52 protein-coding genes and 1 pseudogene (1 of these 53 cut by a window edge) are annotated in these 56,149 nt (G+C 70.3%); 22 read left to right on the top strand and 31 right to left on the bottom strand.

Features of this window, described 5'->3' with window-relative positions:
• Both AB0395_RS26280 and AB0395_RS26275 read right to left on the bottom strand, forming a co-directional pair.
• Positions 1-1,059: the 5' portion of an NAD(P)/FAD-dependent oxidoreductase gene (locus AB0395_RS26280; protein WP_366284995.1), read on the bottom strand. The gene continues 354 nt to the left of window position 1, outside the view; the window shows 1,059 of its 1,413 coding nt (coding positions 1-1,059); its start codon is at positions 1,057-1,059; the stop codon falls past the left edge of the window.
• Positions 1,060-1,257: 198 nt separating this feature from the next.
• The gene (locus tag AB0395_RS26275; RefSeq protein WP_366284992.1) at positions 1,258-2,208 is read right to left on the bottom strand and encodes a pirin family protein; all 951 of its coding nucleotides are present in this window, start codon (positions 2,206-2,208) and stop codon (positions 1,258-1,260) included.
• A 221-nt stretch (positions 2,209-2,429) separates the two neighbouring features.
• On the opposite strand from AB0395_RS26275, the gene AB0395_RS26270 reads away from it, so the two are divergent.
• Positions 2,430-2,906, top strand: coding sequence for a winged helix-turn-helix transcriptional regulator (locus AB0395_RS26270; RefSeq protein ID WP_366284989.1), 477 nt, complete (start codon positions 2,430-2,432; stop codon positions 2,904-2,906).
• A gap of 160 nt (positions 2,907-3,066) precedes the next feature.
• On the opposite strand, the gene AB0395_RS26265 is transcribed toward AB0395_RS26270, so the two are convergent.
• Genes AB0395_RS26265 through AB0395_RS26240 form a run of 6 tightly spaced genes read right to left on the bottom strand, consistent with a single transcriptional unit; the run spans position 3,067 to position 9,734 of the window.
• Complete coding sequence (locus AB0395_RS26265) at positions 3,067-4,038, bottom strand: BadF/BadG/BcrA/BcrD ATPase family protein (protein ID WP_366284987.1); 972 nt, start codon at positions 4,036-4,038, stop codon at positions 3,067-3,069.
• Positions 4,035-5,297 carry a 6-phospho-beta-glucosidase gene (locus AB0395_RS26260; protein WP_366284985.1) on the bottom strand — a complete coding sequence of 421 codons (1,263 nt, stop codon included), beginning with the start codon at positions 5,295-5,297 and terminating at the stop codon, positions 4,035-4,037. The genes AB0395_RS26265 and AB0395_RS26260 overlap by 4 nt, the downstream gene beginning before the upstream one ends.
• Entirely contained in the window at positions 5,294-6,184 is an 891-nt protein-coding gene (locus AB0395_RS26255; RefSeq protein ID WP_366284983.1) for a carbohydrate ABC transporter permease, read from the bottom strand. Before AB0395_RS26255 ends, AB0395_RS26260 begins: the two co-directional genes overlap by 4 nt.
• Entirely contained in the window at positions 6,181-7,128 is a 948-nt protein-coding gene (locus AB0395_RS26250; RefSeq protein WP_366284980.1) for a sugar ABC transporter permease, read from the bottom strand. The genes AB0395_RS26255 and AB0395_RS26250 overlap by 4 nt, the downstream gene beginning before the upstream one ends.
• A 7-nt stretch (positions 7,129-7,135) precedes the next feature.
• Positions 7,136-8,509: an ABC transporter substrate-binding protein gene (locus AB0395_RS26245; protein WP_366284978.1), complete on the bottom strand. Its 1,374-nt coding sequence runs from the start codon at positions 8,507-8,509 to the stop codon at positions 7,136-7,138.
• Positions 8,510-8,537: 28 nt separating this feature from the next.
• The gene (locus AB0395_RS26240) at positions 8,538-9,734 is read right to left on the bottom strand and encodes an ROK family transcriptional regulator (RefSeq protein ID WP_366284975.1); all 1,197 of its coding nucleotides are present in this window, start codon (positions 9,732-9,734) and stop codon (positions 8,538-8,540) included.
• A 343-nt stretch (positions 9,735-10,077) separates the two neighbouring features.
• On the opposite strand from AB0395_RS26240, the gene AB0395_RS26235 reads away from it, so the two are divergent.
• The 4 genes from AB0395_RS26235 to AB0395_RS26220 all read left to right on the top strand — a co-directional run bounded on the left by AB0395_RS26235 (position 10,078) and on the right by AB0395_RS26220 (position 15,899).
• Positions 10,078-12,267, top strand: a complete 2,190-nt coding sequence (locus tag AB0395_RS26235; RefSeq protein ID WP_366284972.1) for an ATP-binding domain-containing protein — start codon at positions 10,078-10,080, stop codon at positions 12,265-12,267.
• Positions 12,268-12,794: 527 nt separating this feature from the next.
• Entirely contained in the window at positions 12,795-14,486 is a 1,692-nt protein-coding gene (lnt, locus tag AB0395_RS26230) for an apolipoprotein N-acyltransferase (RefSeq protein WP_366284969.1), read from the top strand.
• Positions 14,486-15,229 (top strand): polyprenol monophosphomannose synthase, encoded by a 744-nt coding sequence (locus AB0395_RS26225; RefSeq protein WP_366284966.1) that lies wholly within the window; start codon positions 14,486-14,488, stop codon positions 15,227-15,229. Before lnt ends, AB0395_RS26225 begins: the two co-directional genes overlap by 1 nt.
• A 94-nt stretch (positions 15,230-15,323) precedes the next feature.
• On the top strand, positions 15,324-15,899 hold the full coding sequence (locus AB0395_RS26220) for an FxsA family protein (RefSeq protein WP_366284964.1): 576 nt from the start codon (positions 15,324-15,326) through the stop codon (positions 15,897-15,899).
• On the opposite strand, the gene AB0395_RS26215 is transcribed toward AB0395_RS26220, so the two are convergent.
• Positions 15,886-16,329 (bottom strand): SRPBCC family protein, encoded by a 444-nt coding sequence (locus AB0395_RS26215; protein ID WP_366284962.1) that lies wholly within the window; start codon positions 16,327-16,329, stop codon positions 15,886-15,888. The two genes, AB0395_RS26220 and AB0395_RS26215, sit on opposite strands and share 14 nt — an antisense overlap.
• 131 nt (positions 16,330-16,460) lie before the next feature.
• On the opposite strand from AB0395_RS26215, the gene AB0395_RS26210 reads away from it, so the two are divergent.
• Positions 16,461-16,688 (top strand): hypothetical protein, encoded by a 228-nt coding sequence (locus AB0395_RS26210; RefSeq protein ID WP_366284960.1) that lies wholly within the window; start codon positions 16,461-16,463, stop codon positions 16,686-16,688.
• A gap of 15 nt (positions 16,689-16,703) precedes the next feature.
• On the opposite strand, the gene AB0395_RS26205 is transcribed toward AB0395_RS26210, so the two are convergent.
• The 4 genes from AB0395_RS26205 to AB0395_RS26190 are packed head-to-tail and all read right to left on the bottom strand — an operon-like array spanning position 16,704 to position 21,605.
• Positions 16,704-17,957, bottom strand: a complete 1,254-nt coding sequence (locus tag AB0395_RS26205; RefSeq protein ID WP_366284958.1) for a lanthionine synthetase LanC family protein — start codon at positions 17,955-17,957, stop codon at positions 16,704-16,706.
• On the bottom strand, positions 17,954-18,931 hold the full coding sequence (locus AB0395_RS26200; protein WP_366284955.1) for a T3SS effector HopA1 family protein: 978 nt from the start codon (positions 18,929-18,931) through the stop codon (positions 17,954-17,956). Before AB0395_RS26200 ends, AB0395_RS26205 begins: the two co-directional genes overlap by 4 nt.
• Complete coding sequence (locus AB0395_RS26195; protein WP_366284954.1) at positions 18,928-19,929, bottom strand: phosphotransferase; 1,002 nt, start codon at positions 19,927-19,929, stop codon at positions 18,928-18,930. The genes AB0395_RS26200 and AB0395_RS26195 overlap by 4 nt, the downstream gene beginning before the upstream one ends.
• Positions 19,926-21,605, bottom strand: coding sequence for a S8 family serine peptidase (locus tag AB0395_RS26190; protein ID WP_366284951.1), 1,680 nt, complete (start codon positions 21,603-21,605; stop codon positions 19,926-19,928). The genes AB0395_RS26195 and AB0395_RS26190 overlap by 4 nt, the downstream gene beginning before the upstream one ends.
• A 176-nt stretch (positions 21,606-21,781) precedes the next feature.
• Between AB0395_RS26190 and AB0395_RS26185 the strand changes: the two are divergent.
• A pseudogene (locus tag AB0395_RS26185) lies at positions 21,782-21,942 on the top strand (transposase); the annotation flags it as partial.
• 362 nt (positions 21,943-22,304) lie between these two features.
• Here AB0395_RS26185 and AB0395_RS26180 read toward each other — a convergent pair.
• The gene (locus AB0395_RS26180; protein WP_366284948.1) at positions 22,305-22,766 is read right to left on the bottom strand and encodes a hypothetical protein; all 462 of its coding nucleotides are present in this window, start codon (positions 22,764-22,766) and stop codon (positions 22,305-22,307) included.
• Between the two features lie 347 nt (positions 22,767-23,113).
• Here AB0395_RS26180 and AB0395_RS26175 point away from each other — a divergent pair, with 347 nt between their 5' ends.
• The 6 genes from AB0395_RS26175 (at position 23,114) to AB0395_RS26150 (ending at position 28,978) form a co-directional block, all read left to right on the top strand.
• Entirely contained in the window at positions 23,114-24,070 is a 957-nt protein-coding gene (locus AB0395_RS26175) for a helix-turn-helix domain-containing protein (RefSeq protein ID WP_366284945.1), read from the top strand.
• Between the two features lie 327 nt (positions 24,071-24,397).
• A complete protein-coding gene (locus AB0395_RS26170; protein WP_366284942.1) occupies positions 24,398-24,535 on the top strand; it encodes a putative ATP-grasp target RiPP in 138 nt (45 codons plus the stop codon).
• A 132-nt stretch (positions 24,536-24,667) separates the two neighbouring features.
• A complete protein-coding gene (locus AB0395_RS26165; RefSeq protein ID WP_366284941.1) occupies positions 24,668-25,654 on the top strand; it encodes an MvdC/MvdD family ATP grasp protein in 987 nt (328 codons plus the stop codon).
• Entirely contained in the window at positions 25,651-26,649 is a 999-nt protein-coding gene (locus tag AB0395_RS26160; protein ID WP_366284938.1) for a TIGR04500 family putative peptide maturation system protein, read from the top strand. Before AB0395_RS26165 ends, AB0395_RS26160 begins: the two co-directional genes overlap by 4 nt.
• On the top strand, positions 26,634-26,831 hold the full coding sequence (locus tag AB0395_RS26155) for a hypothetical protein (protein ID WP_366284936.1): 198 nt from the start codon (positions 26,634-26,636) through the stop codon (positions 26,829-26,831). Before AB0395_RS26160 ends, AB0395_RS26155 begins: the two co-directional genes overlap by 16 nt.
• Positions 26,828-28,978, top strand: a complete 2,151-nt coding sequence (locus tag AB0395_RS26150; protein ID WP_366284933.1) for a peptidase domain-containing ABC transporter — start codon at positions 26,828-26,830, stop codon at positions 28,976-28,978. Before AB0395_RS26155 ends, AB0395_RS26150 begins: the two co-directional genes overlap by 4 nt.
• A gap of 631 nt (positions 28,979-29,609) precedes the next feature.
• On the opposite strand, the gene AB0395_RS26145 is transcribed toward AB0395_RS26150, so the two are convergent.
• Together AB0395_RS26145 and AB0395_RS26140 are read right to left on the bottom strand one after the other, a co-directional pair.
• Positions 29,610-29,864, bottom strand: a complete 255-nt coding sequence (locus AB0395_RS26145) for a DUF397 domain-containing protein (protein WP_366284930.1) — start codon at positions 29,862-29,864, stop codon at positions 29,610-29,612.
• Positions 29,865-29,893: 29 nt separating this feature from the next.
• Entirely contained in the window at positions 29,894-30,772 is an 879-nt protein-coding gene (locus AB0395_RS26140) for a helix-turn-helix transcriptional regulator (protein ID WP_366284927.1), read from the bottom strand.
• Between the two features lie 205 nt (positions 30,773-30,977).
• Between AB0395_RS26140 and AB0395_RS26135 the strand changes: the two genes are divergently transcribed.
• Both AB0395_RS26135 and AB0395_RS26130 read left to right on the top strand, forming a co-directional pair.
• Positions 30,978-31,310, top strand: coding sequence for a hypothetical protein (locus tag AB0395_RS26135; RefSeq protein WP_366284925.1), 333 nt, complete (start codon positions 30,978-30,980; stop codon positions 31,308-31,310).
• Positions 31,311-31,592: 282 nt separating this feature from the next.
• Positions 31,593-31,832 carry an ATP-binding protein gene (locus tag AB0395_RS26130; RefSeq protein ID WP_366284923.1) on the top strand — a complete coding sequence of 80 codons (240 nt, stop codon included), beginning with the start codon at positions 31,593-31,595 and terminating at the stop codon, positions 31,830-31,832.
• A gap of 453 nt (positions 31,833-32,285) precedes the next feature.
• Here the strand turns inward: AB0395_RS26130 and AB0395_RS26125 are convergent, their stop codons facing one another.
• On the bottom strand, positions 32,286-32,669 hold the full coding sequence (locus tag AB0395_RS26125) for a hypothetical protein (RefSeq protein ID WP_366284920.1): 384 nt from the start codon (positions 32,667-32,669) through the stop codon (positions 32,286-32,288).
• A 379-nt stretch (positions 32,670-33,048) separates the two neighbouring features.
• Between AB0395_RS26125 and AB0395_RS26120 the strand changes: the two genes are divergently transcribed.
• Positions 33,049-34,191 (top strand): FAD-dependent oxidoreductase, encoded by a 1,143-nt coding sequence (locus AB0395_RS26120; RefSeq protein WP_366284918.1) that lies wholly within the window; start codon positions 33,049-33,051, stop codon positions 34,189-34,191.
• 68 nt (positions 34,192-34,259) lie between these two features.
• Positions 34,260-34,760, top strand: coding sequence for a GNAT family N-acetyltransferase (locus tag AB0395_RS26115; protein WP_366284915.1), 501 nt, complete (start codon positions 34,260-34,262; stop codon positions 34,758-34,760).
• A 28-nt stretch (positions 34,761-34,788) separates the two neighbouring features.
• Here AB0395_RS26115 and AB0395_RS26110 read toward each other — a convergent pair whose 3' ends face one another.
• From AB0395_RS26110 to AB0395_RS26095, 4 genes are all read right to left on the bottom strand, one after another.
• Positions 34,789-35,679, bottom strand: a complete 891-nt coding sequence (locus AB0395_RS26110) for a ferredoxin (protein ID WP_366284913.1) — start codon at positions 35,677-35,679, stop codon at positions 34,789-34,791.
• Positions 35,680-36,117: 438 nt separating this feature from the next.
• Positions 36,118-36,669, bottom strand: coding sequence for a snapalysin family zinc-dependent metalloprotease (locus AB0395_RS26105; protein WP_366284910.1), 552 nt, complete (start codon positions 36,667-36,669; stop codon positions 36,118-36,120).
• An 83-nt stretch (positions 36,670-36,752) separates the two neighbouring features.
• Positions 36,753-37,871 (bottom strand): S1 family peptidase, encoded by a 1,119-nt coding sequence (locus AB0395_RS26100; RefSeq protein ID WP_366284907.1) that lies wholly within the window; start codon positions 37,869-37,871, stop codon positions 36,753-36,755.
• Between the two features lie 281 nt (positions 37,872-38,152).
• On the bottom strand, positions 38,153-39,118 hold the full coding sequence (locus AB0395_RS26095) for a sporulation protein (protein WP_366284904.1): 966 nt from the start codon (positions 39,116-39,118) through the stop codon (positions 38,153-38,155).
• Positions 39,119-39,443: 325 nt separating this feature from the next.
• Here AB0395_RS26095 and AB0395_RS26090 point away from each other — a divergent pair, with 325 nt between their 5' ends.
• Positions 39,444-39,617, top strand: coding sequence for a hypothetical protein (locus AB0395_RS26090; protein WP_366284901.1), 174 nt, complete (start codon positions 39,444-39,446; stop codon positions 39,615-39,617).
• 71 nt (positions 39,618-39,688) lie between these two features.
• Positions 39,689-40,138: a hypothetical protein gene (locus AB0395_RS26085; protein ID WP_366284898.1), complete on the top strand. Its 450-nt coding sequence runs from the start codon at positions 39,689-39,691 to the stop codon at positions 40,136-40,138.
• 138 nt (positions 40,139-40,276) lie between these two features.
• On the opposite strand, the gene AB0395_RS26080 is transcribed toward AB0395_RS26085, so the two are convergent.
• From AB0395_RS26080 to AB0395_RS26045, 8 genes are all read right to left on the bottom strand, one after another.
• Positions 40,277-41,119, bottom strand: coding sequence for a PIG-L deacetylase family protein (locus tag AB0395_RS26080; RefSeq protein WP_366284895.1), 843 nt, complete (start codon positions 41,117-41,119; stop codon positions 40,277-40,279).
• A gap of 125 nt (positions 41,120-41,244) precedes the next feature.
• On the bottom strand, positions 41,245-42,474 hold the full coding sequence (locus tag AB0395_RS26075) for an ROK family transcriptional regulator (protein WP_366284892.1): 1,230 nt from the start codon (positions 42,472-42,474) through the stop codon (positions 41,245-41,247).
• A 35-nt stretch (positions 42,475-42,509) separates the two neighbouring features.
• Positions 42,510-43,403 (bottom strand): carbohydrate ABC transporter permease, encoded by an 894-nt coding sequence (locus AB0395_RS26070; protein ID WP_366284889.1) that lies wholly within the window; start codon positions 43,401-43,403, stop codon positions 42,510-42,512.
• Positions 43,404-43,405: 2 nt separating this feature from the next.
• Entirely contained in the window at positions 43,406-44,323 is a 918-nt protein-coding gene (locus AB0395_RS26065) for a sugar ABC transporter permease (RefSeq protein WP_366284886.1), read from the bottom strand.
• Between the two features lie 3 nt (positions 44,324-44,326).
• Positions 44,327-45,787: an N-acetylglucosamine/diacetylchitobiose ABC transporter substrate-binding protein gene (gene ngcE, locus AB0395_RS26060; RefSeq protein WP_366284883.1), complete on the bottom strand. Its 1,461-nt coding sequence runs from the start codon at positions 45,785-45,787 to the stop codon at positions 44,327-44,329.
• 339 nt (positions 45,788-46,126) lie between these two features.
• A complete protein-coding gene (locus AB0395_RS26055; protein WP_366284881.1) occupies positions 46,127-46,441 on the bottom strand; it encodes a glyoxalase/bleomycin resistance/dioxygenase family protein in 315 nt (104 codons plus the stop codon).
• A gap of 89 nt (positions 46,442-46,530) precedes the next feature.
• Positions 46,531-47,874, bottom strand: a complete 1,344-nt coding sequence (gene gdhA / locus AB0395_RS26050) for an NADP-specific glutamate dehydrogenase (protein ID WP_366284878.1) — start codon at positions 47,872-47,874, stop codon at positions 46,531-46,533.
• Between the two features lie 140 nt (positions 47,875-48,014).
• Positions 48,015-48,956 (bottom strand): NADPH:quinone oxidoreductase family protein, encoded by a 942-nt coding sequence (locus tag AB0395_RS26045; protein WP_366284875.1) that lies wholly within the window; start codon positions 48,954-48,956, stop codon positions 48,015-48,017.
• A 124-nt stretch (positions 48,957-49,080) separates the two neighbouring features.
• Here AB0395_RS26045 and AB0395_RS26040 point away from each other — a divergent pair, with 124 nt between their 5' ends.
• Complete coding sequence (locus AB0395_RS26040; protein WP_366284873.1) at positions 49,081-49,968, top strand: LysR family transcriptional regulator; 888 nt, start codon at positions 49,081-49,083, stop codon at positions 49,966-49,968.
• Between the two features lie 27 nt (positions 49,969-49,995).
• Here AB0395_RS26040 and AB0395_RS26035 read toward each other — a convergent pair whose 3' ends face one another.
• On the bottom strand, positions 49,996-50,733 hold the full coding sequence (locus AB0395_RS26035) for a DUF3152 domain-containing protein (protein ID WP_366284870.1): 738 nt from the start codon (positions 50,731-50,733) through the stop codon (positions 49,996-49,998).
• Between the two features lie 210 nt (positions 50,734-50,943).
• Between AB0395_RS26035 and AB0395_RS26030 the strand changes: the two genes are divergently transcribed.
• Positions 50,944-51,675 (top strand): class I SAM-dependent methyltransferase, encoded by a 732-nt coding sequence (locus AB0395_RS26030; RefSeq protein WP_366284867.1) that lies wholly within the window; start codon positions 50,944-50,946, stop codon positions 51,673-51,675.
• 435 nt (positions 51,676-52,110) lie between these two features.
• Positions 52,111-54,957, top strand: a complete 2,847-nt coding sequence (gene lanL, locus AB0395_RS26025; protein ID WP_366284865.1) for a class IV lanthionine synthetase LanL — start codon at positions 52,111-52,113, stop codon at positions 54,955-54,957.
• A gap of 239 nt (positions 54,958-55,196) precedes the next feature.
• On the opposite strand, the gene AB0395_RS26020 is transcribed toward lanL, so the two are convergent.
• Positions 55,197-55,790, bottom strand: coding sequence for a hypothetical protein (locus AB0395_RS26020; protein WP_366284862.1), 594 nt, complete (start codon positions 55,788-55,790; stop codon positions 55,197-55,199).
• Positions 55,791-56,149: the final 359 nt, after the last annotated feature.

Raw genomic sequence — 56,149 nt, 5'->3', positions numbered from 1 at the left:
GTACCCGTCCGCGACGGCGCGCAGCGCGGGCAGGTCGTCGCGTTCTCCCTGCGCCCTGGCCACGATGACGTCACCGCACACCCGCCCGTGGTACTTGCCCATGTGGGTGAGCAGGTTGCGGCCGTTGACGTCGCCGACGGCGTACAGCCAGCCGCCGTCGACACCGGTCGCGCGCATGCTGTCGTCGACCTCGACCGGACCGGTCTCCGGCAGGCCCGCGGAGCCGAGGCCAAGGCCTTTCGTCGCGGGCGTGCGCCCCGTGGCCACCAGCAGCTCGTCGGCCTCGATCGGGGGCCCCTCAGCCAGGTGGACGGTGACCGGGCCGCCGGGCACCGGCCGCTCGACCCGGGTCACCTTGGCGCCGGTACGCACCTCGATCCCCGAGCCCGCCAGTGAGTTCGCGACCAGCTCCCCGGCGAACGGCTCGATCCGGCCGAGCAGTGAGTTTCCGCGCACCAGGAGCGTCACCTCCTGGGCGCCGAGCCCGTGCAGCGCCTGCGCCATTTCACAGGCGACCACGCCTCCGCCGAGCACGGCCAGCCGCCGGGGGACGGCCCGCGTCGCGGTCGCCTCGTGGCTCGTCCACGGCGCGGCCTCCGCCAGGCCGGGAACGGGCGGAATCGCCGGGCGGCTGCCGGTGGCCAGCACGACGGCGTGCCGGGCGCGCAGCGGCCGTACCGAACCGTCCGGCCCGGTCACCTCGACCTGCCTGGGGCCCTGCAGGCTTCCCCGCCCCCGCACGAACTCGGCGGGCAGGCCCTCGATCCACTCGACCTGCTTGCTGTCGTCCAGGTGCGAAACCGCCTCGTCACGCCGGGCGAGCACGGCCGCCGCGTCGATCGGCCCGACCTCCAGGCCCGGCACCCGGCCTACCTCGGCCGCGAGCTCCACCGGGCGGAGCAGGGCCTTGCTGGGGATGCACGCCCAGTACGAGCACTCCCCGCCCGCCAGGTTCTCCTCGACCACCGCGACGCTCAGCCCCCCGCGGGTCACGCGTGCGGCAGCGTTCTCCCCGGCCGGACCGGCGCCTATGACGACCACGTCGAACTCATCGGCCACGACTGCCTCCCAGAACTTCTGAAACCCCAGAGTGAACGAGCCGGTCACCGCGCGTCCTGGCGGCGGCGTCCACCGCCCAGCTTGTCACCCGCCGCGACCGGCGCGCGCGACCGAGCCCCGCCCGGGACGGATCGGGGCACGGATCGGGACACGGCGCGGCGGCCGGGCCCGCGTCGTGCTCCCCGGCGTTCCCCGGCGTCAGCGGTGGCGTCCGCGGGGCTTCAGCGGGATTCCGGGAAGCTCGGGAGCGGGCAGCGGAGTGCCGAGCGCGCCCGGTACGGTGCCGAACGCGTCCCCCGTCATCCACTCCCGCCTGAACCGGACGATCTCGTCGTGGTCGCGGCCGACGAAGTTCCACCACATCACGATTCGCTCCTCGAACGGCTCGCCGCCGAGAAGCAGGGCGCGCGCGGGCTCCCCGGCCCGCAGGGTGAGCCGGGAGCGTCCCGCGCCCAGATAGAGCAGCGGCCCGGGTGCGAGGTCCGTCCCGTCGGCCAGCACCGTGCCGGACAGGCTCAGCACGGCGTACTCGAAGTCCGGCCTGAGCGGGATCACGGCCTCCGCGCCCTCGCCGAGGGAGATTTCGGCGCCGGTCAGGGGGCTGTAGGTGCGGGCGGGGGACACGAGGCCGCCCAGCTCGCCCATGAGGACCGTCGCCGTGAAACCGGGCCCGGCCAGCGACGGCAGCACGGGATGGTGCTCGAAGCCGGGAGCCGTCTCCCGGTCGGCGGAGGGGAGCGCGACCCACAGCTGCACGCCGTGCAGAGCGGTGTCGCGAGGCGACTCCTCCGAGTGCGAGATGGCGCGGCCCGCGGTCATGAGATTGAGCTGTCCCGGTCGGATCACCTGCTCGCTGCCGAGGCAGTCACGGTGCAGCACCTCGCCCTCCACGAGCCAGCTGACCGTCTGGAGCCCGGTGTGCGGATGCGCGGGCACGCGCATGGTCGCCCTCTCCGGGCCGTAGTGGTCCAGGAAGCACCACGCTCCCACCATCCGGACGTCCCGGTTCGGCAGGGTCCGGGTCACCTTCATCCCCCGTGGGCCGCCCAGCACCACGTCGCGGCCCGTCAGCAGTTCGTTCACCGGTTCCACGACGCCCGCGATGCCGCCGCACTCGGTCTCCCGAGGAGACTGTTCCAGATTGCTCATGTTGAGAATGTACGGTCGCCGCTCCGCCGTCCTCCTGCCCGCCCGCGGGTCCCCAGGCCTCCGGCGGGGCCGTCGGGACCCCCCTCCGTTATCCCTCTACCTCCCCTCCGCCGCCTTCGCGTCCCCACGGGCGCGGCACGCACGCGGCCCTGGCGGGTTGGGACCATGCCGTGACCATGCGGCGGTGCGGGCCGCCTCCGGGTGCCGTTACCGTTGACCGGGTGGAGGAGATCGACCGCCGGATCGTGACGTTGCTGGCCAAGGATGGCCGGATGAGTTTCACCGACCTCGCAAGGGAGACCGGGTTGTCGGTCTCGGCCGTGCACCAGCGCGTGCGCAGGCTGGAGAAGCGCGGGGTCGTGCGAGGCTACGCGGCGCTCGTGGACTACGACGCGATCGGGCTCCCGCTCACCGCGTTCGTCTCCATCAAACCCATCGACCCGGCCGCCGCGGACGACGCCCCGGACCGTCTCGCCCACCTGGGCGCCATCGAGGCCTGCCACAGCGTGGCCGGGGACGAGAGCTACATCCTCAAGGTCAGGGTGGCCTCGCCGATCGCGCTCGAGGAGCTGCTCAACCAGATCCGCAGCTCGGCCAACGTCTCGACCAGGACGACGGTGGTGCTCAGCACGCCGTACGAGCACCGCGCGCCCGAGCTGATCGGCGCGGACGACGACAAGCCCGACGAGCAGGTCTGACCCCGGGCCGCGGGCGTCCGCGGCGTGGCAGGGGAACCGGCTGGTGAGCGTCCGCGGGCCCGCTGCGGGAGCCCGCGCGGACACATGAGGCACCGGGCCGCCTGGCCGTGGTGGCGAGCGCCGTACGGCCCGCGCGGGCGCGAGCCGTACGGCGCCGCCCTCACGCCATGGCGTGGAAGTGGGCGCGCAGGGTGGCCTTCGCCTCCTCGGTCGCGCCGAGGGTGTCCAGGCCGAGCAGGGCGGCGCCCATGATCGGCGGGACGTCCGCCACGACCAGCTTGGCCTGGGGGGCCTGCTCGGCGTAGCGCTCCTCGATCAGGCCGTTCAGCAACGGGTCGCGGGCGGTCAGCACGCCGCCGCCCAGGACCACCTCCATCGGGGTGTCCAGCAGGCCGAGACGGCGCAGCAGGGCCATTCCGAGCGCGGTGGCCTCGTCGGCCATCCGCGTCACGATCGAGCGGGCCACCTCGTCACCGGAGGCCGCGACCGACATCAGCACCGGCACCAGTTCGTGCAACCTGTCGAGCGGCGTGCGGCCGTAGTAGAGGTTCAGCGAGGCCTCCTCGACCGTGTGGGTGCCGAAGTGCTCGCGCACCGCCTGCTGCAGCGCGGTCGGCCTGCCCCGGCCGTCCTCGGAGCGGATGGCGGACCACAGCGTCTCCTTGCCCAGGCCGTACCCGCCGCCCCAGTCGCCGGTGAGCTTGCCGAGGGAGGGGTATCTCGCCACCTCGCCGGTCGGGGAGACCGCGGCGGCGTTGATGCCTCCGCCGCATGCGATGACGACCCCCGCGGGCCCGGAGGCCCCGGCGCGCAGCAGTGCGAAGGTGTCGTTGCCGACGACCACGTCCTGGCCGTACCCCCTGGCGAGGATCTCGTCGCGGAGGACCTCCTCCTCGACCGGCAGGTCGGCGCCCGCCACGTAGGCGGCCACGTGGTCGGCGAACGGGGGTTTCGCGTCCTGGCCGAGCATCGCCCGCACGGCTTCGGCGATCGCGTCAACCGCGGTGTCCACGCTCGTGAGCTGCGGCTGGAAGGGCCCTCCCCGGCCTGTGCCGAGGACGGAGCCGTCTTCGGCGATCAGCGCGACGTCGGTCTTGCTGTTGCCGCCGTCGACCGCCAGCACGGTTCTCACGTCGTCGCCCAGGGCAGGTGCTGGCGGTTGGCCTCGACGAGGCGCAGCGCCAGGTCGTCCGACAGCGAGGCCTGGCCGATCAGCGGGTGGGCCAGCAGCGCGTCCGACACGCGCCTGACACCGCCGTGCAGCGCGGCGTCGAGCGCCAGCGTCTCATAGGCCGTGACGTGCGCGATGAGCCCCGCGTACAGCGGCTCGACGGGGGCGACGGGCAGTGCCTTCGCGCCGGTCGCGGTGATCGTGGCCGGGACCTCGATGACCGCCTCGTCGGGCAGGAAGGGCAGCGTGCCGTCGTTGCGCAGGTTGACCACCTGGGCGTCGCCGCGGTCGCCGAGCAGTGAGGCGATCAGCGCGACCGCGGCCTCGGAGTAGAACGCGCCGCCCCGCTTCTCCAGTAGCTCGGGCTTGGTGTTCACCGACGGGTCCGCATACATCTCCAGCAGCCTGGCCTCCATCGCGGCGACCTCCGCGGCGCGTGAGGGCTTGCTCCGCTGCTCCTCGACCACGGCGTCGTGCTCGTAGTAGTAGCGCAGGTAGTAGGAGGGCACGACGCCGAGGTGGCGAATCAGGGACACGGGCAGGCCGATGGCCTCGGCGATCTCCTCGCCGTGGTGGCTCTCCAGCGCCTGCGGCAGCACGTTCACGCCGTCGAGGTGGACGGACCGCACCCAGGTCAGATGGTTCAGGCCGACGTGGCCCAGCGAGATCCGCTCCGGCGCGACCCCCAGCCCGGCGGCGAAACGGCGCTGGAGGCCGATGGCCACGTTGCACAGGCCGATGGCCCGGTGCCCGGCCTCGAGCAGCGCCCTGGTGACGATGCCCACCGGGTTGGTGAAGTCGATGATCCAGGCGTTGGGCGCGTGCTCGCGGACCTTGGCGGCGATGTCCAGCACCACGGGGACCGTGCGCAGGGCCTTGGCCAGGCCGCCCGCGCCGGTCGTCTCCTGGCCGACACAACCGCACTCGAGCGGTAGCGTCTCGTCGACATTGCGCGCGGCTTGGCCGCCGACGCGCAGCTGGAGCAGGACGGCGTCGGCTCCCGCGACTCCCTCCTCGACCGAGGCGGTCGCCACGACCCTGGCCGGGTGGCCGGCGTGCGCCAGCATCCGGCGGGCCATCCCCGCGACCAGCTCGAGCCGGGTGGGGTCCGGGTCGACCAGCGCGATCTCGGTGATGGGGAGTTCGTCCCGCAGCCGCGCGAATCCGTCGATCAGCTCCGGCGTGTACGTCGAACCGCCCCCGACTACGGTGAGTTTCACCCTTTAACTCCTGTCAGTGTCACGCCCTCGATGAAAACTCTCTGGGCGAAGAAGAACACGATGATCACCGGTGCCATGACGAGGAGAGTCGCCGCCATGGTGAGGTTCCACTGCACGCTGTGCAGTGCCCGGAAGGACGCCAGTCCAAGGGACAGAGTCCAGTTCTCCTCTTTTATCTGTGCGTAAAGCAGCGGTCCGTAGTAATCATTCCAGCAGTAAAAGAACTGGAATAGGGCGACCGCCGCGATCGCGGGCCTTGCCATCGGCAGGATCACTCTGACCAGGGTCTTGAAGTCTGAACAGCCGTCAACGCGGGCGGCCTCCGTGTACTCCCTGGGGATGGTGACCAGGAACTGCCGTAGCAGGAAAATCGAGAAGGCGTCGCCGAAGAGCAGTGGCAGAATCAGCGGCCACAATGTGCCGGTGAGATCGAAACGCGCCCAGATGAGGTAGATGGGGACGGCGACGACCTGCGGGGGCAGCATCATCATCGTGATGACCGCGAAGAAGGCCAGTTTGCGTCCCCTGAAACGGAAGCGGGCCATGGCGTAGGCCACGGGAATCGACGACAGCAGCGTGAACAGGGTGCCGAGCCCGGCGTAAAGCAGCGTGTTTCCCAGCCAGGTCAACAGGTGCGATCTGGCGAACACCTCGCCGAAGTTGCTCCAGTTCCAGCTGTCCGGCCACAGGTCGCCGGTGAGCGCCTGGTCGTTGCTCATCAGCGCGGTCAGCGCGACGAACGCCAGCGGTCCGAGGAACATCAGCGACAGCGCGACGGCGACGGCGTGGGTGGCGATCCAGTACAGGATCCCTCTGGCGCGCCCCCGCGTGCCCGCGCGGCGGGCGGGGGAGGCGGTGGCGGCCGGGCTGGTGGCCAGGGTGCTCATCGGCTGCCTCCCTCATCGTCGGCGAACGCGCGGAACCGGCGCAGCAGGACGAGGGTGAGGAGCATGGCCGCCGCGAACAGCACCAGCGCCAGCACGCTGGCGTAGCCCATGGTGAAGTCGCGGAAGCCCACATGGAACAGCCACTGCGGCAGCGTCAGCGTCGACAGCTCGGGATAGCCGGGCACGAAGCTGCTTCCCGGGGAGTCGGTGACCCCCGCGGCGACCCTGGAGGCGATCATCGCCTGGGTGAAGTACTGCAGGGCGCAGATGACCCCGGTGACGGCGGAGAACATCAGCACCGGGGAGATGGTCGGCAGCGTGATGCTGCGAAACCGCCGCCACGCGCCCGCCCCGTCGATGGCCGCGGCCTCGTACAGGTGTTTCGGCACGTCCAGCAGCGCCGCCAGGAAGATCATCATCGTGTTGCCGATGCCCCACATGGCCAGCAGGGTCAGGCCGGGCTTGGACCAGTTCTTGTCGCCGAACCAGTCGGGCCCGGTGATCCCGAAAAGATCGAGGATCTGGTTGAGCGGCCCTGAGGGGTTCATCACGAAGACGAACGAGACCGTCCCCGCGACCACCGGAACCAGCGAGGGCAGGTAGAACACCGTGCGGTAGAAGCCCGCGCCCGCCTTCAGGGAGGTCAGGAACTGCGCGACCGCCAGGCCGAAGAGCAACTGGGCGGGGACCATGACGGCCACCAGCCACAGGGTGTTCCAGATGGAGATCCAGACCCGGTCGTCCTGGAGGAAGTAGCGGTAGTTGTCCAGGCCCGCGAACTCCAGTGTGAACAGGTCGTAACGCTGGAAGGAGAAGTAGACCGTCGCGGCGAGGGGGTAGGCGAAGAAGACCGCGAACCCCACCAGCCAGGGCGACATCCACAGCAGGGCCTTGCGCCCCTCGCCGCGCCGCCGTCGAGGCACCGCGCGTGTGACAGCGCTCATTTGAGGATCAGCTCCCGGAGAGCTTCAGCTTGTCGTCGAGGCGCTTGTCGACCTCGGCGAGCCCGGCGTCGAGGTCCTTGACGGAGCCCGCCTCCCAGTGGTTCATGAACTCCTGGAAGGACTCCTGGTTGAAGGAGCTGCTGACGCTGGAGGGCACCGTGCTCGTGCTGGGGTGCGCGAAGATGTCGAGGAAGGTCTGGAAGTTCGCGTCCTTCTTCAGCTCGGGCGACTCAAGCGAGGCCTTGGTCGTCGGCACGTTGCGCACCGCGTTCGACAGGGTCACCAGGGCCTGGGTGTCGGTGGTGAGATACTTCACCAGCTCCCAGGCGGCCTGCGGGTTCTTCGCGCCCTTCGGCACGCCGATCACGGTTCCCGAGGTGAAGCCGCCGCCGTACAGCTCCTGCCTGTCGTCGGCGACGGGGAACGGCGCGGTGCCGTAGTCGAGGTCCTTGGCCTCGTTGGCGATCATGGCGTTGCGCCACTCACCGTCCAGGACCATGGCGATCTTGCCCTTGTAGAAGGGATGGTCGGCCGACCACTCCTGGCCCAGGCTCTTGCGGAACTTGCTCAGCTTGTCGTAGCCGTACCAGTCGACGAGCTCCTTCTGCCAGCGCAGGAACCCCTTCCAGGCCGGGTCGGAGCCGATCGCCGAGGTGCCGTCCTCCTTGTACCACTTGGCGCCGATGACCGGCGCGAAGTGGGAGGCGACGTTCTCGTAGTACTGGAAGCTCGGGACGAACCCGGCGACCTGGATGTTCCCGTCCGCGTCCCTGACCGTGAGCTTTTTGGCGAGCTCGGCCAGCTCCGACAGTGTTTTCGGCGGCTGGTTTCCCTTCATCAGGGCCTTGTTGTAGTAGAGGCCGTAGGCGTCGGCGAGCAGCGGCATCACACAGCGCTTCCCGTCGAACTCGGTGTAGGCGCGGGAGGCCTCGGGGATCACCGAGATGTCGACGCCGTCCTGCGCGATCACCGGGGTGAGGTCCTGGAACGTTCCGCTCTTGCACCACTGCGCCACGTTGTCCGTGGTGAAGGAGGAGGCGACGTCCGGTACCTTTCCACCCCGCACGGCCTGGGTTATCTGGTCGTCCTGTACGCCCTTGACCAGCTTCACGGTGATCTGCGGATACTTCGCGTGGAACCCGGCGACGGCGTCCTCGAACGCCTTCACCTCGCCGGGCGAGGTGAACCCGTGCCACAGCTCGAGGGAGGCGGCGGGCAGGGCGGTGGACGCGGAGCCGGAGGGTTTCCGCCCGGCTCCGAGCGCGGGGGCGTTCTCCTTGCCCGCGGTGCACGCGGTCAGTGCGATGGCCGTGAGGGCGGTCACGGCGAGGGTGGGAAAGCGTCGGCGCACGACGGCTGCCTCCTTACGTGTGGGGGTCACGAGGGGAAGGTGGGGGTGAGGCGGGGGATCAGGTGGGGAGGGTCGAGCTGAAGACCTCGTCACGGGTGGTGGCGAGGGCGAGGTCGAGCGCGCCCGCGATCACGGGGTTGCCCTCGACGGCGGAGAGCAGCAGCGGGGGGCGGGGGATGGTCAGCGCGTGGAGCTCGCGCTCGACGAGCTCTCGCAGGGTCTCACCGCCCGACATGAAGGTTCCGCCGGTCAGCACGATGAGCTCGGGATCGATGACGGAGGTGATCGAGGCCAGGCCGACCGCCAGGCGGGCGGCGACGTCGCGAAGTCCGGCGCGGGCGTTGTCCGCGTGCTTTCCCGTGCCCTCGGAATCCCGCACGGCGTTGCTCACGGCCTGCGCGAAGGTGGCGCCGCGCACGCCGTACGATCTGAGGATTCTGAGTACGGCGGGTCCGCCGGTGAGGGCCTGGTAGCCGTGGTTGGTGTAGCGCCCGGCCTCCCTGGCCGTCGGCGCCCCGGGGGCCGGCATGTAGCCGACCTCGCCCGCGCCCCCGGTCGCGCCCCTGTGTAGCCTGCCGCCCAGCACCAGCGCGGAGCCGAGGCCCTCGTCGGCCCACAGCAGCACGAAGTCCTGGTGGCCCTGGGCCACGCCGTGCGCCTGTTCCGCCTGGGCGACGAGGTTGACGTTGTTCTCGACGGCGACCGGGACGCCGAGACCCTCACTGAGAGTGGAAACCAGGTCGGGGATGTGCCAGCCGGGCATGTCCTTGCTGGTGGCGTAGCCGAGCCTGCCAGTGCCGGGGTCGATCGCCCCCTGCACGCCGATGACCGCGTGCCGCAGGTCGGCGGGGGCGTTCGCCCCCTCGAGCGCGGCGCGGACCCGCTCGACCACGTCGCCTCCAGAGCGGCCCGGGGTCTGCAGCCGGTGTTCGCCGATCACCGTGCCCGTGATGTCGGCGACCCTGGCGTCGATGTGCGTGGGGGTGACGTCCAGCGCGGCGACGTGCGCCGCGGAGGGGTTGAGCCGGTAGACCTCCGCCGTCCGCCCGGGCAGTCCCTCGCGGATTCCGTTGAGCACGACCAGCCCCGCTTCTTGCAACCGGGCCAGCAACTGGGATGCTGTGGGTTTGGACAGGCCGGTGAGAGCGCCGATCTCGGGGCGGGTCAGCGGGCCGCGCTCCAGGAGTGCCTGCAGGGCGGCCCGATCGTTGATCGCCCGCAGCAGGCTGGGAGTGCCGGGGGTGGGCTGGGTCACAGGTCCTCCGAGTCCACGCGTCCAGAACGCCCGTAGGGTGGAGTTAGGAAAGTTTCCTAACTCCCAATGAATCTAAGGAACCCTGGTCGGTTGCGTCAAGCGCGGGAGGAGGGTGCAATCAACCTGTGATGGCCGGGGAGCGGCCGAGCATCTCGACGGACCTGCTAAGGTGATGGTTTGTCACAACAACTAGCGCAATGGTCCGGAGTATCCCATTAGTATCAACCATAATGGAGCGAAGGCAACCCGTCAAATCGAGCTCGCCAAGGAGCAGGAGTACGTCTCCGGCCTTTACACGCGGCTCGACCTGCTACGCGAACGCACTCAGCGTCAGCTGGACGACGTGCTGGCACAGGGCGGCGGCGGTGGCACGCACCAGAACCGTTCTGAGCGGGACAGCTTCGCCGGGATGTACGCCGAGCGTCTCGGACGCCTGTGGGCGGTCGAGAACGGCCTGTGCTTCGGACGCCTCGACAACGCCGACCAGAGCTCCCTTTACATAGGCCGCATCGGCCTGGCGGACGACGACCAGCGGCGGTTGCTGATCGACTGGCGGGCTCCGGTCGCTCAGCCATTCTACGGCGCGACCCCCGCGGCCTCGATGGGCGTCATCCGCCGCAGGCACCTGCAGACCAAGGCCCGCAAGGTCATCGGGATCGACGACGACCTGCTCGACCTGGACAACCTCACCGAAGAGGACGTGAGCACCCTCAACGGCGAGGCCGCGCTGCTGGCCTCCATCGACGCCAGGCGGACCGGGCGGATGCGCGACATCGTGGCCACCATCCAGTCGGAACAGGACCGCATCATCCGCTCCGACCTCAACGGCGTGCTGGTCGTGCAGGGCGGTCCCGGCACAGGCAAGACCGTGGTCGCCCTGCACAGGGCCGCCTACCTGCTCTACACCCACAGGGAGAGGCTGGCCCGCAGGGGTGTGCTGATCCTCGGGCCCAACCTGACCTTCCTGCGCTACATCGAGCAGGTGCTGCCCTCCCTGGGCGAGACCGACGTGCTGCTGTCCACGGTCGCCGAGCTGTATCCCGGGATCACCGCCACGGTCAAGGAGCGTCCCGAGGTCGCCGCGCTCAAGGGGGACGCGCGGATGGCCCAGGTGGTCGCGCGGGCCGTGCGGGAACGGCAGCGGGTGCCGCGCAAGCCGGTGGAGATCCGCCTCGACCGTTACACCCTCAGGCTCGACGGGCGTCTCCTGGACGCGGCGCGCAACCGGGCGTCCCGATCGAGGAGGGCCCACAACGAGGCCCGCGGGATCTTCGTCCGCCACCTGCTCAACGCGCTCGCCAGGCAGGCCGCCGCCAAGATCGGCAAGGGGGCGATCGACGACGACGAGCTGGCCGACATCCGTGAGGAACTGCGCACCGAGCAGCCCGTCAAGGCCGCGTTGAACAGGCTGTGGCCGTACACGACCCCGCAGCAGCTCCTCATCGGGTTGTTCACCTCCCGCGAGCGGCTCGACTACGCCGCGGCCGACCTCGGTGAGGCCGAGCGGAAGCTGCTGCTGCGCGAGCCGCCGCGCAAGGGGGAGGGCTGGTGGGCCGAGTCCGACGTGCCGCTGCTGGACGAGGCGGCCGAGTTGCTCGGCGACATCGACCCGTCGGTGCTGCGGGCCGGGGCATGGATGGCCGAGGAGGAGCAGGCGGCGGCGCGCTCCGCCGCCGCGGAGGAGCGGCAGCACCAGCTCAACTACGCCAAGGAGGTGCTGGAGCTCACCGGCCTCTCCGAGATCATGGACGCGGAAAGGTTCGCCGCCAGGCACCTGAACGACGAGATCTACCTCACCACCGCCGAGCGCGCCGCGGGCGACCGCACCTGGGCCTTCGGCCACGTCATCGTGGACGAGGCGCAGGAACTTTCGCCGATGGACTGGCGGATGGTGATGCGGCGCTGCCCGAACCGCTCGATGACGATCGTCGGAGACCTCGCGCAGACCGGCTCCTCGGCGGGGGTGCGGTCCTGGGGCAGGATGCTCGACCCGTACGTGGCGGGGCGCTGGCGTGAGGAACATCTCAGCGTCAACTACCGCACCCCGAGCGAGCTGATGGCCGTGGCCGCCGATGTGCTGAAGCTGGTCGGGCCGGGTCTCACCGCGCCCACCTCGGTCAGGGAGACGGGAACCCGCCCGTGGGCCGCCTCCCCGGTCGAGGCTCTCCCGCGGCTGGTCAAGACCGAGGCCGTCGAGGGCGGCCGCATGGTCGTGATCGTCCCCGAGTCGGCGGTCGAGGAGACCGGGGAGCTCGTGGCAGGGAGCGTCGACGGGGCCGTCGGCGGCGCCGTCACGGGCCGCGGGAGCGCCGTCCTGGACGCCCCGGTGGCCGTCATGACCGTCGCGGAGGCCAAGGGGCTCGAGTTCGACGCGGTCATCGTGGTCGAGCCGGAGCTGATCCTGCGGGAGTCGCCTCGCGGGGCGAGTGATCTTTACGTCGCGATGACCCGTGCCACCCAGCGCCTTGGCGTCGTGCACACGGGCCCGCTGCCGGAGGCGCTCGCTCGACTTGAGCGACATCGGATCACATGAGAGCATTGACGGCTCTCGTCGATCATGCCCCAGCTGCGAAAACTTGGTGTTTCCGCTGTTGGTGACACGGTTGACATCTGCGCTGGGGTCGGTAGTTTGCTGCCCAGTCCAGCACGGGACTGGCCGGTTGGCCGTCTTTCGGCATCGTCGGTTCCTGCGCCCGTGACGGGGGTCACCCCGTCCGTACAGCCAGGCGCAGGGCCGGCGCTTCGTCGAGGCGGGGCACCCCAACCGGGCGGGGGGTTGGACCCAGGAGGGGCCTGGACACCCAGTAGACAACGGCAATCCGCGCTCGCCGCCGACGGGACGGAACCGGTCCGAAGGGTGGTCCGGGCCCTCTTCCCGCTCCCGTGCGAGCGTCGCAAGCGTCGGGGTGGCCTTCAGTGATGAGGGTCACCCCGTTGCCGTTTTCCCGCCCCTGATCTCGCGCTTTGGGAGAGTGGCGGTGGAGCGGTACCGTTCGGGCTAGAAAGACGGGTCAGGATTGGATGTCAACCCGTCCCGCGACCTCACAAGGAGCCCCGCCCGTGGTGCAGGAGAAGACGACCGGCCCGGCGCCGGGAGCGTCCGCGCCGGGCGCGGGGCCGGACGTTCCGCCAGGAGGGCCCGCCGAGCACGGGCGCCGCGCTCTCGTGGGCAGGATCGTCTGCGCCGTCGCGGGCGGCCTGCTGCTCTTTCTCGCCTTCCCCCCGCTCGGACTGTGGTTCCTCGCGCCGTTCGGCGTCGCGCTCCTCGTCCTGGCGGTGCGCGGCACCCGCGCCCGCCGCGCCCTGTGGCTCGGCTTCCTGGGCGGCCTCGCCTTCCTGCTGCCCGCCCTGCGCTGGGTCAGCCCGATCGGAACCGACGCCTGGCTGGGCCTGGTTGCCATGGAGAGCCTGTTCTACGCGGCCTGGGCCGTGTGCGCCGCCCTGACCTCCAGGCTGCCCCTGTGGCCGTTGTGGGGCGCCGCGCTGTGGGTGGCGATGGAGTGGGCGAGGGGGACCTTCCCATTCGGCGGGTTCCCCTGGGCGCGGGTGGCCTTCAGCCAGGGGGAGTCGCCCTTCACCCCGTACGCGGCCCTCGGCGGGGCGCCGCTGGTGAGCTTCGCCGTCGTCCTGTGCGGCGGCCTGGTCGCGCTGGCCGCGGTCAGGATCGCGGCGTCCCGGGTGGGAACCCGCTCCGAGGGGGCGTCCGCCCCGCTCGGCCCGCTCGGCGCGCGGAGGCTCGCCCTCCCGGTCGTCCTGCCGCTCGCGGGGGCGCTGGCCGTCCCAGCCGCCGCGCTCGCCGTCCCCCGCCCCGGCGACGAGGGCAGGAGCGTGACCGTCGGGGTCATCCAGGGCAACGTCCCCGGCAGGGGCATGAACCCCCTGGGAGACGAGCCCGCCGTGGTGCTGGGCAACCACACCCGCATGCTTCACGAGATGGCGCAGGCCGTACGGCAGGGCGCCGTCAGGAAACCCGACCTCGTCGTGCTGCCGGAGAACTCGACCGACATCGACCCCTACCGCAGCGACTTCGCCCACCAGCAGATCGACGCGGCGGTCAAGGACCTCGGGGTGCCCGTCCTGGTCGGCGCCGTTGTCGGGATCGGCGAGAACAACCGCGCGACCCGCAGCCTGGTGTGGGACCCGGTCACCGGGCCCGGCGCCTACTACGACAAGCAGAAGCTGGTCCCGTTCGGCGAGTACACCCCGCTTAAGGAGCTCGTGCTCGCCCTGTTCGAGCGGGCGAATCTGGTCGGCAAGCAGTCGGTGCCCGGCACCCGCGACGGCGACCTGAGGCTGGGCCCGGTGACCGTCGGCGCGATCAACTGCTACGAGGTCGCCTTCGACGACATCGTCGGCGGCACCGCGAGGACCGGCGCGAGCCCGCTGGTCGTGCAGACCAACAACGCCACGTACGCGCTGACGAACCTGCCCGCCCAGCAGCTCGCCATGTCGCAGTTGCGTGCGGTCGAGCACAACAGGGCGGTGATCACCTCCGCGATCACGGGTATATCCGCCTATGTGACCCCCCAAGGAAAAATCGCCTGGCGTACCGGCGAACTGGTTCCCGCGATGAACGTCCTCACCGTGCCGGTGCGGACCGCCCAAACCCTCGCCACTCGTGTCGGAGCCCTGCCAGAGTGGCTCCTGATCGCTGTGGGCGCGGGCGCACTGGCCGCCGCCTGGCGGCGCAGGACACGCACCTCGGCCCCCTTCGCGGGCCGGGCCGACGAGCAGCAGGTGGGAGAGGCGTGATGGAGCGGATGCCTGGCCGGGTGCTCGTCATCGTCCCGACCTACAACGAGCGAGAGAACCTCCCGATGATCGTCGGGCGGCTGCGCGCGGCGGTGCCCGAGGCGCACCTGCTGATCGCCGACGACAACAGTCCCGACGGCACCGGAGAGATCGCCGACGGCCTCGCCGCGGACGACGACCACGTCAGCGTGCTGCACCGCCCGGGAAAGCAGGGACTGGGCGCCGCCTACATCGAGGGCTTCCACTGGGGGCTGAAGGAGGGCTTCGACGTCCTCGTCGAGATCGACGCCGACGGCTCCCACCAGCCGGAGGAGCTGCCCAAGCTGCTGGAGAAGGTGGCGGACGGAGCGGACCTGGCCGTCGGCTCCCGATGGGTGCCCGGCGGCAAGGTGGTCAACTGGCCCATCTCCAGGGAGCTCCTGTCGCGCGGCGCCAGCCTCTACAGCCGGATCATGCTCGGCGTCCCGATCCGTGACGCCACCGCCGGATTCCGCGCCTACCGCGCCTCCACCCTGGAGAAGATCGGGCTGAACGACGTGGAGTCGCAGGGCTACTGCTTCCAGATCGACCTGACCCTGCGCACCGTCCACCACGGCCTGCGTGTCACCGAGGTGCCCATCACCTTCGTCGAGCGCACCGTCGGGGCCAGCAAGATGAGCCGGAGCATCATCCTGGAGGCGCTCTGGCGGGTCGCCGTGTGGGGAGTGACCGGGCTGCCCCGGCGCCTGCGCCGTACACGCTGAGCGAACACCGGGCCGAAGCGGGGCGGGCGTGGAACGCGTCGCCGCCCCCGGACGTTGTCACTGTCGTACGGCTGTCGTGTGAGTCGAGGAAAAGATGCGCTTACTGCTGTTCCTGCTCTTCCTGGTGGTCCCGGTCCTGGAGATCTGGGTGCTCATCCAGGTCGGTCAGGTCATCGGCGGCTGGCCCACGGTCGCCCTCCTGCTCGCCGACAGCCTGCTCGGTGCCTGGATCGTCCGCAGGGAGGGCCGCAGGGCCTGGCGGAATCTGCAGGCCGCGCTGCAGAGCGGTCGGATGCCCGACCGCGAGCTCGCCGACGGCGCCATGATCGTCGCGGGCGGCACGCTGCTGCTCACCCCCGGGTTCGTCACCGACATCGTGGGTTTCCTGTGCATCCTGCCCTTCACCAGGCCGCTGGTCCGCAGGCTGGGCGCGTGGTTCCTCGCCCGCAGGGTCAGCGCGCTCGCCAGGACGGCCGCGGGTCCAGGCCTCGGCTCGCCGTTCGGCGGCCGGGGCCCGGCCGGTTCCCCCTTCGGGGAAACGGGGTCGCCCTTCGACGCGATGCGCGGCCAGGGCAGGGGCTCCGGCCCCGTCATCCACGGCGAGGTCATCCGCGAGGAGCAGGACACCCCGGGAGCCCATGACTCCCGACGTGACCTCACAGGGCACTGAGGTCGGCCAGGCGACGCAGCGAGCGCCGCAGTAGCACCGCGCTCAACGGTCTGGCCAGCGGCCAGCCGAGCCGCCCCACGGGGCCGAACGGCAGGTCCAGCTCCTCTTTCCAGAGGATCGAGCTGCCGCCGCCCGCGCGGGGCAGCACGTGGAAGACGCCGGTTCCGCGCACCAGCCTGCCGGTGTGCCTGACCGCCACGGTGTTCGGCGGATCCCATCGGGTGATCTCCATGGTGTCCAGGAACCCGAAGGGGCCGACCCCGCTGAAGGCCGCCAGCCTGCTTCCCGCGCTGCGGCCGTCCCCCTCGGTGACACGGGCACTGGTCAGGATCATCCACTCGTCGTGTCTCGGCCAGTCGGTCAGCACGGCGAAAACCCGCTCGGGGCTGGCCGCCGCGTTCACGGCGACGCTGATGCGGGAGTGACTCACCTCCCGATCCCTCCCCAGGCAAGCGTGTCGCCGAAACCTCGGCGCGCCTCCCGGCGCACGATTCGCACGAGGCGGCGGGAAAAGGGCGGCGGCCGGTCGCGCCCGCGCGGCGGTGGGCGGATGATACGGCCATGGGCATCCGAATCGTGGTTGGGCTGGCCGGAGGCACCGAGCCCGGTCAGGTCGTCGAACGACTGCTGGAGGCAGGGGCGGATGACGTCCTCCCGCCCCGCGTCGAGCTTCCCGGCGTGCTCGTCGCGCTGTTTCCCGACGCCGTCGGCTCACGGGAGGCGGCGGCCAGGGCGGGACGGCTCGAGGGAGTCGCGTACGCCGAGCCGGACGTCCTCAGGAGCGGCTGACAGCCGTCTCCCCGCCTACGACCAGCCCGTCGGCGAGGCGGACATGGTCGCGTCGGGCTCGTGCAGCCTGAGCATGGTCAGGCCGATGCCCGCGAGGCCGAGGAGCAGGTCGGGGACCTCGCCCGCGCCCGCTATGCCGCACGGCCAGCCGTCGGCCAGGTCCCGGTGCCCGAGCATGATGTGGCCGACGTTCCTCGCGGCGCGCAGGTGATCGCCGTTGTTCAGCACCCTGGCCGCGGTGAGGAACAGCTCGGCGGCCCCGGCCAGTCCGTGGCACAGCGACATGTCGGCCGGTTCTTCCCGCCGGAGCGCCGTTCCCACCCTGACGGTGAGGTCGCGGGTGGCCTGGATCGCGGCCGAGGCCTCCGCCAGTGCGAGGGTGTCGCCCGTGAGCTGGTAGGCCCGCAGCCTGGCGAGCCCGATTCCCACCGCGCCGTGGCACCAGAAGATCGGATAGGCGGGCCGGTGGCCGTCCCGCGTCGCGGACCGCCTGAGATCGGGCCAGTTGCGGTGCGCGACCGCGTACCATCCGCGCTCGTAGCGCATCGCCGCGACGGCTGTTTCGAGGAGCGGGAGATCGTCCGCCAGCGTCCCCGCCTCCTGCAGCGCGAGGGCCACCCCCGCGGTGCCGTGGGCCAGGCCGGTCAGGTTCGGTCCCCCCTCGCCCGAGTCCCACAGGCCCCACGAACTGCCCCACGGCTCCGCCGAGGCGCACGCGGCGAGTTCTCGCGCGGCGGCCACAGCGGCGGTGAGCAGTTCGGGACACCCGGTGTGGCGGTAGATGTGCAGCAGGCCGAGCACGATGCCCGCCACTCCGCCGATGAGGTCGGGCCCCAGCTCGCCCGCGACGTCGGCGGGCTCCCGCGCGACGGCGCGGGCGAGCTCGGCGGACGCGGTGACCAGTTCGGCGTCTGACAGCCGCAGGCCGACGGACAGCGCCGCGACGGCGACCCCGGTGACGCCGTCGTAGAGCCCGAGTCTGCCGGTTTCCGCGAGGGCGCGCGCCTGGGACAGGGCGTGGGTGATCGCCTCGCGGGAGAGACGGGCCAGGCGGCCCGTTTCGTCGTATCGCGAGGCGTGGCCGAGGAACAGGCCGATGCCCGCGGCGCCGCTGTACAGGTCGACGCCGGTGTCGCCGTGCTCGATGCGCGGGTTCTCCTCGGTGCCGGTGACCGTGGCGCCCTGCCAGCGCACGCCGGAGGGCGCGGGCAGCGCCTCTTCGGCCAGCCGGTGCGCGATGGCCATGGCGGACTCGACGAACGGGTTCACGGCGTCCTCCAGGGGGTGCGGGGGTCGATCCCCGCGGCGTGCAGGCCTTCGACCAGGGACGCCAGGATCCGCGGGCGGTCGGTGTTCCCGCGCAGGGCGTTGAGCAGGCCACCGGCCAGCGCCCGGCACCTGCTCTGCCCGAAGCTGCCGCCGTCCTTCGGGTCGTGGGCCTGTGCCATGCCGGGGGCGACGCGCCGGGTCAGCGGAGGCACCGGCGGGCCGAGCAGCGAGCCGATCGTGCCATGGACCTCGGTCAGGAGCGCCAGGATCCGGTCCTCGTGGTCGCGTCCGTGATAGAGGACCAGGCTGTCCACCCTGTCGTAGGCCTCCGCCGACGCGGGGCACTTGAGCGAGTAGGGGAGGGCGTCGCGTTCGAGCGCCTCGGTGACCGCGCGCAGCACCGGTGCCACCGTGCCCGGGGCTACATTGAGGTAGGCGCGCCCGAACGGCGCCTCCGGCGCTTCCTCGAGGAACTGGGCGCACCAGAAACCCGTCTCCTCGTCGGTCCAGTCATGCCTGCGCACGACGTCGACGCGTTCACCCGGGGCGGGCGGCGCACCGGGGCGCAGCGGCGAGACGTACTCTCCCGGCTGCACCGATCGCCCGTGGCCGTTCTTGGAGACGTGGCAGTGACCGCCGGGAGCCGCGGAGACGACCGTCCAGCCCGGGTCGAACAGCTCCGCCCCCGCGTGCGCGGCCCGCAGCAGGGAGGTCAGGTCGCCGTCCCAGCGAGGGGAGAGCAGGGGCTGCACGCCTGACGGCGAGGCGGTGTACCAGCCGCGGTACAGCTCGTCGGCGAGCCGTTCCCGCGCGTCGTCCGAGGTCAGGCATACGGTCGTCCCCGCGACCCTCGCGAACTCGCCGTCCAGGGGCTCGACGAGAGCGGCCAGCCGGTCCAGAGCGGCCAGCACGTCGGGTTCGAGGAAGTGGGTCGGCGGGTCCAGTGCGGTCCGCGCGTCATCGGGAGATCTCATCGGCACATCCCGCTCAGGAGGGTGGTGAGCCGGTCGGTGTCGGCCCCGAGCCGCCGTGCCACGTCGACGGTCGGGTCGGCTACCCCGGCCATCCCGGCCTCACCGGCGTGCTCGGCCTGCTCCAGCGCGAGGTGGATCAGCCTGGCAACGGTGAAGAGCGCGCAGCGCCGTTCGAAGTCGTGCTTCATCAGCGACGAACCGATGGCATAAGAGCGCATAAATGCGGATATGACGGGTGATTCGAGCGTCTCGTACGGCTCCGCCTCCCGGTGGACGGCGAGATGCTCGGCGATCACGGAGGCGACGTCCCAGGCCGGGTCCCCGAAGCCGGACAGCTCCCAGTCGACGACGCGCAACCTGTCCTTCACACCCGCCCCGCCCTCCTCGACGAGGCAGTTGTCCCACTTGAGGTCGCCGTGCACGAGACACAGGGGACGCCAGGCGGCGGCCCCCGCCTCCAGGAGACCGGGCAGCGCGGGGTCGGCGGCCACCAGGCCGCCGAGTTCCACGGCGGCCTGCGTTCTGATCCCCCAGTTCTCGGGGGCCGTGCCCGGCAGGTACAGGATGCCGGCTGAGGCGAGGGCGGGGGCGGGGACCCCCGAGGTCGCCGTGTGCCAGCTCGCCACGAGCGAGCCAAGGGACCGGGCCAGTTCGGGGGTCGCCACGGCGGGGGAGCGGCCCGCCGCCCGCAGGACGAGGACCTGGTGCCGCTCGTCGATCATCAGTGCCTGGGGGAGCACCTCGGCCAGAACGCCGCTCCAGCTCGCGAGACGGTAGACGAAGAGCTCCGCGCCGAGGCTGCGGCCCCTCTCCCACGCCTCCCGCCGCAGCCGTTTGACGGCGTACGCCTGCCCGCCGGGTACGGCGAGCAGGTGGACGCTGTGGGATCGGGAGAGGTCGGCGACCTCGGGGGCGTCGGCCACAACCCCCGCCGCGGCCAGTGCCCGCGCGGGGGAGGGCGGCTCACGCCAGGCAGGGGTGGCAGGGGCGGACGTCATGGGGTGTAGCCCATTCCGTAGGGGTCGTACCCGTAGGGGTCGTACTGCTGGAAGTCCGTCTCCAGGGGACGGCCAGGGTCGCCGGGTCCGCCGCACTGGAGGGTCGGCGGGCACAGCCGGATCGAGACGGGCGAGCAGTCGAGGACGGTCCGCGTGGGGCAGAGCACCGGGAACGACCGCAGGCACGTGATGACGATCTGCGTGGGGCAGACGATATGTGTGGGGCAGCTGATTATGGCCAGACTGGGGCACAGAACGGTCCGTGTGGGGCACACGACGACCAACCGTGAGGGCGGCACCGGACGGGCCCGCTCGAGGGCGGCCTTGGCGTCGATCAGCCCGCTTCCGTAGCGGTCGTTCGGCACCGGGTCGGCGGGATCGTCGCGCAGGGGCCGGGCGGTGTCGCGGATGATCTGGCCGACCTGCGCCGAGGAGAGCGCGGAGTTGGCGGACAGGATCAGCGCGGCCAGTCCCGCGACGTGCGGGGAGGCCATCGAGGTTCCGCTGAGGGAGGCGTAGGTGTCGTCCCAGTAGGTGCTCAGCACGTTCACGCCGGGGGCGGCCACGTCGATGTGCGTCCCGGTCTGGGAGAACGGCGCGCGCTTGTCCGTTGAGTCGACCGCGCCGACCGCGATCACGTCCGGGTAGGCGGCGGGATAGCTCGGGTTGCCGGTGCCGTCGTTGCCCATCGCCGCGACCACCACGACGCCGCGGCCGACGGCGTAGGCGATGGCGTCCCGCTCCACGGTCGTGTCGGTCGAGCCGCCCAGGCTGAGGTTGATCACCTGCGCCCCGTTGTCGGCCGCCCACCTGATCCCGGCGGCTATGTCGGCCGAGCTGCCGATGCCGCTGACGCGCCCCGTGACGGTGTTGCGGGCGCGGACCAGCACCCGCACCGGCAGGAGCCTGCACTGCCAGGTCACGCCCGCGACCCCGGTGCCGTCGTTGCTCAGGCAGGCGATCGTGCCCGCGACGTGCGTGCCGTGGCCCACCTCGTCCTGCGGGTCGTCGTCGACCCCGGCGAAGTCGCCTTCGAGCACCCAGGGAGAGGGAACGGCCGGGTTCGGGCCCCAGTCGACCAGGTCGCGTCCCGGGCGCAGCAGCGGAGCGAGCTGGGGGTGGTTGAGGTCGACGCCCGTGTCGACGACCGCGACCGTGACGCCGGGGCTCCCCGTCGTCACGTTCCACGCCTCCGGGCAGTTGATTTTCGCGAGGCCCCACTGCTGCGCATAGCTCGGGTCGTTGGGGATCACATAGCTCTCGCGGTAGCGGTTCGGCTCCGCCGTCTCCACCTCGTCCAGCGACGCGAGCCGTTCCACCGCCTCCGTGACGGGGTTGGCGGGGTCGAAACGGACCTTGTAGGTCGAGGACAGCGGGGTGAAGTCCCGGGCGACCGCGAAGCCCTGCTCCGCGCTGGGCGGGGCCGGGGTGTGCACGGCGGTGATCGACCGGGTGCCGAGGTCGGCGAGCACGCTGTCGAGTCCGGAGACGCCGAAGTCCGAGGCGAAGCCCTGTCCCCCTCTGGAGGGGCCGGTCGGCACGCTCACCGTGAGGGCGCCCGCGGTCTCCGGCTTGAGCCTGAGGACCACCTCGCCGGGAATGATGTCGTCCGAGCCCCCTCCGAACACGGTGAGGGGTTCGCCCGGGGTTCCGTTGCCGTCGTTGTTCGGTGGCACAACGCCTCCGTTCGCCGCCCCACAGCCGTCCGCTGCGGGGCCGGTCTACATTCGTGCGGTCAGGGTGATCTCACGCTAGGAGGCGTCACGGCCACGCCGCCCCGGGGACGGACCCGGGGGTTTCCCTAGGGCCTGTCCCCAAAGTGATCTAGGTTGTGCGAGATCATCCTCAGGTGATCCGCCGCCATGGACTCGCAGACCAGGAGTGGGAGAAGCCTCGCGAGCCTCTCTCATCCGGCCGGACGGGACGCCCCGGGAAGACGACCGACGCGTCCTCAACGGCATCGTGTGGAAAATCCGCACCGGTATGGCCTGGCGCGACGTTCCGGAACGGTACGTAGGCCCGGTGAGCGGGGAGGGGCGCCGCCGGGGTGAGGGCCAGGGCGACGGCGGTGATGATGAGGGTCCCGGTCGGCACGTGTGCGGGGTTGTGCCGGTCGGCCAGCCGTCCGGCGACGATGTTTCCGGTCAAGGTGCCGGTTCCCCGGGCCGGCAGGATGACGGTGGGCAGCGGCTCGGAGCCTCCGGTCGCATTCCGCAGGGCCGGAGCTCATCGGTGTGTCTGCTGCTCATCTTGCTTTCGATTCCCCCTGGCTCTGCTCTCCCCGGGGCTCACGTCCCAGTGTCCAGGTGTCCAACTCCACGGGGGAACCTCAAACCTCACAGGTTACTTGTAGCTTGTAGTATTGCGCCCAATACTTACTTGTAATACTGCACCCAGTATTCGACGGTGTGCTTCTTGTTAAGAGAGAAGGACGCCCAGTAGTCCGAATGCCCGGCGTTGTAGATGCGGACGATGCCGTAATTGCCGTTGCAGGCCCATTTGCCGGACTTGGCAACCTTCTCGTGGGGCCAGGAGCTGCGCCAGAACCAGAGGCCGACCTTGATCTGCGAGTCGTTGCCCCAGCAGCGGGCCTTGACCTGCATCACGCGGACACCCGGGAGCCGCGACCACTTCGTGGCCTTCAGGTTCTTGCCCGGGCCCAACGTCTCGTTCCGTTGGGTGTACCAGCGCGCTGCGCTCGTGTGAGTCGAGACCTTGCTGCGCGCGGTCGGTGCTGCTTGGGCGGGGGGCGCCGTGGTCTGCGCGGCCGGGGCCGCGACGGTGGCTTCTGTCGTGGTCTGGCTGGTCATAACCGCGATCGCGAGCAGCGTGATCACGGCGTAGGAGACTTTCCGGCTCGATGATTTCACGGCTTGTTTCCGTTCCGTTTGAGGGAAAATAACTTCTCTCTCACCCGGTGTCGCCGTCACCGGCGACGGAGGAAGGTGAGGTTACGGGCCGACCTTTAAACGTTGATCAAGCGGCGACTTCGGCTTGCGCTTCGATGGCGCAGGCCCTTCCGTTTTCCGGTTCGGGCGTAGCCATCTTTTCCCGGATGTCTCGCGTGCGGCTTAAATTCAGTTCACGAGCATCTTATAAAGGTCATGTGCAATATCTGTTGACCACCGGTGCGCAATCATTGTCATGGAGCGCAATCGGGTGAGGAGAGTGCGGTGTGATCGAGATGAGCGATTCAGAGGTGCCGGCCGCCGAACGTTTCGACTGGTGGCGCGACCTGACCGCCCGGCAGCTGCTTCCCACCGAGCTCAGTAGTGACCGGACCGACGACTTCCACGCGTCGGTGAGGATGCTGCAGCTCGGATCGGTCCTGCTGGGGGCGCCGGAGTGCGACGGCATGAGATCGGTGCGCACCCCTCGGCTGATCCGGCGCTCCGATCCGGAGCTGTGGATGCTGACGCTGGTCCGCAGCGGTTCGATGTGGTTTGAGCAGGGCCGCGATCGCGCCCCGCTGACGGTCGGCGATTTGATCGTCCACGACACCTCCCGGCCGTTTCAGTCCCAGATCCTGCACCAGGGCGGCCTGGCGCGCACGGTCACGCTGTACCTGCCGCGCAGGGTGATACCGCTGCCCGAGCGGCTACTGCGCGACCGGGCAGTCCGGCCGTTCCCCTCTCAGCGGGGCTCGGCGGCGTTGCTCGGCCGGTTTCTGGAACAACTCCTGCAGCAGGGGCTGGCCCTGGAGTCCGCAGACTGTGCCCGGCTGGAGACGGTGGCCGTCGACCTGGCGACCGTCTTCCTGTCCGCGGTGACCGACACATCCCGCACGGTGTCACCACAGACCCGCCGGCAGGCGCTGGTACGGCAGATCAAGTCCTTCGTGCAACACCACCTCGACCGCCCCGACTTGTCCCCGGGCTTGATCGCCGCGGCCCATCACATCTCGGTGCGCTACCTGCATCACCTCTTCCAGCAGGAGGAACAGTCCGTCGGCAGGTACATCCGCGCGCAACGGCTGGAGCGCTGTCGCGCCGATCTGACCGACGGCCGCCAGGCCGGCCGCAGCGTCGCCGAGATCGCCGCAGGGTGGGGTTTCGCGGACAGCGTGGTGTTCAACCGGGCGTTCCGCCTCGCATACGGAATGCCCCCGGGCGAATACCGAAGGCATGCCTCGGCCGGATGACAGAGGCTGACCGCCTTGACCGCGGTCACGTACCAGAGTCCGGTCATACGGCGCCCGCTCGGGCCTGCCGCCCAAGCCGTCGCGCGCGGGCGACGCCGCGGAGGAGGCAGGCCCTTGCCCGAAACACCCAATGAGCTCTGGGGGCCGTGCGAGAGACCACCGAAACGGCCCTGACCGGCCGGTTTCCGGCTGCTCCAGTGGTTCGCAAGTCATCCGCCAGATGATCACAAGAGACGGTCCCTAGCGTCCTTTCCGTAAGCACAGCAACCGGGACGCGGCGGTCATCGGAGATCGCCGCGCCCGGGCACGGAAAAGGGGGGGACGATCATGCAGAGCAAGATCAGCCTTGAGGACCTGCCGTTCGAGGGGGCGGAGCTGTCCGAGGCCGAGCTGGGCGAGATCTCCGGCGGTCGCTGGCACGTGACCTGGTACACCAAGGGCCGCCCCGCCGAGTGGGAGGTGTGACAGGCGGCGAGACGGGCTCGCCCGCCTCGCCGTTCCCTCGATGATCCATCCGCCGGCCGGGCGAGTGTCCGGCCGGCGGTTCGACATGACGCGGGAACTCCCGCCAGGCCGCTTCTTCCGCGACGAGGTGACATGATCCTGATACTGAGCGACCGGCAGGACGACGCGGTCGAGATGGTGCTGCCCAAGCTGAGGCGGCGCGGGGTGCCGGTGACCTGGTGGGATCCGGGTGACTTCCCCGCCACCGGCAGCCTCACCGCCGCCTTCACCCGTGAAGGCCACCGGGTCGTGCTCGACACCGGGACGGGCGCGGGGCCGCTCGACCTGGCCGAGGTGCGCGCGGTGTGGCGGCGCCGCCCGAACCCGCCCACGCCCGCGGAGAACGTCACCGAGCCCTCCCACCGCCGCCACGCGGTCTGGCAGGCGGAGTTCCTGCTCGACGGGGCCTGGGAACTCGCGCCCGCCCGCTGGCTGCCCTCGCGCAGGGAGACGGAACGCAGGGCGCACAACAAGATCATTCATATGGCGCGGGCGGCCGCCCTCGGCTTCTCGGTACCGGAGACCGTCTACACCAACGACCCGCTCGAGTTGCTTCCCGCCTACGAGCGGGCCGGGGGCGACCTCATCGCCAAGCAGATCAACTCCGGCGAGTTCACCCTCGACGGCGCCGACCACCGCACCTACACCACCGTTCTCACCCGGCGGCACCTCACCTCGCGCCACCGGCTGAGGCACGAGCCGGTCATCCTCCAGCCGTACGTTCCCAAGGCGCTCGAGCTCCGCGTGATCGTGGTCGGCGAGCGGGTCTTCGCCGTGGAGATCGACTCGCAGGCGTCGCGCACGGCCAGGGACGACTGGCGGCACTACGACGACGACCGGGTGCGGTACGGCGAGCACCGGCTTCCCGCCGAGCTGGAACGCGGGTGCGCCGATCTGGTCGCCTCGCTGGACCTGTCCTACGGGGCGATCGACCTCATCCTCACCCCGGAGGGGGAGTACGTGTTCCTGGAGATCAACCCCAACGGCGCCTGGGGGTTCGTCGAGCACCGCACGGGGCTGCCCATCGCCGACGCGATCGCCGACTGGCTCGCCGAGGCGGAGACCAAGGATGGATCATGAGTGATTTCGCGACCGCGCTCGAGTCCGGCGTGCGACTGCTGCGTGGCCTGCCCCGCCGCCGCGCCCACGTCGAGGAGGCCAGGCGGGCCGTCGCCACGTGGGCCCAGGACCACCCGGGCCTGCGGGCCCAGCTCGTCGTCGACGAGCGGCCCGGTACCCCGGTTATCGACTTCGACCTCCTGGTCGAGGACCCGGAGGGCGGGACGGTCGCCCTCACCGCGCAGGCGGAGGACGGCGTGCCCTGGCTGATCGACCACTCGACGCACTGGGCGGCGGGCCAGCTCGTCAGCGTCGACGAGGTGCACCTGTCGGTCGCCCAGGCGTTGACCATGATCAAATCACTGTCGCGCCGCGACACCACCCCGCACGACGAGATCGTCGACCAGTGCCTGATCCTCAACGAGGTCCAGAACGAGACCGAGCCGGTCGGCGACGAGGACCTGCAGGCCGCGGCCGACGAGTTCCGCAGGGGCCGGGGCCTGCACGATCGCACCGCGATGCTGGCCTGGCTGGCCGAGATGGGCATGACGCCGCAGCAGTTCGAGACCTACATTCGCGGCATAGCCCGGCGCAGGGGCTTCCGGCGGCGAAAAGAGGCCGAACTCGGACCGGCCCGCCTCGAGGCGGATCCCCGGACGTTCGACCTGGTACGCGCGATCTGGGTAACCGGGCCCGAGAGCCGTGTCGCCGCCCGTGCCGGGGACCTCGCGCGGATCCACGACGGAGGTCTCGCCGCTCTCGCGGCGGCGGACGGCGCCGAGACGACGATCGCCGAGCGCCTGGCCTTCGAGCTTCCCGAACCGCTCCGCGACGCCGCGCCGGAGGCCGTGGTCGGCCCCGTGCCGTACGGCGGCGCCTTCCTCGCCGGAGTCGTCCTGACCCGTACGGCCGCGAGGCCGGACGAGCGGACACTGGCCGCCGCGGGACGGGTCGCGTTCTCCGAATGGCTGGCCGGGCGGCGCGGCCAGGCCTCGATCGAATGGCACTGGTCGTGAGCGGCGGCATCTACCGTGAGGAGTCCCTGCGCCGCTACCGGAACTCGGCCAGGCGCGAGGACGTCCCGCTGACGGTCAGGACGGGCACGCTGGTCGCGCTGTGGGCGGTCGTCGTGCTGCTGCTGGCCGCCGGGATCGCGTTCGCCCTGCTGCTGTGGGGACAGATGGGAGCCGGGGCATGAGGCGCGTGCCCGTCGTGCTGCAGAACACCGCGACCGAGTGCGGGGCCGCCTGCCTGGCGATGGTGCTGTCCTACCACGGCCGGCGTGTCTCGCTGCAGGAGATCAGCGACCGGCTCCAGATCGGCAGGGACGGCCTCAGCGCCAAGGCACTGCGGGAGGGGGCCGTCGAGTGCGGGCTCACGTCGCGGGCCTTCTCGCTGGCCCCGGCCGACCTGGCCCGGGTGCCGATGCCCGCGATCGTGCACTGGGAGTTCAAGCACTTCGTGGTCGTGGAGCGCTGGGCGGAGGACCGGGTCGACATCGTCGATCCCGGCCGTGGCCGCCGCAGGCTCACCCCAGAGGAGTTCGACGAGGGTTTCACCGGCGTGCTGCTCGCCTTCGAGCCGGGACCCGGTTTCACGCGGGGCCGTTCGACCGCGGGCGCCGCCTGGCGCCGCCGGTTCGTCCGGGCGCTGCTGGTGCGCAGGAAGGGCCTGCTCGCCCAGGTGCTGCTGACGTCACTGCTGCTGCAACTGCTCGGCCTCGCGCTGCCGTTCTTCTCCGAGGCGCTGGTCGACCGGGTCCTGCCCGCGGGAGCGCAGGGACTGCTGACCCTGATCGGCGCCGGGCTGGTGCTCGCCGCCGCGACCCAGTTCGCGGTCGGATATCTCCGTTCCGTCCTGCTGGTCGCCATCAGAGCGAGCGCCGACGCCGAGCTGACCGGCGGTGTGGTCTCCCACCTGGTCGCCCTGCCGTACCGCTACTTCGCGTTACGCGGCAAGGGCGACCTGATGACGCGCGCGGGAAGCGTGGCGGTGCTGCGGGACATGCTCACGGGCCAGGTCCTGTCCGCGCTGCTCGACGGGCCGCTCGCCGTCGGATACCTGATCCTCGTCTTCAGCTGGGACACGGTTTTCGGTCTTTGCCTGCTCGCCTTCGCGGCGACGCAGGTGCTGCTGCTGCTGGCCACGGCGCGCAAGGTCGGCCTTCTCACCCAGGAGGAGCTCAGCGCCTTCTCCGCGACCCAGAGTCAGCTCGTCCAGGCCATCGGCGGCATCGAGACGCTGAAGGCCTCGGGGTCCGAGCACCGCGCGGTCGAGCAGTGGTCGAGGCACTTCACCACCCAGCTGAACGCCGACATGCGGGGCGGCCTGGCCCAGGGACTCCTCGAGGCCGCTCTCGGGACCCTGCGCCTGCTGGCCCCGCTTGCACTGCTCTGGGTCGGCGCGTGGCGGGTCCTCGACGGGGAGCTGACCCTGGGTGCGCTGCTCGCGCTCAACGCCCTCGCCTCCGCCGCGCTGACCCCCATCGGCTCGCTGATGGCCAGCCTGCAGGGGCTCCAGCAGGCGGGGGCGCACTTCGACCGGCTGTCGGACATCCTCGCCTCCGAGCCGGAGCCGACCGCGGGCATCGAGGTGCTCAGGCTTCGCGGATCGGTCGAGTTGCACGGGGTCGGCTTCCGGCACGACCCGCGCGGGCCGTGGACGCTTCGCGGCATCTCGGTGTCGATCAGCCCGGGACAGAAGATCGCCCTGGTGGGGCCGTCGGGAGCGGGCAAGAGCACTCTGGCCCGGTTGCTGCTGGCGCTGCACACCCCGTCGGAGGGGCAGCTCAGCTACGACGGGGTGCCGCTGTCGGAGCTGAACCTCCGTTCGCTGAGGCGCCAGTTCGGCGTGGTCACGCAGGAGCCGTCGCTGTTCACCGGGTCGATCAGGGAGAACATCGCGCTCAACGCGCCGGACGCGCCGATGGAGCGGGTCATCCAGGCCGCCGAGCTCGCCTGCCTGCACGATGAGATCAGCGCGATGCCCATGGGGTACGAGACCCTGCTCATGGAGGGGGGCGGCCTGTCCGGCGGGCAGAAACAACGGCTCGCGCTCGCTCGCGCGCTGTTGTCCCGGCCGAAGGTCCTGCTGCTCGACGAGGCGACCAGTCACCTTGACAGCACCACGGAGGCGCGCATCGAGGCGAACCTCGGCTGGCTGACTCAGACACGGATCGTGATCGCTCACCGGTTGAGCACCGTGAAGGACGCGGATCTCATCCTGGTGGTCGACCAGGGGAAGATCGTGGAACGGGGTACCCACGACGGGCTGCTCGCCAGAGGCGGCCGGTACGCGGCCCTGGTCGCCGCTCAGACCTCGGAGGCTGTCAACATGACGGGCTGAGGTGTCCGGTTGGTTCGTGCTGGGGGTGGTTCGTGCTGCGGGGTGTTTGTGGTGGGGCCTGGTTCGTGCTGGGGTGGGTTGTTCAGGTTGGTTCGCGCTGCGGGGGGCGGGTGGTCCGGCCGGCCGTCGTTGGTTGCGGCCTGGTGAGAACAGGCCTTCGGCCTGGCGGGCGCGGGGGTTTCTGTCCTTTTAGACGCCGGCCGGACCACCCGCCCCCCTCCGCGCACTGCTTCCTGGCCGTACGGCCTGCGGGCCGTAGTCGCTCTCTTTTCCCGCCGTCCAGTGTTCCGGTGGTGGCTGAAGCAATCGGTGGCAGGTTCGGTTCAGGGCCGATCGCCGCAGCTGAAGCCTCACGTTCTGGAAGGAGCGCAGGGCTGAGGTGGAAATCCCCCACCTAAGAAGGGCCACCCCACCCGTGGGGCGCCAGCTTCGGTGAAGCACTCGATGCCCACCCCAGCCCGGTGTCCACTTCCGTTTTCGCGAGGTGGCACAGGCCTTTCGGCGCGGAGCCGTACTCACACATCGCTCACGCGTCGGATCCGCCGGAGGGGCGGTCAGGGCCAGTCATAACAGCCTGCACGCCAACAATCTCATCGAACTGCTGGCAAAAGGTGTCGACCTGTGGAAACGGTCAGTTCGTACCTTTCGCGCCGTCGGGCACATCGTTCGTGCTGTCGAACTCGCCGTCTTTGACCCCTCCGACGAAAGCTCGCCATCCATCGGGGGAGAAGATCAGAGCCGGGCCGTGAGGGTCCTTGCTATCCCGCACCGCTACGACCCTGGGAAGGTTGCGTGCGACCTCCACACAAGCACCCCCGTTTCCGTTGCTGCGCGAACTTTTCCGCCACTCCGCACGGGACAGGTCCACAAGGTGATTCTCCGTCATCCTGCATCCCTTTCTGCCTTGCCCGGTCACTACGGTGCGAGCTCACTCGCCACGCGTGCGATGGCTGCCTTCGACGCCTCGGTCGGCAGAGCTGCGGCGCGCAAGTGGTCGAATATCAGCTTATATCGCTCTACTTCTGGCTGCTTCTCCAGATAAATCGTCCCTGTTGGATACTCGATGTAGACCACATCGGTCTCAGGAGATCCGAATCCGAGCAGGTGAAACCCTCCGCCCATCGCGGGATGCGCACCAACGGCGAAGGGAAGCACCTGGAGCGTCACGTTCGGCATGTCCGCCGCTTCGACCATCTTCGCGAGCTGGTCGCGCATCACATTGGCCCCGCCCACCATGCGCCGGATGACCGCCTCATTGACGATCATCCACAGGTGCGGCGGATCGTCTCCTCTGAGGATCTTTTGCCGTGCGACTCGTACGGCCACTCGCTGGTCTATCTCCTCCTCCGAAGCCCCGATCTGCGCGGCTCGGTGTACCGCCCGTATGTAGTCCTCGGTTTGAAGCAGTCCAGGGACGAACTCGCATTCGTGGATGTGAAGAGACGACGCTTCAGACTCCAGACCCACGTAGACCTCGAACCATTCGGGTACGGCTTGCCCGTAGGCGTGCCACCAGCCGCGCTGCCGAGCTTCGCGCGCCAGGACGAGTAGCGCCTCGCTTTCTTCTGGCTTGACCTCGTATACGGCAAGCAGTGCCCGTACATCACTCGGCTGTATGGCGCGGCGGCCGGTTTCGAAGCGACTGAGCTTGGTCGCATGCCAATCCAGCTGCTCCGCAACCTGATCTATGGTCTGCCCTCTTTCCTCGCGGATGCGCCGCAACTCAGCGGCCAGCCGACGTCGCCTGACGGTTGGACTCTTTCCATCGCGATTCATCACTTTTGTCGCTTTCATTGACAATGCCCTTTTGGGGCACCACTAAAAGGAAAACTCGGGCAGCTGCTTTCTGGCAGTTGCCAAATGGCAACCTCAAGAGCACGCTGGCGATGGTCACACAGAGTGGCGCCACGCACACCCAAATCTCGCCACTCGGGGCAACGATTCAATTACGGATCGCCGATGGGTTCGTTTCATGTGGCGGTAAGTGTTTCGAGGGTCCATGAATGCGCGGGCACACCGCACGGCGGGGAAGGAAATCCGGCAAATGACAGAAAGCTGCTCGCAGGAACAATTCGATCATCTGGTGCGGTTGGGGCGGGATCTGTATCGGATCGGGGTGGGGAGCACGCTGGTGCTGCCGGTGGTCGGGCAGCCGATCCTGGAGGTCGTCTCGATGGGGCGGACTCGGATCCGGGTGGTGGTGATCCGCCGGGCCCGCGAATGGGTGTTCATCTGGCGGCCGTGGTGGGCGCGGATCTGGATGCCGGGCTCGTGGGTGTGGGCCGAGGCCGACAACGCCGCCGACATCATCGCCATGGCGGCCGCCGCATGAACCCGCCCCAGCCTTCGGCGGTTTCGCGGCTCATGTGCCGTTATGAGCGCCACCGTACGGCCTCGTCCCGCTGGGCCGTCCTGCGCCCGCTCGGTCACGCCGACTTCCCGGGCCTCCCGGCCTCGGTGCCCATCGCCCGTCAGTGGGTCCGTGACCTGCTGTCCGGCAGGATCGCCGCCTCCGCTCTCGACGACGTCCTTCTTCTGCTCAGTGAGCTGGTCACCAACGCGATCGTGCACTCCGAGTCCGGGCGGGGGGCCGTACGGGTCGGTGACGGTGTGCGTGGCCCTGTCCAGCGGCTCCGACGACCGAACCCGCACCGTGGTCCATGTCGAGGTCATCGACGACGGCTCGGCCGTGAGCCTTCCCTTCGTCCGGGCGGCGACGCCGGACGGCGACGGAGGGCGCGGCCTGCTGATGGTCGAGCTGCTCTCGGCCCGCTGGGGTGTCCACCACGACGACGAGACGGGCAACGCGGTGTGGTTCCACCTACCGGACAGCACCACAAACCACGACCAGTGAGCCGCTCACCGGGCCATCCGGGTTGCCCACCGCCCATCGGCGCCGGTCAGGCCCGTTCAACTTCTCACCGCCCCGGCGCCCGGGAGAGCACCGGGGGCTGGAGAGAGCGAGCGGAGCCTGGGGGCACCCAGAGGGATCGGGTGTCTCATCGAAACTGGCGCCCCACGGGGGAGGTCCTTCCCCGTGGGGCGCAGCCTCCACCTCAGCTCTGCGCTCCTGATGAGTTCTAGGAGTAAGCCGTTGAGTGGACTCCTGGGTTGGTAGCAGCTGCTGGCAGGTGGGGCACTCTTTTGAAAGCGACGCTTCGACTACGGCGATCAACCTGTGCTGACCTGGGCGGATCGCTTCAGCCGCCCCCAGAGCGTTGGGCGGTCGGAAAGGGAGCGACTACGGTCCGCCCGTCGTACGGCTCGCGTCTCGCGGGAGAAACACGAGCCGCGTGGAGCGGGGCTGCTACTTGGGCACCATACAGAGCACGAAACCCTTCCCGCCCGGCTCGCCGCGCCAGTAGGACTGATCCGCTCCAGGGAAGGGCGAGCAGATCGATTTCCCCCCATCCTCCCGCCACTCCAGCTCCTCCTTGTCCGTGAGGCGGCCCGCGACCTTGAGGGTGGCGGCGGGGTCGGCGCATTCGACCACTTTGAGTTCCTCGGTCGTGGCCCCGGTCATACAGTCGCCGACTTCGGCGATCTGGGGTTCCCCGTTCAGGTAAGCGGACACGAAGCTGCCGATGCCGCAGATCACTACGAAGACGAAACAGATGGTTCGGAAATTAGAGGCGAACCAGATCAAGAATTTTCGGTTGGTCGGGTTGGGCTCTTGAGGGGTTTCTGTCATGTCTCTTTTCCTGCTGAGGAGGATATTCGAGGCAAGGACTTACGTATACCATGTGCACCCTTTCATGTGAATTATTATTGATATTCGTACACGCGGGGCTCGGTATTGTCTCGCCGCACCCGGGCACCCCTGCGGGCGGTCCGCAGATGTGTCAGGGGTTATGAAATCGGACGCCCGGAGGAGGCGGGTGGGGTTCATGACCGCCTTACTCCTCGCAGTCGCTCTGTAGGTGTTCCTCGCGGCGATCCTCGGTCTCCTTGACCTTTCGTGCCCTCCGGGGGGCCGCCGGGGTGGTTCGGTTGTCGAAATGTCTGGTATTCCTATCTGTTTAATAGGTGTTTTGTCGGGGTAAACCGTGACTTGAGAGGTGTGGTGTGCTGTGACGTACGACGTCGGGATCATCGGAGCTGGAATCCATGGGGTCAGCGCGGCCTTCCACCTGGCACGCAGAGGCGTCTCGACCGTCGTCTTCGACCGGGGCACCCCCGCCTCGGGGCCGACGGGCCGGTCAGGGGCCATCTGCCGGGCCTACTACACCGACGCCTTCCTCTCCGAGGTGGCCCGTGACGGCATTGCCTTCCTCGCCGACTTCGGCGAGCGGACCGGCGGAGGACAGTCGGGCTTCCGCCGTACCGGAGCGTTCTACCTGCACGGCCCCGACGACGTCTTGACCGCGAGGGACACGGCGGCCCGCCTCGGGATCGGCGGTGAGCTCGTCGCCGCCGAGGCCCTGCCCCACCTGGACACCGAGGGTGTCGCGGTCGCGGTGTGGGAGCCGGGTGCCGGTTACGCCGACCCCTTCGCCACCACGCTCGGTCTCGCCGAGGCGGCCCGCGGACACGGAGCCGAGATCCACTCCGACCGGCCCGTGGTCGCGATCGACGAGGGCGCGGACGGGGTGGCCGTCACGACGGCCGACGGATCCGTGCATCATGTGGGCGTGTTGCTGGTGGCCGCGGGGCCGTGGACCGCGCCACTGCTGCGGCCGCTCGGGGTCGACCTGCCGCTGACCGTCGAACGGCACGTCGTCGCGATCCTGGAGCACGATCCCGCGGACACGGCGGGGCTCGTGCCGCACGTGCTGATCGACGTCGCCGGGGGCTACTACTCGACCCCGCAGCCCCGCACCCAGTATCTCGTCGGCGGTGTGGTGCCCGCCTCCCCGGCCGATCCCGACGACTTCGACCGCGCCGTGGCCCCCGACGAGACGGACAGGCTCGCCGCCGCGGCCGCTCGGCGGTCCCCTGCCCGCCGCAGGGCCGTACCCGTCGGTGGCTGGGCCTCGCTGTACGACGTCAGCCCCGACTGGCAGCCGGTGGCGGGGCAGGTGAGCGAGCGCGTCTACGTCGACGCTGGGACCAGCGGCCACGGGTTCAAGCTCGCCCCCGCGTGGGGAGACCACGTGGCCAGGCTGCTCATCGGCGACGACGTCGACCCCCGCCTCGCGGCCTTCGCGCCCTCCAGGTTCGAGACCGGAGCGGAACTGGCCGCCGGCTTCGGGGCCGCCAGGATTCTCGGCTGACCCGTGGCGGACAATACCCTCGGACACGGCATGCGAGAGGCCGGTGAGCGAAAGGCAGGAAACGCCAGATGACCGCATCCGCGGAGAGAACCGACGTCATCGAGGTCAGAACGGTCGGCTGGGACGACGAGGCGGCCGTCGCGCTGCGCGGGGCGATGACGGAGGAGATGAGCGTCAGGTACGCCGACCGGCTCGCGGAGAGGCCCGACTACCTGCCTCGTGGCATGAGCGTCGAGTCGGAGACCGTGCTCTACACCGGCGTGGCCTACGCGGGCGCGGAGGACCTTCCCGTCGGTCACGTCGCGCTGCGAAGGCTCGGCGCCGACGTGGAGCTCAAGCGGATGTTCGTCGCGGCTTCCCGCCGCGGCACGGGGGTGGCCCGCGCGCTGCTCGCCGCGGCCGAGGACGCGGCCCGCGCGCTCGGCGCCTCCAGGATCATCCTGCAGACCGGGGACCGCCAGCCGGACGCCGTGCGGCTGTACGAGCGGGAGGGTTACACCGCCATCCCGCTCTTCCCACCCTACGAGCGGCTCGCGGGCTCCCGCTGTTTCGAGAAGTCCCTGAGCTGAGCCCGTGGCGCCCGCTCCGGCGAGGCGCTCACCATCGCAGGGCGGAGAAGTCGACGGGCCTAGGCCGGAGCGCCTGCACGCGTGCCGTGAGCCCGTTCAGCCGCCGCGCCATCTCCTGGGCCGGAAGCCGCCTGCGGTCGCCGTGGCCGGGAAGGAGCCACTCGAAGCGGAGGCGGTCGGCCGTGCGAGCCAGGGAGGCGGCCAACTCCTCTATGGAGTACCAGGTGACGCTCTCGGCCACTTCGAGGTCCCTCGTGGTACGCGACCAGTAGAAGCTGTCGCCGCTGAAGCAGTATCGCTCGTCCGCGATGTAGAGCACGCTGCCCAGGGTGTGCCCGGGCAGGGGATGGGCGATGACGTTCTCGGCGACCTCGACCGGGTCGATGCCCCGAATCACCTGGTCGGCGTCCGGCGCGGCGTCGAGGTCGCCTTCGTGGATCCACAGGCGGGCGCTGAAGCGGTCGGCGTAGCGACGGCCGTGCGCGGCGTGGTCGCGGTGCGTGAGCAGCACGTCGGTGACGGGCCCCAGCGTCTCGTACCGTGCGGCCAGCGCACGGTCCCAGCGCGGGGTGTCGATCATCATCATGGTCCCGGACGGGCGGCGCAGCAGGTAGGAGTTGGCTCCCGCGGTGTGCAGGGAGTTGTGCCCGCACAGGTGAACGTCGTCGTCGAGGGCGATCGGGAAGGGGTCCGCCTCCGGATCCGGCGCCTGGGATGAGTGGCGGATCGACCGGGTCGGGCAGGCGAAGGCGGCCGCGTGCACCTGCCCGGTCTCCGCCGCGCCGTACGGCTGGTGGAGCATCACCGAACGACCGTCGAGTTCGCCGATCAACCCCGGGGCGAGTTGCCGGGCGACGTCGCAGTTCATGCAGCGGTCGTCCACGTACCAGCCGTCTTCGCCGCCGGGTTGCTTCGCCATGGAACCGCTCTCCTTCGCCTGTGCGGAGGTAGCCGACATATCCATGATGCTCCTGACTTCCGTGAGGCGCCGAGATCCGGCGACTCGTCCCCGTCAGGAATATCTCGCAGGGCACGAAAAAAGGAAGACGGATCACTTCTTGTGCTTTTCCGGGTATCCGTATCTCGCCGTCGTTTCCGGTGATGACAGGCGGCGGCGCTCGCCGGTGAGCCTGGGGAGAAATGCCGGTTACATGAGGCGTTAAGAAGCGGATGGTCGGAGCGCGGCGGAATGGAAACAAATGCCGGGTGCGATCAGCAGGCGTGAAACGAGTGGCTGACGCCTGAGCGCGGCGGGGAGGACGGCGAAGGCTGGTCCGGCAGAGCGCTCTGCCGGACCAGCCGGATGATCTCGATGCCCGCTCACGCGACCCCCGTCAGGGGCCGTCGGCGGAACCGTTTACTGCGCCGCAAGCTCCGGGCTGTCGACGTAGATCCTGCCGAAGTCGACGGCCGGGGTGAAGCCCCTGAAGTTGCGGTTGACCTCGGCCTTCTCCGCCGCGTTCGGATTGGGGTTGGTGCAGCTCGTGCCGGCGCTCGCGCCGGACATCAGATCGGTGCACAGACCGGTGCGCCGGTCCGGCAGCCCCAGCACGTGGCCGATCTCGTGGGCCGCGATGCGCAGCGGGTTGTGGCCCTCCGCGGTGGCCTGCCTGCCCATCCAGATCGTGCCCCGGCCGAGACTGGTCGGCTGGGTGCGTGGCCAGCCGCCGTCCGCGTACACGACGAAGTCGGCCGGGCTGCCCGCCACCAGGCGCACGTTCGTCACGCTGGAGTTCCAGATCTGCGCCGCCTGGTCGATGGCGGAACGGAATTCGGCGGCGCGGCTGGCGTCGTACTTGAGCACTCGTACGGCGGTGGCGTTGCCCGAGGTCGCCTTCGCCGCGGTCCCCGCCTGGGCGGGGGAGACAGTCGCCAGGAAGGCGAGTCCGAGGACGAAGGTGATGGTCAAACGAAGGATTCTTACCACTTTGTGGGCCTCCTCGGCCTGGGGGGTGGCTCGTGGGAGACGAGCGGGGGAGGAGAGGAGAGCGGTCAGCCGACCTTGAGCGTGAGCCCGTAGACCTGCAGGATCTCGTTGACCGGCTGGTAGTAGGTCGTGCCGCCTGAGCTGCAGTTGCCCGAGCCGCCCGAGGTGACGCCCTGCGCCTGGCTGCCCGAGATGAACGAGCCGCCGGAGTCACCCGGCTCGGCGCAGACGTTGGTGCGGGTCACGCCGGACACCGTCCCCTGGGAGTAGGTGACGGAGGTGTTGTGCTGCTGGACGGTCCCGCAGCGCCAGCCGGTGGTCGAGCCGGAACGGCAGATGGAGGCGCCGACGGTGGCCTGGGTCGACCCCTTGACGATGACGTTGCTGCTGCCCGACTTCACCCACGGCTGAGGGGTGTGCCCCGGGGTTGCGACCCAGGAGTAGTCGTTGCCGGGGAACGAGGAGCCCTGGAAGGTACCGGAGGGGTTGCTGGTGGTCTGGCCCTGCCTGCCGCAGTGGCCCGCGCTGACGAAGCCGGGGGTGCTCCCCCTGGTGACGGAGAAGCCGATGCTGCAGCGGCTGCCGCCGATGTAGTACGGGTCGCCGCCCCTGAGGTTGACGAAGGTCTGGGGCTGCTCCGCGGAGACCTGCACCCGTACGGCGTCGCCGCCGACCCCGGCCGCCGCGACGAGGGCGTCAGCGGACGCCTGCTGCTTGGCCAGCACCACGACGCTGTTGGTGGGGACGTCGACGTACCAGAGGGACGCGCCCGCCTGCGCCTGGGCCGGTGCCCGGTCGAGACGCTCCTTGAGCGCGTCGAGCTGGGCCAGGGTACGGCTGACCACCACGGGCTGGGCGCCCTTGGCCCTGATGGCATTGGCGGTCGCGGCGTCGCTGGTCGCGACGAGGAGCTGGGAGGCGTCGGCGTTGAGCCAGGCCCCCGCGTACTTGTCGCCGAGCGTCTTGGTCAGGGTGGCCTCGGTGCTCGCGGCGCGGGCCTCGTTGGCCAGCCGGGTGACCGCCTGCTCGGCGGTGATGCCGAGGTCGCGCTGGAGTGCCTCGATCATCGAGGGGGAGGGCTGCGCGGCCAGCGGGGCGGACTGGGCGACGGCGGGGGAGACGCTGGCCGCCACACAGAGCGCCGCGACGGCGGCGCCGGCCAGGAGAGAGCGTTTACTCAACATATGCACTCCTTGTGAGGGGTGCTGTCAAGGTATTTGTCGAGGCACATGTGAGGAATGTGGCAAAAAATCCCTACCTCAGTGATATGACGTCACCGCGTTATGGCCGCCTTTTTCCGCGGGCATTCGGTGCCATCCACATGCGACTTATGCCGGAAGGAGGGGGATTCCGGAGCGTTGCGGACCCCGAGGAGATAGAGCTCCACGGGGCCGGTTTTATGGGCTTGGCAGGGGGGCCCTGAGGGACGGGGCGGGCCACCCCGACGGGGCGGCCCGCCCCGCGGTCACTCGTCCTCTTCCTCGTCGCCCTCGAAGAAGTCGCCGATCTCGTCGATCGCCTCGGCGGCGAGGAACCCGCCCGCAAGGCCCGCGATCCCGGCCGCCGCGATCGCACCGCCGCCGTAGTGGCCGTGCTCCTCGTGGTGGCCGTCATAGTGGCCGCCGTGGTGGCCGTGCTCCTCATAGTGGCCGTGCTGGCCGCCGTGATGCCCGGCCAGGCCGTTCAGCCAGCCGGTGATCTCGCCGGCCCAGTCGATCCGCAGGGCCTGCTCGTGGGTCACCTGGAAACGCCCGAAGGCGTCGTCCGAGCCGTGTCCACCCCGCTTGTCGGCCTCCAGGATGACCTCAAGCCCCGACGGGGAGGCGACGAAGGTCAGCTCGATCTCGTTGACCCGGCCCGCGTACTGGGCAGGCGGGTGGAACTCGATCTCCTGGTAGAACGGCAGCTGCTGCGACACTCCGTACAGGTGGCCGGTCTCCAGGTCGGCGCCCCTGAAATGGAAGCCGAGCCGGGAGAAGGCCGTCAGGACGGCCTCCTGGGAGGGCAGGGCCGCGACCGAGAAGGGGTCGAGGTCACCCTTGTCCACGGCCCTGGCGACCGACAGCTCGGTGCGGACGCCCATCGCCATGCCGTGCAGCGGCACCCCCTCGACCTGGGTGAGCGGAGTCTCCCACGGCACCGGGATCACGAACGGGATGGCGCGCTCCTCACCCGCCCGCAGCACGAAGGGGCCGGAGACCTCCGTGCGGAAGAACTCCCCGAGGCCGCTGTGCTCTCCCTCCTCGTGTTCCGTCTCGACCCTGGTGACCAGCGCGAGGCCGACATACTCGATCTCGGCGTCGGAGTCGCCGCCCTTGATCCGGACCTCTCCGCTCAGGGAACCGCCGGGCGAGACGTGTGACACGGCCAGGACGGTGTCCACCGAGGGACCTCCGATGCCGAAGGCTCCCAGCAGCCGTTTGAAGACCACGGATATCTCTCTCCTGTTGTGGTGACGTAACCGAAACGGCGAACGAGTGATCGTCGACCTTGGTTCCCGTGCGGGCGCGTCGGTGGGCATGAGAACGGGCAGTGAAGGTACATATCCGCCCATGGGTGCCGATTCCTGACAATGATCAAGCAGGGGGGCGTCAAATCGCCGGTCCTGGGCACACGGAACCCGCGGAGATAGATTGCTTGACTCCACGGGTTCCACGGACCTCGCGCACGGCCCGCCCGCCGGTCACGGCGGCCGTGCCCGTGCCCGGCGCCGTTTGGAGCGTTCCGTTCAGGCAGTCACAGGAGGATGCGCGCCCATGACCCACCAGCCTGCCGCAGACGGTGAAACCGGGCAGGAAGAGGGGCGGCCGCTCCCACGCCGGCTCGACGCGTCCCGCTGCTCCCATATCGAGGCCGGCCGCCGGTGCGTCCTGCCCGTGGACCACGAGCTGGAGCACGTCTACCCGCACCGCAAGGCCGCCACCGGGTGAGCCCCGTCGAATAGCATGTGGTCGCACCTGTACGGCATGCCACGAGGACGAGAAGGGCGGAGCGGGCCTCCATGTTCGACGACAAGACACAGGAGACCCTCAGACGCCTGCTCGACCTCGCAGAGCACCCCTCGACCCCGCAGCCGGAGCGGGCCCTGGCCGTGGCCAGGATCAGGGCGCTCATCATGGTTCCCGAGGGAGACGCCAGGCGCGCGCCGGTCACCGCGGCCATGGACGCCGACATCCTCAAGAAGATCAGGCCGTTGACCCGAGGAGTCGACGAGGACCTGGTGAACGAGGTCCACGGCGACCTCTACGCCTTCGGGACCCGTTATCGCGTGATCGGCGAGGTCGCCGATGAGATGGCCCGCCTGCTCGAACGCTGGAGCGGTGTCGTCCCGGACAAGCGGCACCGGCACGAGGAGGCGGTGCGGACCGCCGCCTCGAAGCTCGCCTACCTCCTGGAGCGCCGCGACCTGTTCCGCAAACCCAGGTGGAGCAGCCGCCCGCGCCCCAGATGAGAGCGGCGCGGGAGGCGGGAACGGGCACGCGGAAGGCGGCCCGCACGGCTCAGCGGGCGGGCCCGCGGGGCCGCGGGGCCGCCCGGCAACGGTCACGCGCGAGGCGGGCGGCGCCTCACATGACCCGGGTGCTCCGATTCAGCGGACCCCGGCGGCCAGGCCCTCGCCGAAGACGTCGAGGAGCAGGGGCAGCTCCTCGTCGGGCACGGTACGGCCGTAGTCGGCGAGCTGGAAGGTCTCCGCGTGGCGGACCCGCTGCGCGTGCGCGTCGCCGTACCGCTTGGCCAGGGCGGGGCGCATGCCGTCATCCGCGATCATGAACTCCTCCCAGTTGGCGAGGACGAACGCGCGGCGCTCCTCGACCGCGTCCTCCGCGGGCACCAGGGCGGTGAGTCCCCGCGCCTGCGGGGAGTACTCGAAGAACTGCGAGGCATGTGCCGCGCAGGCGTCCAGCTTCCTGTCGATCACGGGGTCGACGTCGACCGCGATGTCGTGCCGGTGAAAACCCGGGGTGGCGTAGTCCATCATGAGCAGGCAGAGCGGCTGGCGCTCCAGCGCGGGCCTGCCGGGTACCACGTTGGGCGTCGTGCAGAAGGCAACCGCGTCGGCCACCAGACGTCCCGCCGCCCGGTTGTCCGGGTGACCGGGGCCCTCGCCGTGCAGGGCGACGACCACGTCCGCCCGCCACTCGCGGATCAGCTCGATCACCTTTCTGCGCATCGCGACGGAGGGTTCGAGCTCACCATCGTGCACGTCGAGGATCTCGTACTCCAGCACGCCGAGCGCCTCGGCCGCGCGCACGGCCTCCCCGGCCCTGCGCCGGGCCAGCGGCACCGGCTCCATCGTGAAATGGCCCGCGTCACCGTTGGTCAGCGACACGAATTTCACCGCGTGGCCTGCGCGGGCCAGCAGCGCCGCGGTTCCACCGGCGTACATGTCCGCCTCGTCCGGATGGGCACCGATGACAAGGACTTTCGACATTCCTGTTCTCCTTCATGGATACGGCTTCGTTGGCAGGACTTCGTGGAGGCTGTCTCGCCGACCCGGCTTCCCGGGCGCGGTTCTCCTCCGGGGGAACGGTTCGGCGAAGGCGGGCGGTCATCGCGTCAGCGGCCTGCCGTACCGGCCTTGAAAACCCGCTCGCGCGCGATGTCCAGGGCGAACTCGACGGCGCCTGCCCGTACGGCGTTGCCGCTGACCGTGCTGAGCACCAGCGGGGTGCGGGCGAGCGCGGTGGCGGCCAGCCGGGCGGCGACCATTCGGCGGAGCTCCTCGCCGCCCGCCGCGCACAGCGAGCCGCCGAGCACCACCAGATCCGGGTCGATGACGCCGACCATCGCGATGACACCGACGGCCATCCTGGCGGCCAGCGCCTCGAGGAAGCCCGTGTGCCCGTCGGCGACGGCCTGGCGAACGGCGTCCACGGCACTGGTCACCGCCGTTTCCGCTGTCGTGCCCGCTCCGGTGTCCTTCGTCTCGCCCGTCGCGGGACCTGTGGCGAGGTCGTGGGCCCGCGCGAGCCGCAGTACGGCATCCGCCCCGAGAATCGAGTCGAGCGGGCCGCCCTCGGGGCCGAGCACCCTGCCCCGCTCGACCGGGTCGGGGACGACGATGGAGCCGATCTCGCCGCCCCGCCCCGTGGCGCCCCGCCACAGGGCGCCCCTCAGCACCACACCCGCGCCGATGCCCTGGCCCAGCCAGAACAGCGCGAAGCTCTCCACGTCACGGGCCGCGCCCTTGACCATCTCCTCGACCGTGACGAGGTTCACGTCGTTCTCCATGCGCACGCGGTCGTTGCCGAGCCGCGCGCGCAGGGGGGCGAGGTCGTGCACGTGCTCCCAGCTGGGCAGCTGGATCACCGCGTCCAGCCGGTCGCCGACGACGTCGACGACACCGGGCATCCCGACGACGATCTGCTCAAGGTCTCCGGTCCGCAGTCCCGCCTCGCGCGTGGCCTCTCCCACCGCGACGGCGAGTGAGCCGATCGGATCGTGGATGCCGGGGGTGGCCATGCGGTGCTCGCCGACCACCTGGCCCGTCAGGTCGGCGACGGCCACGTCCAGGGCCTCCGCCGTGACGTCGACCCCGGCCACGTGGCAGCAGGAGCCGTCCAGTGCCCACATGTGCGCGGCCGGTCCCGCGCTGCCCGGCTTGCGGCCCCCCTTCTTCACCAGGCGGGCGCTCTCCAGCCGGCGCAGCACCTCGGCCGCGGAGGCCTTCGACAGGCCGGTCAGGCTCTCCAGCTCCCCCCGGGTGAGCGGCCCGCTGCGGAGCAGGAGTTCCAGGGTGGCGCGCTCGTTCAGGGTGCGCAGGACACGCGGGCTTCCGGACGACATGCTCATCCTCGTTGTCTGGGCGGTCTGGATCATCGCTACTTCAGCGCACCCGAGGTTAGCCCGGACTGGATCTGACGCTGGAAGACGGCGTAGACGATCACCACCGGAATGATGGACATGCTGAGTGCGGCGAACAGGGCGGGCCAGTCGGCCTCGTATCCGGCGATGGTCGAGATGTCGGCGATGCCCTGGGTGATCACCCACTTGTCCTTGGCGCCGGAGAGCAGCACCAGTGGCAGGAGGTACTGGTTCCACTGGCCGAGCACGTTGAAGATCGTGATGCTGATCAGCCCGGGCTTGGCCATCGGCAGCATGACCTGGAAGAACGTCCGGACGTGCGACGCGCCGTCGATCATCGCCGCCTCGGCGACCGAGGTGGGCAGCGTTCTGAAGAACGAGGCCAGGAAGAAGATCGTGAACGGCAGGGAGTAGGCGATGTAGACGAGGACCAGGCCGGTGTGGGTGTTCAGCAGTCCGACCTGGTCGACCACGAAGAAGAGCGGCACCAGGGCGAGGAAGACGGGGAAGGCCATGCCGGAGACGAACAGGTAGTAGATCAGCCGGTTGCCGGGAAACCGGTAGCGGGCCAGGACGTAGGCGGCCATCGAGCCGAAGAGCATGGTCCCGAAGGTGCCCGCGGCGACGACGACCACGGTGTTGAGCATGTAGGTGCCGACGTTCGCCCTGCCCCAGGCGCGGGCCCAGTTGTCCCAGCGCAGCTCGGCGGGCAGCTGCAGCGCGTCCCCGAAGATCTCGGTGTTGTCCTTGAACGACGCGAGCAGGGTCCACAGCAGCGGGAGCACGACCAGCAGGGCCCACACGACCAGCGCGGCGTGCGAGAGGCCGGTGAGCAACCTGAGGCGAGGGCGCCCGGACTCGCGGGTGACGGCGGCGGGTGTGGTGCGCGGTGGCTCGGTGGTGAGCGTCACGGTCAGAACTCGATCCTCTCGCGGCGGGTGACACGCAGGGTCAGCGCCGCGAACGTGATGGTCATGAAGAACAGCGCCACACCCATCGCCGAGGCGTAGCCGAACTTCGAGTAGCTGAAGGCGGTCCTCCAGATCTCCAGGGGCAGCACGGTGGTCGCGCCGTCCGGGCCGCCCCGGTCGACCGAGAGCACCTGCACCAGCGCGAAGCCGTCGAAGGCGGCGATGCCCAGATAGACCCAGCCGACCTGCACGGTGTCCCACAGCAGGGGCAGGGTGATCGACAGGAACATCCGCACCCGGCCCGCGCCGTCCAGCGCCGCCGCCTCGAAGACATCCCTGGGGATCGCGGCCATGCCCGCGGAGAACAGCACGACGTAGAAGCCGACGGCCTGCCAGACCATGACCGCGATGATCGACCAGAGGGCGAGGCCGGGCTCGGTGAGCCAGCCGACCGGCTCCAGGCCGAGCTTTATCAGGGCGCCGTTGATGACGCCGCTCTCGTCGGGCCGGTAGACCGCCTTGAACAGCACGCCGACGACGGCGACGGCGAGCACCTGGGGCAGGAAGAACACCACCCGGTAGAACCCCGACCAGCGCACCCCGCGCATCGTCCCGCTCGCGCCGCCTCCACCCAGGTTGAGCAGGTAGGCGAAGAACAGCGCGAGGGCGATCGTGACGAGGGGCAGCGTCACCAGCAGCACGCCGTGGTTGCGCAGAGCCTGCCAGAACGCCTGGTCGTCCCAGAGACGGGCGAAGTTCTCCAGTCCGACGAACCCGGGGGCGCGTGACACGCCCCGCCAGTCCGTCAGCGCGATCTGGAAGGCCTGGACGTACGGATTGATCACGAAGGCCGCGTAGAGCACCGCCGGTACCACGAGGAATCCGGCGACGAAGCCGAACGTGCGCAGTCGCGCGAGCATGGGCTAGGCGCTCCGCGTCTGCTTGGAGACCGACGAGTCCTTCTTGATCTCGTCGGCCTTCTTCTGCATGTTCGCGCAGAACTGCTCGGGCGTGATCCGGCCTGCCATGACCGCGTTCGTCTGAGTCTGGGAGTAGTCGAACAGCTCCTTGTACCAGCTCTCGAACCGGGCGTCGGTGATGGTGTTCTTGCCCGCCGCGTCCTGTGCCCGTGCGGCGCTCCGCACGGCGGGAGGAAGGTCGAGGCCGTCGGCGACGCCGTTGACCACGGTGAGGTTCTTGGTCTTCTCGGTGTAGCCGCGGGCCCCCTCTCTGGAGAGCATGATCCGCAGGTACTCCAGGCCACCCGCGGGGTTCTGGCCCTTGGCGGAGGCGAAGAACGCCTCGCTCACCCCGACCATGATGGCCTCGGCGGGCATCTTGTCCGCGGTGGTGACGCTCGGCACCGGGGCGATGGCGTATTCGAAGGAGTCCGGCTTGTCCTTGGCCATCTCGTTCTCCAGCCAGGAGCCGCAGGGGTAGAAGGCCACCTTGTCCTGCAGATGCTTGATCTGCGTCTGAGTGTGGTCCAGGCCGAAGTAGGCCTTGTCGCCGTACCTGGCCTGCAGGTCGGCCCAGGCGGAGACGGAGGACAGGACGGCAGGGCTGGTCCAGGCGCCGTCGGCGAGGTTGTCGATGTCGATGATGACCTGGTTGCCGCCGATCTTCGCCGCCGTGTAGACGAGGTTCCAGACCTGGTAGAACGGCCCGACCTGCCCGGGATAGGCGAAGAGCGTGATGCCCGCCCGCTTCGTCTCCTCGCCGAGCGCGAGGAAGTCGTCCCAGGTCTTGGGCACCGTCCAGCCCTTGGCTGCGAAGAGCTTGGCGTTGTACCACAGGGCGCGGTGGGCGACGGTGTAGTTGAGCACGTGCGGGACGCCGTCGATCAGGGAGTTCTCGAGGACGCCGCCGACCAGTGTGTCGCGCACCTTCTTTCCCGGATCGTCGATCGACGGGGCGTCGAAGAGCGCGGTCAGGTCCGTGAGGTGGCCCTCGGCGGCCAGCGCCGCCATGTCGAGCGCCTCGGGGCCGGAGTTGTTCACCACGTCCGGGACGTCGCCGCTGACGAAGCGCGGGCGCAGCTGGGTACCGATCTTCTGGGTCGGGACGTGCTTGATCTCCGCCTGCGGATACATCTTCCGGTACAGCGGCTGGTGCAGCCCCGTCGCGTAGCCGTCGCCGTTGCCGCCATTGAAGATCACCACCTCCAGAGGCTTCCGGGGGTCGACACCGAGCGGGTTGGCCGCCGAGGTCGCGGCGGCCGAGGTGGAGGCTGCCGGAGTCTGTGCGGCTGTGCCACCGCTGCCTGCGGTCGCGCAGGCGCTGAGCAGACCGGCGCCCGGTCCCGCGACCAGGGCGGTCAGGCCGATCCGGCGCAGGAGCTGCCGCCGGTTCATCTCGTTCGGCATGCCGGTGGATTGGGACATCAAGTCCTCCTGGGGGGAAGCGCGGATGTGTGACTGGATGTCGCTCCCGGGATGACGGCTCCCGGCCGGTGTGCGGCGGCGAACCCGTTCAGCGATCACTTCTGCGACCGCACGGGTGAGGCGGTCATCGAGGTGACACGTGGAGCTAACCGTCTGGATACTTTCTAGACGGTTAGCGGGGATCCTAAGCACCTCCCCTGTCCGGAGTCAATGGCCGGACGGCGGGGGAGGTGCGGGAAGGAGAGGGGGGAGGGCGGACGGCCCGCGGCCCGCGCTTCGCCACGCGGCCCCATGAAGGGCCCGCAGGAGAGGGACGGGAGCGGGGCGGTGGCGGGCGGCTCAGGCCGGTGGGATGTGGACCTCGACCGTCCGGCCGTCGGGGTCGTGGAGCAGATGGCGTCCGGAGGGCAGCGTCGTGCCGTCCAGGCTGAAACCGGGGTCCAGGGCGAAGCCGAGTCGCAGGGCGCCCGTCGTCCGCCGAGATGTCGACGGGTAGATCTCGAACACGGTCCCGTCGCCGAGCACGGCGGCGTAGTGCCGGGGACCCTCGCCGTGCCGCTCGGGCCGCAGGTCCAGGCCGAGGGAGCCGTAGAAGGCGCGGCAGGCCTCGAGGGCGGGGGTGTAGATCACGAGCAGGGTGGGTCTCGGAGCCATGTTCCTGTCTCCGTGAGTGTCTTTCCGGTCCCCGGGACCTGAGGTCCGCCGCCTCCGGGCTTCGGCGGCAGACCTGGGTCAGGCGTTCCTCAGATCAGGCCGAGCGCGAGCATCGCGTCCGCGACCCGCTTGAACCCGTCGATGTTGGCGCCGGCCACGTAGTCGCCCGGCATGCCGTACTCGTCGGCGGTCTGCAGGCAGCGGCCGTGGATGTCGCGCATGATCTGCTGCAGCCGGTTCTCGGAGAACTCGAAGGTCCAGGAGTCACGGCTGGCGTTCTGCTGCATCTCCAGCGCGCTGGTCGCGACCCCGCCCGCGTTGGCGGCTTTGCCGGGCCCGAAGGCCACGCCTGCCTCCTGGAAGATCCGGATTCCCTCCGGGGTCGTGGGCATGTTGGCGCCCTCGCCGACCGCGATGCAGCCGTTGCCGACGAGCAGTTCGGCGTCGCGGCCGGTGAGCTCGTTCTGGGTCGCGGACGGCATCGCCACCTCGCAGGGCACCTCCCAGATGCTCCGGCCGGGAACGAAGACCGCGTCCCCGCCCCTACGCTCGGCGTAGACGTCCATCCGGTGGCGCTCGACCTGCTTGACTCGCTTGAGCAGGTCGAGGTCGATGCCCTTCTCGTCGACGACGTAGCCGGAGGAGTCGGAGCAGGCGACCACGACGCCACCGAGCTGCCGCACCTTCTCGATTGTGTAGACGGCGACGTTGCCCGACCCGGAGACCACGACGCGCTTGCCGTCGAACGACGTGCCGCGTGCCTTCAGCATCTCGTCGACGAAGAACGCGCAGCCGTACCCGGTGGCCTCGGTCCTGACCTGCGCGCCGCCGTAGCTGAGTCCCTTGCCGGTGATCACACCGGACTCGTAGCGGTTGGTGACGCGCTTGTACTGGCCGAACAGGTATCCGACCTCGCGCTGCCCGACGCCGATGTCACCGGCGGGAACGTCGGTGTACTCGCCGATGTGGCGGTACAGCTCGGTCATGAAGCTCTGGCAGAACCGCATGACCTCCCGCTCGGAGCGGCCCTTCGGGTCGAAGTCGGAGCCGCCCTTGCCCCCGCCGATCGGCAGGCCGGTCAGGCTGTTCTTGAAGATCTGCTCGAAACCGAGGAACTTGACGATGCCGAGGTAGACCGAGGGGTGGAAGCGCAGGCCGCCCTTGTAGGGGCCGAGCGCGCTGTTGAACTCGACCCTGAATCCCCGGTTGATGTGGACCTCGCCCTGGTCGTCCTCCCACGGGACCCGGAAGATGATCTGCCGTTCCGGCTCGCAGATCCGCTCGATGATCTTTGACTCGGCGTACTCCGGGTGCTTGCCGAGCACCGGGCCTATGCTCTCCAGCACCTCGCGGACGGCCTGGTGGAACTCGATCTCGCCCGGGTTGCGCCGCAGCACGTTCTCGTAGATCGATGACAGTCGCTCGTGCAGCATCAGATGATCCCCTACCCCTCAGGAGGCGTTTCTGCGCCCCACCCTAGGGGGAGACGGCCGGTGCGTCCGCCCCACCTTAGAGGCAGGCGGCCGGTGCCCCGTCCCCGGGCGACGACCGCCCCGGCCACCTGGGAGAACCTCTAGGGACGCAGAACGATCTTGCCTGTCGTGCGGCGGGCGAGGATGTCCTCCAGCGCCGTTCTGGCGTCGGACAGGGCGTACTCGCCGCCCGCGATCGGCCGGATCCGGCCCGTCGCGGTGAGTTCGAGCAACTCGCTCAGCTGCGCCCGGTAGCCGCTGGGGTGGGCGAGCAGGGGCCGGATCCAGAAGCCCGCGACTGAGATGTTGGTCTCGGTGAGACGGCCGACGTCGACCGGGCTCGGGTCCTGGTGGGAGGCGGTGCCGTAGCTGATCAGGCGGCCGAACGGGGCGACCGCGCCGAGCGCGGCGTCGAACACGGGGCCGCCGACCGCGTCCAGGATCACATCGGCGCGTTCGCCCAGGTTGGCCTCGATCACCCGTTCCGCGTAGCCCTCCGCTGCGCCGTCGACGGCCGCGTCCGCGCCCAGGCTCAGCGCCAGGTCGAGCTTCTCCCGGGTCGACGCGGTCGCGATCACCCTGGCCGCCCCGAGTTCCTTGGCCAGCTGGACCGCGAGGTGCCCCACACCGCCCGCCGCGGAGTTCACCACGACGCTCTCGCCCTTGCGCACCCGCGCCGCCGTGCCCAGCAGGTGCCAGGCGGTCAGGCCCTGGATCAGCAGCGCCAGCACCTCGCCCGCGCTGACCTCCTCCGGCAGCTCGACGAGGTTGTCCGCCCTGATCAGGGCCTTGGACGCGTAGCCATGCCCGGCCAGGCCCATAACTCGGCGGCCGTCCGCGGTCCGCCCGACGACCTCGCTGCCGGGGATGAACGGCAGATCCGGGGGAAGGTAGGTTCCGGCGATCCGCTCGGCGTCGGCGTAGTTCACCCCGGCGGCCTCGACGTCGACCAGGACCTCGTCCGAGCCTGGCACCGGGTCGGGCAGCTCGGTCTCGGTCAGCGTTTCCGGGCCGCCGAGACGCGTGATCTGGATGGCGCGCATGAGTGTCCTCTGGTCCGTCGGTTGGTTGTGCCGGTCAGCGTAGAAAGCGCCATGAGAGGGAACCAGGGGACGGAGTTCATGGGATCGTGTTTTCCATGAAGGACGTTCATATAACGTCTGCAGCGTGACCAACGAGGATCTGACGGCGGGCGAGCTGCGCGTTCTGGTCGCCGTCGAGCGGGAGCGCGGCTTCTCCGCCGCCGCGACGGAGCTCGGTCTCACCCAGTCAGCGGTCTCCCACGCCGTCAGGGCCGCCGAGCGCAAGATCGGCACGGTGCTGTTCAGACGTGGCCGCAACGGCGCCCAGCCGACGGCCGCGGGATCCGCCGCGGTCGGGCACGCCCGGCGCATCCTGCGCCTCATGGACGTCATGAAGGCCGAGACGCACGCCGTCTCCGCGGGGGAGACGACGGGGACCATCAGGGTCGCGGCGTTCCGTAGCGCTGCCTTCCACCTGCTGCCCACCGTGCTCGCGCGGTTCGCCAGGCGCTACCCGAAGGTCACGGTCGACGTCCGGATCGTGCAGGAGATCGGCAGGGGCATCGCGGGGGAGGTGCTGGACGGCCACGCCGACCTCGGCATCGCCACGCTCCCGTCGAGGGTTGACGGCCTGATCGGCCGTGACCTGTTCGCCGAGCCGTACGTGCTCGCCTATCCCGCGGGACACCCCCGCCCGCGCAGCCTGCCGATGATCGACTGGCATGAGAACTGCTCGGCCGAGACCAGGCTGTGGCTGGCCAGGCAGGCCTGGATCCCGCCGAGCGACATCCAGGTCGAGGACGACGGGGTCGTGGTCTCCATGGTCGGCTACGGCCTCGGCACCGCGATCGTCCCGAGGCTGACCCTCGTGGACGCGCCGCCGAAGGTCGCGATGGAGGAGCTCGACGAAGACCCGCCGATGCGGCACGTCGGCTACGTCACCACCTCGGAGATGCTGAGCTCGGTCGTCGTCCGTGACCTGGTCGGCGAGCTGAGGGCCTACTGCGCCAAGCGGTTCGCCGCGGCGAGCTGAGCGCGTCGCCACGGCGATCAGGAGGCCTCAGCGCCCCGGTGAGGGCCAGGCGTTGGGGCGGCAGCCGTACAGGGACTTGGTCTGCTGGAGCATCACGGGGGCTCGCCTGCCGGGGCCGGGACACGGCACGTGGCCGTGGCCGAGCCCGTGGCCGACCTCGTGGTTGATGACGTACTCGTGGTAGGAGGCGACGTCACGGCCGTACCCTCGGGCGCCCGCGTTCCACCGCTTCGCATTGATGACCGCGCGCCCGTGGTTCCAGCACGACAGCGCGCCGAAGGTGACCAGCGGCCTGCAGCGCCGGTCGGTCAGCGCGGGGCTGGACAGCGAGACCCTGATCTTCACCGGGCCTCGCCGCACCCGCTGGAACCGGAATCCCCAGCTCCGCCGGTCGTTGAGGATACGGTGCACCTCGTCGGCGAACTCGCGCCCGTTGAACGGCAGCCCGCGCTCGACCTCGACGATGTAGCGGATCACCTTGCCGCCCCTGCGCCCTCGGGGAGGAGCGGGAGGCGGGGCGTCGATCGCGACGACGCCGTAACGGCCGCTCGCCGACTCGGGCACGGAGACCCGCCGCGGCTGCCGACGCCCGTTCGCGAGAAGGAACGTCCGTTCCGGGCGCGTCTCCCGTGGTTCCTCTGTCGGCACGGGTGGCGGAGTCGGCGTCGCGGGCTCGGGCAGCCCGAGGGCCTGCAGGGCGGGCGGCTCGGGCTCGTCGGGTTCCTGGACCGGATGACCGGTCAGTACGGCGCCGCCCCCGACCACGAGCGTGACTGAGATACTGACAGCAAGAAGCCATAAAAAGGGCTTACGCTCGCTAAGCCTCACGTTCCTCGACATAGGCCGTAAACCTTATTATCCATCGCCCCGCCGATCATCTCGGGGAGGATCTGACGGCCGGGCGGCCCTGCGGCGCTCCGCGGGCCGTCCCTCGCGTCGTCCACATCGGGCGCCGGCGATGGGACGGAGGTCACGATGAGCACGCAGACGACCGCAGGGGCGAGCGCGGAGGAGTTCGCCGAACGCCTGATGGGTGCCGCGATCGCCGCGTTCGGGACGGACATGCGCGAGGCGCAGGCGGAGATGAACCGGCCCTGGTTCGAGCACGCCCTCCCCGGAGCCCTCGCCGGGGTGCCCGACCTCGACGCGGTGCTGCGCCGCCCCGGCGCCCGCCTCGCCGACGTCGGCTGCGGCGGCGGCTGGTCGACCATCGCGCTGGCCAGGTCCTATCCGGAGGCGGTCGTCGAGGGCGTCGACATCGACGGTCCCTCGATTGAGCTGGCCAGACGCAACGCCGAGGCGGCCGGGCTTGACGTCGCCTTCCGCGAAGGGGATGCGGAGTCACTTCAGGAGAACCGCTACGACGCGGTCTTCGCCTTCGAATGTCTCCACGACCTGCCCCGCCCCGTGGGCGTGCTCGCCGCGGCCAGGCGCGCGCTCAGGCCGGGCGGCACGGCGATCGTCATGGACGAGGCCGCGGCCGACTCCTTCACCGCCCCTGCGGACGAGACCGAGCGCCTGCTGTACGGGTTCAGCCTGCTGATCTGCCTGCCCGACGGCCTGTCCCACCGGCCCTCCGCGGGCACCGGAACCGTCATGCGCCCCGCGACCCTGCGCCGCTACGCCCTGGAGGCGGGCTTCCGCGACGTCGAGGTCCTGCCGATCCGCGACTTCGGGTTCTGGCGGTTCTACCGACTGCTGCCGTGACGAACCGCCTGCCGCGCATTTCCTCTTTAGGGGCGGGGGATTTATGACATATTCCCATTTTGGGGATATGTCATTTTTTCTCCGAAGGTGACTGCCGGTTCGCCGTGGCGGTCGCGTGGTTTTCCGCCGGACGATGATCCGTTTTTTCGAATGAGTAATTTTCCGCGGTGCGGAGCGCCTGCAACCTGCTTTCCTGTGATGTGGCGGCGGGTGCCGGGCGAGGTCTCACCCCGGCTTCCCGCGCCGTGTGTGATGCGGAGATGGCGGCGGGCGGGAATTCGGGGCGCGGTGTGTCTCCGTGGCCGAATTCGGTCACGAGAATGCGTGATCCGTTTCTCCGGATATGAAACGATAGCCGTTTAACGGTCGTCAATGAGATTTCAGTGATGTTCCTCTCGGCGGCGTTGAGCCGTGACAGCCGAAGGGTGGGGTTCCGTGAAGACTCGTCCGGACGACCCGGCGCTCCTGCGCGACATCGTGGCCGCTGAGCTGGCGCGGACGCCGGGCCGCGAGTGGTCGGTCGACGGCGAGAGCTTCTGGTGCAAGGTGACCCCTGTCGCGTACCCGATGCCCGCGCAGGGGTGGAAGCTGCACGTGTCGGCGACGATGCTTTCCGCCCCTGTCGTGCTGTCGCGCGTCGCCCCCGTGCTCCTCGAGGCGGGATGCGCCTTCAAGTTCCCCGCCAGGCTGGGCGACTACTGGGAACTGACGGCCCCGCACAGCCCTCGCGCGGGCGCGGGCAAGTTCGTCACCGCCTACCCGCTCGACGACGCCGAGTCGGTACGGCTGGCCGCCCTGCTCGACGGTGTCACCGTGGGACTGCCCGGACCGGTCGTCCTGTCCGACCGCCCCTACCGGGAGGGCGGGATCGTTCACTACCGCTACGGAGCCTTCAGCGGGCACAGGACGCTCGGCAACGACGGGTTCTACGAGATCAGGCTGCGCACGCCGGAGGGGACGCTGGTGCGCGACGAGCGGCTGCCGAGGTTCTCGCCGCCCCCCTTCGCGATCTCCCCCTTCGAGGCGCCGTCCCGCGAGAGGCGGGGGACGGGGGCGACGAGGGCGACGAGGGCGACGAGGGCGACGAGGGCACAGCCGTCCGCTGTCGTGCTGAACGGGCGCTTCGTGGTCCGCGAAGCCGTACGGCACGCGAACAGGGGCGGCGTCTACGTCGCGGAGGACCGGGTGACCGGCGCGGAGGTCATCGTCAAGGAGGGACGCCCGCACGCGGCCTCCGACCTCGGTGGCAGGGACGCCCGGGACCGTGTCGCGTTCGAGCGGTCCCGCCTCGACGCCCTCGCGGGCACCGGGATCGTGCCCGCCGTGGTGGACTTCTTCGAGCAGGGAGGGCACGTCTTCCTCGCGGAGGAGCTCGTCGCCGGGACCACGCTGCGGCACTGGTCCGAGCAGAACGCGGGCCCCCTCGGCGGGGACGGCTTCGGGCACGGCGCCGCGCAGGTGCTGCCCGTCCTGCGCCGTCTTGTCGAGGGGACACGGGACGTCCACCGCCACGGCCACGTCCTGCGCGACCTCTCACCGGACAACGTGATGCTCACGCCCGGCGGCGGCCTCAAGCTCATCGACCTGGAGTACGCCGCCGTGCCCGGGACCACCGTCATGACCGGCGGTACCCCCGGCTTCCTCGCGCCCGAGCTGGTGCCGCACAGCGGCAGGTTCCTGCCGGCGCCCGGCCCGGCGGCCGACCTCTACGCCCTCGGCGCGATGGCGTACTTCCTGGCGACCGGCACCGCTCCGCAACTCGCCGAGGACGAGGTGACCGGGCCCGCCCGGGGGCGGCGCGTCGCCGGTCACGTCGCGGAGGTCGCCTCGGCCAACGAGACGCTGGCCCTGCTGCTGCCCCTCGTGACGGGCCTGATGGCCGAGCCCGAGCTGCGCTGGCCGCTGGACAGGTGCGGGGAGTTCCTCGACACGCTCGACGCGGACCGCTCCCTCACCGCCGAGCAGGGGTCCCCCGTCGCCCCCGCCCGCCTCAGGGGCGCCGCTCCCGCAACGGTCGACCTCGTCGCCGACGGGCTCGCGCACCTGGTGGAGACGCTGGACCCCCGTGAGGACGGCCCGTCGCCGTGGCCGAACGTCACGGAGGGCGTCGAGGCGGACCCGTGCTCGGTGAACGCGGGCGTGGCGGGAATCCTCGGCGTCCTGACCCTCGCCCGCCGTACCGAGGGCGGGCAGGACGTCGCCGCCGCCGCGGCCTTCGCCGCACGGTGGCTGCGCGGGCGCCTCGCGCAGGAGGAGGCCTGGCCCCCCGGCCTGTACTTCGGCCGTTCGGGAGCCCTGTGGGCGCTCCACGACGCCGCGGAGGCGGAAGGGGACGCAGAGGCGGGGGAGTTCGCGCTGCGGGCGGCTCACCGGCTGCCGGTCGGCCACCCGATCCTTGACGTGACGCACGGGCTGGCGGGCTGCGGCATGACACTGCTGCGCCTGGCCCTCAGATCAGGGGACCCCGCGCTCCGTGAACGGGCCGCCGAGGCGTTCCAGCACCTGCACGACGCCCGCTCCTACCGGCAGGGGCACCCGCAGTGGCCCGTCCCCGAGTCGTTCGACTCCGGCCTCGCCGGAGCCAACCATCTCGGCTTCGCGCACGGCGTCGCGGGCATCGGCACCGCCCTGCTCTACGCGGCGGAGGCTCTCGGACGGCCCGAGTGGATGGAGAGTGTGCACGAGATCGCCCGCACCCTCGGTGAGCACGTGGACGTCGACGGGGACACCGCGTGGTGGCCGACCCTCCCGCACGAGCCGGAGACGCTCCGCCCGCGCAGGCCGCACTGGTGTAGCGGATCCTCCGGGATCGGCTCCTTCCTGATCCGCTACTGGAGGGCCACGGGTGACCACGACGCGCTGGACCTCGCGGCCAAGGCGGCCAAGGCCGTGCACCGCGTCCGCTGGCAGCTCGGCTCCGTGCCCTGCCACGGCCTGCCGGGAGAAGGGGAGTTCCTCCTCGACATGGCCGAGTTCACCCGCGACGACCGCTACCGCCGATGGGCGGAGGATCTGGCCCGGTGCCTGGAGGCGAGAGCCGTGAACCGCTCGGGCAGGTCGCTGGTGCCCGACCCCTTCTCCAAGGTCCCCCCGGGCTTTCTCGGCGGTACGGCGGGCATCCTCGCCTTCCTCCTACGGCTACGCCACCGGAACGCGCGGCTGTGGATGCTGGACGACGTCGTTGCGGCCCACGGCGACCGCCCGCCAGGACTCGCCGCCTTCCCCCAGGAGGCGGCGCCAGGGAAACAGGACGCCGCGCCCGGCGCGGCCGTGATCCCGTGAGGAGGTGACAAGCATGTCCTTCGACGTTCAGGACCTTCAGGGTCTGCAGGAGCGTGAGCCCGCGGCCACTGAGGCGGCCCGGCTGACCAACTGCCGCATCCACCCGTTCTGCACCGACAACTGACACCGGATGCCCCGGTGACCGGCCACCGGCACCGGCGACCGGTGCCAGGTCCCGCCTGCCCGCACGGGGCAGGCGGGACCCCGGGCCGGCCGGCCGCACGGGCCGCCCGGCGGGGTCACACCTGTACGGCGGGCACCGCCACCCGCGCCTCCCCGGCCCGCGACCACGTCGACAGGGACAGCCAGATCAGCGACACACAGGCCATCAGGTGGATCCCGCTGATCAGCGGCGTGTCCGGCAGGGGCGCGAGCAGGGCGAGAAGCGGCAGGAAGACCCCGTACCCCACGGCGGCGGGCCAGGGCAGGACCCGGGCCCTGAGCATCGCGAGGCCGAACAGCAGGACGCCCGGCACGAAGACCGCGACGGAGCCGAGCAGCGCCAGCCTCGTGGGTCCCCTGAGCAGCTCGGCGGCGACGGTCTCGTCGAGGAAGAAGACCACCAGGTTCAGCGAGAACGCGACCCCGGCGAACAGGCCCAGACCCAGGACGTTCACCGCGTACGCGATCGCGCCGAAGCGCCCGGCGGCGGCGCTCTGCCGGAGGTGGAAGGCGGTCACCGCCGGCGCCGCGAAGGTGGCTCCGACGCCCGCGATGAAGCTCGTCGCGGCGGTCTCGCCGGTGAACGTCTCGATCGCGCCGGGTATGCCGAGAGAGAGTCCGGTGAGGACCCCGCAGACCGCGCCGAAGCGCAGCAGCCAGGAGATGGACATCCGAGGAACCCCTTTTCTGTGTGGTTCGGTGAACGGGCGGTGTCCGGGCGCGCGGTCCCGGTTCCGGGACGGCATGGTTTTCGTGTGGTCACGGCGCCGTGAGCGCGGTCCACGCGGTGCCGGTTGCCGCGGACGCCGTCTGTGAGGGGCGGCCGGTTCCGCGGCGGTGCGTGCCGGACGAGACGACCGTAGGAACGGCGGGGGGCGGCGCGTAAGTGCCGTAGGGGCTCGGTGGCCCGTCCGGACGTCACGGCCGTGACAGGGGAGCGGGCCGTCCGGCACGTGCCGGACGGCCGAAAACGTGACAGGGCCGCGGCCGGTCGGCACGTGCCGACCGGCCAAAAAGAGGTGAGGCGCCC

This window comes from Streptosporangium sp. NPDC051023, from assembly GCF_040689595.1.
Taxonomy (GTDB): Bacteria; Actinomycetota; Actinomycetes; order Streptosporangiales; family Streptosporangiaceae; genus Streptosporangium.
This window is presented reverse-complemented; position numbering and strand designations above follow the sequence as displayed.

What these genes read in the sequence shown, in the direction of transcription:
- AB0395_RS26275 (WP_366284992.1), bottom strand. Translation starts at nt 2,208, where the DNA reads ATGAGCAATCTGGAACAGTCTCCTCGGGAGACCGAGTGCGGCGGCATC.
- AB0395_RS26165 (WP_366284941.1), top strand. Translation starts at nt 24,668, where the DNA reads ATGATCCTGATACTGAGCGACCGGCAGGACGACGCGGTCGAGATGGTG.
- AB0395_RS26250 (WP_366284980.1), bottom strand. Translation starts at nt 7,128, where the DNA reads ATGAGCGCTGTCACACGCGCGGTGCCTCGACGGCGGCGCGGCGAGGGG.
- AB0395_RS26020 (WP_366284862.1), bottom strand. Translation starts at nt 55,790, where the DNA reads ATGTCCATCTCCTGGCTGCTGCGCTTCGGCGCGGTCTGCGGGGTCCTC.
- AB0395_RS26065 (WP_366284886.1), bottom strand. Translation starts at nt 44,323, where the DNA reads ATGCTCGCGCGACTGCGCACGTTCGGCTTCGTCGCCGGATTCCTCGTG.
- AB0395_RS26125 (WP_366284920.1), bottom strand. Translation starts at nt 32,669, where the DNA reads ATGACAGAAACCCCTCAAGAGCCCAACCCGACCAACCGAAAATTCTTG.
- AB0395_RS26115 (WP_366284915.1), top strand. Translation starts at nt 34,260, where the DNA reads ATGACCGCATCCGCGGAGAGAACCGACGTCATCGAGGTCAGAACGGTC.
- AB0395_RS26150 (WP_366284933.1), top strand. Translation starts at nt 26,828, where the DNA reads ATGAGGCGCGTGCCCGTCGTGCTGCAGAACACCGCGACCGAGTGCGGG.
- AB0395_RS26090 (WP_366284901.1), top strand. Translation starts at nt 39,444, where the DNA reads ATGACCCACCAGCCTGCCGCAGACGGTGAAACCGGGCAGGAAGAGGGG.
- AB0395_RS26140 (WP_366284927.1), bottom strand. Translation starts at nt 30,772, where the DNA reads ATGAAAGCGACAAAAGTGATGAATCGCGATGGAAAGAGTCCAACCGTC.
- AB0395_RS26210 (WP_366284960.1), top strand. Translation starts at nt 16,461, where the DNA reads ATGGGCATCCGAATCGTGGTTGGGCTGGCCGGAGGCACCGAGCCCGGT.
- AB0395_RS26110 (WP_366284913.1), bottom strand. Translation starts at nt 35,679, where the DNA reads ATGGCGAAGCAACCCGGCGGCGAAGACGGCTGGTACGTGGACGACCGC.
- AB0395_RS26055 (WP_366284881.1), bottom strand. Translation starts at nt 46,441, where the DNA reads ATGGCTCCGAGACCCACCCTGCTCGTGATCTACACCCCCGCCCTCGAG.
- AB0395_RS26045 (WP_366284875.1), bottom strand. Translation starts at nt 48,956, where the DNA reads ATGCGCGCCATCCAGATCACGCGTCTCGGCGGCCCGGAAACGCTGACC.
- gdhA (WP_366284878.1), bottom strand. Translation starts at nt 47,874, where the DNA reads ATGCTGCACGAGCGACTGTCATCGATCTACGAGAACGTGCTGCGGCGC.
- AB0395_RS26155 (WP_366284936.1), top strand. Translation starts at nt 26,634, where the DNA reads ATGGCACTGGTCGTGAGCGGCGGCATCTACCGTGAGGAGTCCCTGCGC.
- AB0395_RS26225 (WP_366284966.1), top strand. Translation starts at nt 14,486, where the DNA reads ATGGAGCGGATGCCTGGCCGGGTGCTCGTCATCGTCCCGACCTACAAC.
- AB0395_RS26100 (WP_366284907.1), bottom strand. Translation starts at nt 37,871, where the DNA reads ATGTTGAGTAAACGCTCTCTCCTGGCCGGCGCCGCCGTCGCGGCGCTC.
- AB0395_RS26175 (WP_366284945.1), top strand. Translation starts at nt 23,114, where the DNA reads ATGAGCGATTCAGAGGTGCCGGCCGCCGAACGTTTCGACTGGTGGCGC.
- AB0395_RS26145 (WP_366284930.1), bottom strand. Translation starts at nt 29,864, where the DNA reads ATGACGGAGAATCACCTTGTGGACCTGTCCCGTGCGGAGTGGCGGAAA.
- AB0395_RS26200 (WP_366284955.1), bottom strand. Translation starts at nt 18,931, where the DNA reads ATGAGATCTCCCGATGACGCGCGGACCGCACTGGACCCGCCGACCCAC.
- AB0395_RS26075 (WP_366284892.1), bottom strand. Translation starts at nt 42,474, where the DNA reads ATGTCGTCCGGAAGCCCGCGTGTCCTGCGCACCCTGAACGAGCGCGCC.
- AB0395_RS26030 (WP_366284867.1), top strand. Translation starts at nt 50,944, where the DNA reads ATGAGCACGCAGACGACCGCAGGGGCGAGCGCGGAGGAGTTCGCCGAA.
- AB0395_RS26195 (WP_366284954.1), bottom strand. Translation starts at nt 19,929, where the DNA reads ATGACGTCCGCCCCTGCCACCCCTGCCTGGCGTGAGCCGCCCTCCCCC.
- AB0395_RS26135 (WP_366284925.1), top strand. Translation starts at nt 30,978, where the DNA reads ATGAATGCGCGGGCACACCGCACGGCGGGGAAGGAAATCCGGCAAATG.
- AB0395_RS26160 (WP_366284938.1), top strand. Translation starts at nt 25,651, where the DNA reads ATGAGTGATTTCGCGACCGCGCTCGAGTCCGGCGTGCGACTGCTGCGT.
- AB0395_RS26220 (WP_366284964.1), top strand. Translation starts at nt 15,324, where the DNA reads ATGCGCTTACTGCTGTTCCTGCTCTTCCTGGTGGTCCCGGTCCTGGAG.
- AB0395_RS26085 (WP_366284898.1), top strand. Translation starts at nt 39,689, where the DNA reads ATGTTCGACGACAAGACACAGGAGACCCTCAGACGCCTGCTCGACCTC.
- AB0395_RS26080 (WP_366284895.1), bottom strand. Translation starts at nt 41,119, where the DNA reads ATGTCGAAAGTCCTTGTCATCGGTGCCCATCCGGACGAGGCGGACATG.
- ngcE (WP_366284883.1), bottom strand. Translation starts at nt 45,787, where the DNA reads ATGTCCCAATCCACCGGCATGCCGAACGAGATGAACCGGCGGCAGCTC.
- AB0395_RS26170 (WP_366284942.1), top strand. Translation starts at nt 24,398, where the DNA reads ATGCAGAGCAAGATCAGCCTTGAGGACCTGCCGTTCGAGGGGGCGGAG.
- AB0395_RS26255 (WP_366284983.1), bottom strand. Translation starts at nt 6,184, where the DNA reads ATGAGCACCCTGGCCACCAGCCCGGCCGCCACCGCCTCCCCCGCCCGC.